At 67.0% G+C, this 56,646-nt stretch carries 54 protein-coding genes and 1 tRNA gene (2 of these 55 running past the window's edge); 38 read left to right on the forward strand and 17 right to left on the reverse strand.

Annotation, left to right across the window (positions count from 1 at the left end; genetic code table 11):
- The 3 genes in view from KF780_13340 to KF780_13350 are tightly spaced (at most 17 nt apart) and all read right to left on the reverse strand, a layout consistent with a single transcriptional unit that may run on beyond the window.
- Positions 1-1,149, reverse strand: the 5' portion of a protein-coding gene (locus KF780_13340; GenBank protein ID MBX3562783.1) for a TolC family protein. Its footprint begins 294 nt before the window's first position; 1,149 of the gene's 1,443 nt are visible here — the first part of the coding sequence; its start codon is at positions 1,147-1,149; the stop codon falls past the left edge of the window.
- Positions 1,146-4,379 (reverse strand): multidrug efflux RND transporter permease subunit, encoded by a 3,234-nt coding sequence (locus tag KF780_13345; protein MBX3562784.1) that lies wholly within the window; start codon positions 4,377-4,379, stop codon positions 1,146-1,148. Before KF780_13345 ends, KF780_13340 begins: the two co-directional genes overlap by 4 nt.
- A 17-nt stretch (positions 4,380-4,396) precedes the next feature.
- Positions 4,397-5,614, reverse strand: coding sequence for an efflux RND transporter periplasmic adaptor subunit (locus tag KF780_13350; GenBank protein MBX3562785.1), 1,218 nt, complete (start codon positions 5,612-5,614; stop codon positions 4,397-4,399).
- 166 nt (positions 5,615-5,780) lie between these two features.
- Here KF780_13350 and KF780_13355 point away from each other — a divergent pair, with 166 nt between their 5' ends.
- The 5 genes from KF780_13355 (at position 5,781) to KF780_13375 (ending at position 11,474) form a co-directional block, all read left to right on the forward strand.
- Entirely contained in the window at positions 5,781-6,419 is a 639-nt protein-coding gene (locus KF780_13355) for a TetR family transcriptional regulator (protein MBX3562786.1), read from the forward strand.
- 50 nt (positions 6,420-6,469) lie between these two features.
- Complete coding sequence (locus KF780_13360) at positions 6,470-7,582, forward strand: S-(hydroxymethyl)glutathione dehydrogenase/class III alcohol dehydrogenase (protein ID MBX3562787.1); 1,113 nt, start codon at positions 6,470-6,472, stop codon at positions 7,580-7,582.
- A gap of 20 nt (positions 7,583-7,602) precedes the next feature.
- Entirely contained in the window at positions 7,603-8,007 is a 405-nt protein-coding gene (locus KF780_13365) for a VOC family protein (protein MBX3562788.1), read from the forward strand.
- Positions 8,007-9,236: an FAD-dependent oxidoreductase gene (locus tag KF780_13370; protein ID MBX3562789.1), complete on the forward strand. Its 1,230-nt coding sequence runs from the start codon at positions 8,007-8,009 to the stop codon at positions 9,234-9,236. The genes KF780_13365 and KF780_13370 overlap by 1 nt, the downstream gene beginning before the upstream one ends.
- 123 nt (positions 9,237-9,359) lie before the next feature.
- Positions 9,360-11,474 (forward strand): malate synthase G, encoded by a 2,115-nt coding sequence (locus tag KF780_13375; protein MBX3562790.1) that lies wholly within the window; start codon positions 9,360-9,362, stop codon positions 11,472-11,474.
- 3 nt (positions 11,475-11,477) lie between these two features.
- Here KF780_13375 and KF780_13380 read toward each other — a convergent pair whose 3' ends face one another.
- Entirely contained in the window at positions 11,478-12,857 is a 1,380-nt protein-coding gene (locus tag KF780_13380; protein ID MBX3562791.1) for a dicarboxylate/amino acid:cation symporter, read from the reverse strand.
- Positions 12,858-13,057: 200 nt separating this feature from the next.
- Here KF780_13380 and KF780_13385 point away from each other — a divergent pair, with 200 nt between their 5' ends.
- From KF780_13385 to KF780_13420, 8 genes are all read left to right on the forward strand, one after another.
- On the forward strand, positions 13,058-13,771 hold the full coding sequence (locus KF780_13385; GenBank protein ID MBX3562792.1) for a universal stress protein: 714 nt from the start codon (positions 13,058-13,060) through the stop codon (positions 13,769-13,771).
- Positions 13,762-13,896, forward strand: a complete 135-nt coding sequence (locus tag KF780_13390) for a universal stress protein (GenBank protein MBX3562793.1) — start codon at positions 13,762-13,764, stop codon at positions 13,894-13,896. The genes KF780_13385 and KF780_13390 overlap by 10 nt, the downstream gene beginning before the upstream one ends.
- 331 nt (positions 13,897-14,227) lie before the next feature.
- On the forward strand, positions 14,228-17,272 hold the full coding sequence (locus KF780_13395; protein MBX3562794.1) for a TonB-dependent receptor: 3,045 nt from the start codon (positions 14,228-14,230) through the stop codon (positions 17,270-17,272).
- A gap of 136 nt (positions 17,273-17,408) precedes the next feature.
- Positions 17,409-18,149 carry a FadR family transcriptional regulator gene (locus tag KF780_13400; protein ID MBX3562795.1) on the forward strand — a complete coding sequence of 247 codons (741 nt, stop codon included), beginning with the start codon at positions 17,409-17,411 and terminating at the stop codon, positions 18,147-18,149.
- Between the two features lie 295 nt (positions 18,150-18,444).
- Positions 18,445-20,610, forward strand: coding sequence for a right-handed parallel beta-helix repeat-containing protein (locus tag KF780_13405; protein MBX3562796.1), 2,166 nt, complete (start codon positions 18,445-18,447; stop codon positions 20,608-20,610).
- 92 nt (positions 20,611-20,702) lie between these two features.
- Positions 20,703-22,787 (forward strand): alginate lyase family protein, encoded by a 2,085-nt coding sequence (locus KF780_13410; protein MBX3562797.1) that lies wholly within the window; start codon positions 20,703-20,705, stop codon positions 22,785-22,787.
- Positions 22,784-24,070, forward strand: a complete 1,287-nt coding sequence (locus KF780_13415) for an MFS transporter (GenBank protein ID MBX3562798.1) — start codon at positions 22,784-22,786, stop codon at positions 24,068-24,070. Before KF780_13410 ends, KF780_13415 begins: the two co-directional genes overlap by 4 nt.
- 13 nt (positions 24,071-24,083) lie before the next feature.
- Positions 24,084-24,836 carry a glucose 1-dehydrogenase gene (locus tag KF780_13420; GenBank protein MBX3562799.1) on the forward strand — a complete coding sequence of 251 codons (753 nt, stop codon included), beginning with the start codon at positions 24,084-24,086 and terminating at the stop codon, positions 24,834-24,836.
- A gap of 614 nt (positions 24,837-25,450) precedes the next feature.
- Here the strand turns inward: KF780_13420 and KF780_13425 are convergent.
- Positions 25,451-26,527, reverse strand: coding sequence for a hypothetical protein (locus KF780_13425; protein ID MBX3562800.1), 1,077 nt, complete (start codon positions 26,525-26,527; stop codon positions 25,451-25,453).
- A gap of 158 nt (positions 26,528-26,685) precedes the next feature.
- Positions 26,686-26,775: transfer RNA gene (locus tag KF780_13430), tRNA-Ser, on the reverse strand.
- Positions 26,776-26,950: 175 nt separating this feature from the next.
- On the opposite strand from KF780_13430, the gene hspQ reads away from it, so the two are divergent.
- The 4 genes from hspQ to KF780_13450 all read left to right on the forward strand — a co-directional run bounded on the left by hspQ (position 26,951) and on the right by KF780_13450 (position 28,971).
- The gene (hspQ, locus tag KF780_13435) at positions 26,951-27,328 is read left to right on the forward strand and encodes a heat shock protein HspQ (GenBank protein MBX3562801.1); all 378 of its coding nucleotides are present in this window, start codon (positions 26,951-26,953) and stop codon (positions 27,326-27,328) included.
- A 117-nt stretch (positions 27,329-27,445) separates the two neighbouring features.
- Positions 27,446-27,934, forward strand: coding sequence for a 50S ribosomal protein L21 (gene rplU / locus KF780_13440; GenBank protein MBX3562802.1), 489 nt, complete (start codon positions 27,446-27,448; stop codon positions 27,932-27,934).
- Between the two features lie 25 nt (positions 27,935-27,959).
- The gene (gene rpmA, locus KF780_13445; GenBank protein ID MBX3562803.1) at positions 27,960-28,232 is read left to right on the forward strand and encodes a 50S ribosomal protein L27; all 273 of its coding nucleotides are present in this window, start codon (positions 27,960-27,962) and stop codon (positions 28,230-28,232) included.
- Between the two features lie 181 nt (positions 28,233-28,413).
- Positions 28,414-28,971, forward strand: coding sequence for a GNAT family N-acetyltransferase (locus KF780_13450; GenBank protein MBX3562804.1), 558 nt, complete (start codon positions 28,414-28,416; stop codon positions 28,969-28,971).
- A 35-nt stretch (positions 28,972-29,006) separates the two neighbouring features.
- Here KF780_13450 and KF780_13455 read toward each other — a convergent pair whose 3' ends face one another.
- Positions 29,007-29,840, reverse strand: coding sequence for a metal-dependent hydrolase (locus tag KF780_13455; protein MBX3562805.1), 834 nt, complete (start codon positions 29,838-29,840; stop codon positions 29,007-29,009).
- On the opposite strand from KF780_13455, the gene KF780_13460 reads away from it, so the two are divergent.
- Genes KF780_13460 through KF780_13470 form a run of 3 tightly spaced genes read left to right on the forward strand, consistent with a single transcriptional unit; the run spans position 29,839 to position 32,474 of the window.
- On the forward strand, positions 29,839-30,471 hold the full coding sequence (locus tag KF780_13460; protein ID MBX3562806.1) for a TetR family transcriptional regulator: 633 nt from the start codon (positions 29,839-29,841) through the stop codon (positions 30,469-30,471). The genes KF780_13455 and KF780_13460 overlap by 2 nt on opposite strands.
- 45 nt (positions 30,472-30,516) lie before the next feature.
- Positions 30,517-31,554, forward strand: a complete 1,038-nt coding sequence (gene obgE / locus KF780_13465; GenBank protein MBX3562807.1) for a GTPase ObgE — start codon at positions 30,517-30,519, stop codon at positions 31,552-31,554.
- Positions 31,551-32,474, forward strand: a complete 924-nt coding sequence (locus KF780_13470) for an NAD(P)H-binding protein (protein ID MBX3562808.1) — start codon at positions 31,551-31,553, stop codon at positions 32,472-32,474. Before obgE ends, KF780_13470 begins: the two co-directional genes overlap by 4 nt.
- A gap of 203 nt (positions 32,475-32,677) precedes the next feature.
- Here the strand turns inward: KF780_13470 and KF780_13475 are convergent, their stop codons facing one another.
- Positions 32,678-33,142, reverse strand: a complete 465-nt coding sequence (locus KF780_13475) for a hypothetical protein (GenBank protein ID MBX3562809.1) — start codon at positions 33,140-33,142, stop codon at positions 32,678-32,680.
- A 180-nt stretch (positions 33,143-33,322) separates the two neighbouring features.
- Between KF780_13475 and KF780_13480 the strand changes: the two genes are divergently transcribed.
- From KF780_13480 to KF780_13490, 3 genes are all read left to right on the forward strand, one after another.
- Positions 33,323-33,571, forward strand: a complete 249-nt coding sequence (locus tag KF780_13480) for an acyl carrier protein (protein ID MBX3562810.1) — start codon at positions 33,323-33,325, stop codon at positions 33,569-33,571.
- 38 nt (positions 33,572-33,609) lie between these two features.
- Positions 33,610-34,809 carry an aminotransferase class I/II-fold pyridoxal phosphate-dependent enzyme gene (locus KF780_13485; protein MBX3562811.1) on the forward strand — a complete coding sequence of 400 codons (1,200 nt, stop codon included), beginning with the start codon at positions 33,610-33,612 and terminating at the stop codon, positions 34,807-34,809.
- 73 nt (positions 34,810-34,882) lie between these two features.
- Positions 34,883-36,901 carry a response regulator gene (locus tag KF780_13490; protein MBX3562812.1) on the forward strand — a complete coding sequence of 673 codons (2,019 nt, stop codon included), beginning with the start codon at positions 34,883-34,885 and terminating at the stop codon, positions 36,899-36,901.
- On the opposite strand, the gene KF780_13495 is transcribed toward KF780_13490, so the two are convergent.
- Positions 36,858-37,748 carry a hypothetical protein gene (locus KF780_13495; protein MBX3562813.1) on the reverse strand — a complete coding sequence of 297 codons (891 nt, stop codon included), beginning with the start codon at positions 37,746-37,748 and terminating at the stop codon, positions 36,858-36,860. The genes KF780_13490 and KF780_13495 overlap by 44 nt on opposite strands.
- Before the next feature lie 159 nt (positions 37,749-37,907).
- On the opposite strand from KF780_13495, the gene KF780_13500 reads away from it, so the two are divergent.
- Complete coding sequence (locus tag KF780_13500) at positions 37,908-38,810, forward strand: hypothetical protein (protein MBX3562814.1); 903 nt, start codon at positions 37,908-37,910, stop codon at positions 38,808-38,810.
- Between the two features lie 31 nt (positions 38,811-38,841).
- On the opposite strand, the gene KF780_13505 is transcribed toward KF780_13500, so the two are convergent.
- The gene (locus tag KF780_13505) at positions 38,842-39,816 is read right to left on the reverse strand and encodes a diacylglycerol kinase (GenBank protein ID MBX3562815.1); all 975 of its coding nucleotides are present in this window, start codon (positions 39,814-39,816) and stop codon (positions 38,842-38,844) included.
- Positions 39,817-39,821: 5 nt separating this feature from the next.
- Positions 39,822-40,331: a DUF2141 domain-containing protein gene (locus tag KF780_13510; GenBank protein ID MBX3562816.1), complete on the reverse strand. Its 510-nt coding sequence runs from the start codon at positions 40,329-40,331 to the stop codon at positions 39,822-39,824.
- Positions 40,332-40,499: 168 nt separating this feature from the next.
- Between KF780_13510 and lptF the strand changes: the two genes are divergently transcribed.
- The 8 genes from lptF (at position 40,500) to KF780_13550 (ending at position 49,626) form a co-directional block, all read left to right on the forward strand.
- Positions 40,500-41,783, forward strand: coding sequence for an LPS export ABC transporter permease LptF (lptF, locus tag KF780_13515; protein MBX3562817.1), 1,284 nt, complete (start codon positions 40,500-40,502; stop codon positions 41,781-41,783).
- A complete protein-coding gene (gene lptG, locus KF780_13520; protein ID MBX3562818.1) occupies positions 41,780-42,877 on the forward strand; it encodes an LPS export ABC transporter permease LptG in 1,098 nt (365 codons plus the stop codon). Before lptF ends, lptG begins: the two co-directional genes overlap by 4 nt.
- Positions 42,874-43,206 (forward strand): YnfA family protein, encoded by a 333-nt coding sequence (locus KF780_13525; protein ID MBX3562819.1) that lies wholly within the window; start codon positions 42,874-42,876, stop codon positions 43,204-43,206. Before lptG ends, KF780_13525 begins: the two co-directional genes overlap by 4 nt.
- The gene (locus tag KF780_13530) at positions 43,203-44,720 is read left to right on the forward strand and encodes an oligosaccharide flippase family protein (protein MBX3562820.1); all 1,518 of its coding nucleotides are present in this window, start codon (positions 43,203-43,205) and stop codon (positions 44,718-44,720) included. Before KF780_13525 ends, KF780_13530 begins: the two co-directional genes overlap by 4 nt.
- Before the next feature lie 427 nt (positions 44,721-45,147).
- Positions 45,148-46,548, forward strand: coding sequence for an MmgE/PrpD family protein (locus KF780_13535; protein ID MBX3562821.1), 1,401 nt, complete (start codon positions 45,148-45,150; stop codon positions 46,546-46,548).
- Between the two features lie 29 nt (positions 46,549-46,577).
- Positions 46,578-47,369: an NTP transferase domain-containing protein gene (locus KF780_13540; protein MBX3562822.1), complete on the forward strand. Its 792-nt coding sequence runs from the start codon at positions 46,578-46,580 to the stop codon at positions 47,367-47,369.
- Positions 47,370-47,726: 357 nt separating this feature from the next.
- Positions 47,727-48,449, forward strand: coding sequence for a sterol desaturase family protein (locus KF780_13545; protein MBX3562823.1), 723 nt, complete (start codon positions 47,727-47,729; stop codon positions 48,447-48,449).
- Between the two features lie 43 nt (positions 48,450-48,492).
- Positions 48,493-49,626, forward strand: coding sequence for an N-acetyltransferase (locus tag KF780_13550; GenBank protein ID MBX3562824.1), 1,134 nt, complete (start codon positions 48,493-48,495; stop codon positions 49,624-49,626).
- 9 nt (positions 49,627-49,635) lie between these two features.
- Here KF780_13550 and KF780_13555 read toward each other — a convergent pair whose 3' ends face one another.
- Complete coding sequence (locus KF780_13555; GenBank protein ID MBX3562825.1) at positions 49,636-50,325, reverse strand: porin family protein; 690 nt, start codon at positions 50,323-50,325, stop codon at positions 49,636-49,638.
- Between the two features lie 132 nt (positions 50,326-50,457).
- On the opposite strand from KF780_13555, the gene KF780_13560 reads away from it, so the two are divergent.
- From KF780_13560 to KF780_13570, 3 genes are all read left to right on the forward strand, one after another.
- Complete coding sequence (locus tag KF780_13560; GenBank protein MBX3562826.1) at positions 50,458-51,003, forward strand: hypothetical protein; 546 nt, start codon at positions 50,458-50,460, stop codon at positions 51,001-51,003.
- A gap of 19 nt (positions 51,004-51,022) precedes the next feature.
- Complete coding sequence (locus tag KF780_13565; protein MBX3562827.1) at positions 51,023-51,367, forward strand: hypothetical protein; 345 nt, start codon at positions 51,023-51,025, stop codon at positions 51,365-51,367.
- 252 nt (positions 51,368-51,619) lie between these two features.
- Entirely contained in the window at positions 51,620-52,099 is a 480-nt protein-coding gene (locus KF780_13570; protein ID MBX3562828.1) for a hypothetical protein, read from the forward strand.
- Here the strand turns inward: KF780_13570 and KF780_13575 are convergent.
- From KF780_13575 to KF780_13585, 3 genes are all read right to left on the reverse strand, one after another.
- Positions 52,093-52,485 carry a hypothetical protein gene (locus tag KF780_13575; protein MBX3562829.1) on the reverse strand — a complete coding sequence of 131 codons (393 nt, stop codon included), beginning with the start codon at positions 52,483-52,485 and terminating at the stop codon, positions 52,093-52,095. The genes KF780_13570 and KF780_13575 overlap by 7 nt on opposite strands.
- 65 nt (positions 52,486-52,550) lie before the next feature.
- Positions 52,551-53,330 (reverse strand): exodeoxyribonuclease III, encoded by a 780-nt coding sequence (gene xth, locus KF780_13580; protein MBX3562830.1) that lies wholly within the window; start codon positions 53,328-53,330, stop codon positions 52,551-52,553.
- Positions 53,331-53,354: 24 nt separating this feature from the next.
- A complete protein-coding gene (locus tag KF780_13585; GenBank protein MBX3562831.1) occupies positions 53,355-53,690 on the reverse strand; it encodes an iron-sulfur cluster assembly accessory protein in 336 nt (111 codons plus the stop codon).
- A gap of 104 nt (positions 53,691-53,794) precedes the next feature.
- Between KF780_13585 and purS the strand changes: the two genes are divergently transcribed.
- Together purS and purQ are read left to right on the forward strand one after the other, a co-directional pair.
- Positions 53,795-54,037, forward strand: coding sequence for a phosphoribosylformylglycinamidine synthase subunit PurS (gene purS, locus KF780_13590; GenBank protein ID MBX3562832.1), 243 nt, complete (start codon positions 53,795-53,797; stop codon positions 54,035-54,037).
- Positions 54,034-54,708 carry a phosphoribosylformylglycinamidine synthase subunit PurQ gene (gene purQ, locus KF780_13595; protein MBX3562833.1) on the forward strand — a complete coding sequence of 225 codons (675 nt, stop codon included), beginning with the start codon at positions 54,034-54,036 and terminating at the stop codon, positions 54,706-54,708. The genes purS and purQ overlap by 4 nt, the downstream gene beginning before the upstream one ends.
- Positions 54,709-54,913: 205 nt before the next feature.
- On the opposite strand, the gene KF780_13600 is transcribed toward purQ, so the two are convergent.
- Positions 54,914-55,210 carry a hypothetical protein gene (locus KF780_13600; GenBank protein ID MBX3562834.1) on the reverse strand — a complete coding sequence of 99 codons (297 nt, stop codon included), beginning with the start codon at positions 55,208-55,210 and terminating at the stop codon, positions 54,914-54,916.
- A gap of 3 nt (positions 55,211-55,213) precedes the next feature.
- Positions 55,214-56,449, reverse strand: coding sequence for a polyhydroxyalkanoate depolymerase (locus tag KF780_13605; protein ID MBX3562835.1), 1,236 nt, complete (start codon positions 56,447-56,449; stop codon positions 55,214-55,216).
- Between the two features lie 159 nt (positions 56,450-56,608).
- Between KF780_13605 and KF780_13610 the strand changes: the two genes are divergently transcribed.
- Positions 56,609-56,646: the start of a type II toxin-antitoxin system HicB family antitoxin gene (locus KF780_13610; protein MBX3562836.1), read on the forward strand. Its footprint extends 298 nt past the window's final position; 38 of the gene's 336 nt are visible here — the first part of the coding sequence; it begins with the start codon at positions 56,609-56,611; its stop codon lies off the right edge, out of view.

Genomic DNA, 56,646 nt, shown 5'->3' on the forward strand with positions numbered 1-56,646 from the left:
GCGCAGGGCGGTGAGCCAGGCGCCGTCGAAGCGCGCCAGCGCGGCGTCCGCCGACGCCTCGGCCTGCCGCACCCGCTGGCGCGCGGCGAAGATGTCGGGGAATTGCCAGGAAATGAGCGGGCCGATGCTGAAGCGCAGCGAATCGCCGGAGAAGAGCGCACCGGGCGAATCGGCGGTGGTTCCGACCGAGCCGCCGATGCTTATGCTGGGATAGAGCGCGGCGGTGGCGACGCCGACCCGCGCTGTGGCGGCGGCGAGATCGCGCTCGGCGGCGCGCAGGTCGGGGCGGCGGGCGAGCAGGCCCGCGCCGTCGCCGACCGGGATCGGCGCGGCCAGAGCGGGCGAGGCTTCGCAGGCGGCGACGGCCGGCGGGAATTCGGCGGGCGGACGGCCGGTCAGGGTCGCGAGGCGGAACAAAGCGGTCTGGCGGCGCGCCTCCAGCGTGGGCAAGGCGGCGCGGGTCTGATCGAGCTGCGATCCCGCCTGGTTGGTGTCGAGCGCGGTCGCCCGGCCGCCCTCGAACAGGCGGCGGGTGAGATCGAAGGTCCGCTCCTGCACCCGCAGGCTTTCCCGCGCGACGGCGAGCTGGCGCCCGGCGCCGCACGCATCGGCATAGGCCCGGGTCGTTTCGGCGGCGACGGTGACGCGGGCGAGATCGAAGGCGGCCTGCACCGAATCCGCATCGGCCCGGCTCGCCTGGATGGCACGGCGGATGCGGCCGAACAGGTCGACCTGATAGCCGACGTCGATGCCGATATCGTAGCTTTCCTGCGGATCGCCGGCGCCCGGGAAGGCGTTGGGCCCCTGCGCCGACTGCTGCGAATAAGTGGCGCCCGCCGTGATGTCGGTCGAGGGCAGCAGGCCCGAGCGCGTTTCCCGAAGCGCCGCACGAGCGCGGCGCAGATTGGCGGCGGCGACGCGCAGGTCGGTATTGTGGGTCAGCGCCTGTTCGACCAGCGCGTCGAGCTCGGGATCGGCGAAGAGGCTCCACCAGCGCCCGGCCGGCTCGTCGCCGGTAAAGGCGGGCGAGGCGGTGCCGACGAACGGATCCTGCGCCGGCGCGGCCGGCATCGGATCGACATGATTGGGCCCGACCATGCAGCCGCCGAGCGCGAGCGCCGCGAGCGCGGCGAGAGCGAAGCGGGTCATTCGCGGTCTCCGTTTTCGGGCAGCGGCGGGCCGTAGGCCGTCGGATAATGGGTTTCGCGCTCCGGCTTCTTCGGCAGGTAACGGCCGAGCGTGCGGGTGACGACGTAGAAGACCGGCGTGAAGATGAGGCCGAAAATGGTGACGCCGAACATGCCGAACACCACGGCCGTGCCCATCGCCTGACGCATCTCCGCGCCCGGGCCGACCGCGATGGCGAGCGGCAGCACGCCGAAGATGAAGGCGAAGCTGGTCATCAGGATCGGCCGCAGGCGGGTGCGCGCGGCGTGGACCGCCGCCTCCCAGCGGTCCATGCCGTGCTCCTCCTCGCCCTGGCGCGCGAACTCGACGATCAGGATCGCGTTCTTGGCGGCGAGCGCGACGAGGACGATCAGGCCGATCTGCGTCAGGATATTGTTGTCCAGCCCGCGCAGGTTGACCCCGGTCATCGCCGCCAGGATGCACATCGGCACGATCAGGATGACGGCGAGCGGCAAGGCGAGCGATTCATATTGCGCCGCCAGCACCATGAACACGCACAGCACCGCGACCGCGAAGATGAGCGGCGCGGTATTGCCCGCCGATTGCTGTTCGAAGGCGAGGCCGGTCCATTCGAAGCCGAAGCCGGGCGGCAGCGTTTGGGTCGCCAGTTGCTCCATCGAGCGCAGCGAATCGCCCGACGCCACGCCCACCGGCGTCTGCCCCTGTAATTCGGCGGCGGGATAATTGTTGTAGCGCGTCACCTGTACCGGGCCCGCGCCGTAGCGGAAGGTCGCGATCGCCGAGAGCGGGACCATCTCGCCGCTCGACGAGCGGACCTGCAGCCGGCCGACATCTGCGAGGCTCGCGCGCGCCGACGCCTCGGCCTGGGCGGTGACGCGGAAGGTGCGGCCGAGCAGGTTGAAATCGTTGACGTAGGTGGAGCCGAGATAGGTGGCGAGCGCCGCATAGACCTGCCCCGGCTGGACGCCGAGCAACTGCGCGCGGTCGCGATCGACGTCCGCCTCGATCCGGGGGCTGCCGGTGTTGAACAGCGAGAAGACCTGAGCGACGTTCTGCTCCTGCGCCGCCGCGCCCATCATCGCGAAGGTCGCGCCCTGCAGCGCCTCGTAGCCCGCGCCCTCGCGGTCCTGCAGCATCATCGCGAAGCCGCTGCCGTTGCCGAGGCCCGGCACCGGCGGCGGCGACAGGAAGAAGACCTGCGCACCCGGCTCCGCTCCGGCGATCGTACCTGTCAACTGGCCGGCGAGCGCGGCGGCGTCCTGTCCGTCGCCGCGCCGGTCCTCATGCGGGGCGAGGCGCACGAAGATGACGCCGCTGTTGGAGGCGGGGCTGAAGGTGGAGCCGTCGAGGCCGGCGAAGGCGCCGGAATCGACGATCAGCTCGTTCTGCGAGGCGATCTCGACGACGCGGTTCATCAGCGCGTCGGTGCGCTCCAGCGACGATCCGGGCGGAAGCTGGACGACGCCGATCAGGAACCCCTGATCCTGGTCCGGGATGAAGCCGGTCGGCGTCGCGGTCAGCCGCCAGGCGGTGAGCCCGAGCAGGCCGGCATAGACGACCAGCATGATCGTCGAGCGCCGCACCGCCTTGGCGGTGAAGGTGCCGTAGCGGGTCGACAGCCAGTCGAAGCCCCGGTTGAAGCCGCCGAGCGCGGCGCGGACGGGGCGCATCCAGCGGCTGCCTTCGCGCGGCGGTTCCTCGCCGTTCTTGTGGCCCTTCAGCAGGATCGCGGCGAGCGCCGGCGACAAGGTGAGCGACACCAGCGTCGAGATCACCGCCGCCGCCGCGATGGTGACGGCGAACTGGCGATAGAAGATGCCGGGAATGCCCGAGATGAGCGCGGCCGGCACGAACACGGCGATCAGCACCAGCCCGATCGCGATGATCGCCCCGGAAATCTCCTGCATCGTCCGGTGCGCGGCATCGCGCGGACTCATGCCTTCGGCGACATGCTTCTCCACCGCCTCGACGACGACGATCGCATCGTCGACGACGATGCCGACGGCGAGCACGAGCGCGAACATCGACAATGTGTTGATCGAGAAGCCGAGCGCGAGCAGCACCGCGAAGGTGCCGATCAGGCTGACCGGTATGGCGATGATCGGAATGATCGCCGCGCGCCAGGTCTGCAGGAAGACGACGATGACGAGGACGACGAGGAACACCGCCTCGATCAGCGTGCTCTGCACCGCCTCGACCGAGGCCTGGACATATTCGGTCGGATTGTAGGGGATCGAATATTGGATGCCTTCGGGGAAGTCCCGCGAGGCGGTCTCCAGCTCGTCGAGCACCGCCGCGGCGGTGGACAGCGCATTCGAGCCGGGGAGTTGCTGGATCGCGATGGCGACGCCGCGCCGGCCGCTGAAATAGCCGCGAATGCCGTAATCCTGGCTGCCCAGCTCGACCCGCGCGACATCGCGCAGCCGGACGATCGACCCGCTCGCCTGATCGGTACGCAGCACCACGTCGGCGAAGGCGTCGGGATCGGCAAGCCGTCCCTGCACCTGGACCGGCAGCTCGAAAGCCGGCGCGCCGCGATCGAACGGCGCCTGGCCGAGCGAGCCGCCCGCGACCTGGACGTTCTGGCCCCGCAGCGCGCCGACGATCTCGTCCGCCGTCAGCCCGCGGGCCGCCGCGCGATCGGGATCGATCCACACGCGCATCGAATAATTGCCGCCGCCGAACACCTGCACCGCGCCGACGCCGGGCACGCGCAGCAGCCGGTCGCGCAGCCGCGAATTGGCGTAATTGCCGATGAAATCGATATCGGCATTGTCGATGGCGCCGACACGGGTGCTGGTGAGCGCGGCGATCAGCAGGAAGTCCGACGCCTGCTTGGTGACGGTGACGCCGATCTGGCGGACCTGCTCCGGCAAACGCGGCTCGGCGAGCGCGACGCGGTTCTGGACCAGCACCTGCGCGGTATCGACGTCGGTGCCGGGCTGGAAGGTGACGGTGATCTGGGCGATGCCCTGTCCCGAGGTCGAGCGCATGTAGAGCATGCCCTCGACGCCGTTCACCTCCTGCTCGATCGGCGCGGCGATCGTCTCCGCCATCGTTTCCGCCGAGGCGCCCGGAAAGGCGGCGACGACGACGACCGACGGCGGCGCGATCTCCGGATATTGGGCGAGCGGCAGGCTCGGATAGGCGAACAGGCCGAACAGGGTGATGAACATCGCGATCACCGACGCGAAGATCGGCCGATCGATGAAGAAGCTGGAAATGTTCATGGGGCCGGGCCCTTCCGTCAGCGAGCGGAGGGCGCAGGAGCAGGCGCCGCGGGCGCCGGCGCGGACGCGACCGGGGTCGCGACCGAAGCGGGCGCGGCCTGGGCCGGCGGCGCGTCCGGCTGGGCGTCGGTGGGCGGCGCGATCCGGCCACGCTGCGGGCTGACCTTCTGGCCCGGCATGATCCGCTGGAGCCCGTCGATCACCACCAGGTCGGTCGGCTCGATGCCGCCGCGGATCACGCGCAGAGCGCCGACCAGCGGGCCGAGCTCGACCGGCCTGGGCGCGACATTGCCCTCGCCGTCGGCGACATAGACGATCCGCCGCACGCCTTCGGTGGCGATGGCGGTGTCGGGCACCAGCAAGGCGCGATAGGGCGCCGCGCCGGCGAGGCGCAGGCGGCCGATCATGCCGGGACGCAGGAACCCGTCCGGATTGGCGACGATGGCGCGGGCGCGGATCGTGCCCGAAGCGGGATCGATCGCATTGTCGACGAAATCGAGCCGGCCGGCATGGGTGAACTGGCCCTCGTCCTGGAGGCGGATGCGGACCGGGCTGCCGATCCGGCCGCCGCCCTGGCGCTGATAGCGCAGCAGCAGCGCCTCGGACCCTTCGAAGGTGAAGTGGAGCGGCGAGGTCGAGACGATCGTGGTGAGCACGGTCTGGTCCGCCGTCACCGCATTGCCGGGATCGACCCGGCGCTGCGAGATGCGGCCCGAGATCGGCGCGACGACGCGGGTGAAGCCGACATTGAGGCCGGCGGCACGGACATTGGCGCGGCCGGCGGCGACATCCGCCTCGGCCGAGCGGAAGGCCGCCTGACGCTGTTCGACCTCCTCGGTGCTCGCCGCCTGCGATTCGGCCAGCGTGCGCGAGCGGGCGAGCTCGGTACGGGCATTGGCGAGCGCGGCCTCGGCGCGGGCGAGCTGGGCGCGCGCCTGATCGAGCTGCGCCTGCGACGGACGCGCGTCGATGGTGAAGAGGAGCTGGCCGGCGCGCACGAAATCGCCGTCGCGGAAATGGACGGCCTGGAGATAGCCCGACGCGCGCGGCTTCACCTCGACATTCTCGATCGCCTCGAAGCGGCCGACATAATCGTCCCAGTCCACCACCTCCTGGGCGAGCGGCTGGGCGACCGTCACCGGCGGCGGCGGCGGCGTTTCCGGCGCGGCGGCCGAACAGGCGGAAAGAAGCATCGCGGCCGCGAGGGGAAGAAGGCCCAATCCCTTGATATGCATCAATGACTTCTTTCGGTTGGTCGTCCGGAATGATCCGGAGCGAGCCGCTGTTCGAGCCCACCCGGGGAGCGGCATCTAGCGTTCGTTCATGCCATGTCAACAGGTGTTGATATAAAAAAGTCAACACCTGTTGATTAACTCACGACGACTGTTAGGATTTTGGTTCATGAGCTTGGGAGAGATCGTCGCCCGCCGCCGCCAGAGCGCGGAAGCGACACGCGCGCAGATGCTGGAGGCGGCCCGAAGGCACTTCCTCCGGGAAAGCTACGAGAATGTCGGATTGCGCGACATCGCGCGCGATGTCGGCGTCGATGTCGCTTTGGTCAGCCGTTATTTCGGCAGCAAGGCGGACCTGTTCCGCGAAGTGCTGCACGGCGATGGAAGGAAGGCCGAAAAATTCCGCATCGCCGTAAGCGCGGAAGACCTGCCCGCCTATCTGGTCTCGCTGTTCCAGGAAACGGATTGCGAGGATACCCGCAAGCATACCGAGAATCTCCTGATCGTGCTACGCTCCGCCTCTTCGCCGCAAGCCGCCGCGATCGTCCATGACGCCATACGTAATGACGTTCTCGAACCCATTTCCCGCATTTTGGGCGGCGGCGAGGATGCCGAGATGCGCGCCGGCATGGTGCTTTCCATCATGCTGGGAAGCACCGTGGTGCGTTCGATCATGAGCATGCAGCCGGCCTGCGCCGAAGGGCCGCCGCCCGAGATCCTCGCCAAGCTCCACGCGCTGTTCCGCACCGCGATCGCCGACACACCGGCCTATCATGGCATAGGCGAGGCGCCGCTGCCTGTTGCCTGAATCGCGCGGCCGCTCTTAAGGGAGGCTCAGTCCTTTCCGGGAGAGCCCAAATGAAGACCCGCGCCGCGATCGCCGTCGCCCCCAATCAGCCGCTGGAAATCCGCGAGGTCGATCTGGAGGGCCCCAAGGCGGGCGAGGTGCTGGTCGAGATCATGGCGACGGGCGTGTGCCACACCGACGCCTATACGCTGGAGGGCAAGGACAGCGAGGGCATCTTCCCCTCGATCCTGGGCCACGAGGGCGCGGGCATCGTGCGCGAGGTGGGGCCGGGCGTCACTTCCGTGGCGGTCGGCGACCATGTGATCCCGCTCTACACGCCGGAATGCCGGCAGTGTAAATCTTGCCTCAGCCGGAAGACGAACCTGTGCACCGCGATCCGCGCGACCCAGGGCAAGGGCGTGATGCCGGACGGCACCAGCCGCTTCAAGCTGGGGAACGACACCATCCATCACTATATGGGCTGCTCGACCTTCTCGAACTTCACGGTGATGCCGGAGATCGCGCTGGCCAAGGTCCGGCCCGACGCGCCGTTCGACAAAATCTGCTATATCGGCTGCGGCGTCACCACCGGCGTCGGCGCGGTGATCTGGACGGCGGGGGTGGAGCCGGGCAACAATGTCGTCGTCTTCGGCCTGGGCGGCATCGGCCTCAATGTGATCCAGGGCGCCCGGCTGGTCGGCGCGGACAGGATCATCGGCGTCGACATCAACCCATCCAAGCGGGCGATGGCCGAACAGTTCGGCATGACCCATTTCATCAACCCGGCCGAGATCGGCTTCGACAAGGTGGTCGCCGCCGTGATCGACGCGACGGACGGCGGCGCCGATTACAGCTTCGATTGCACCGGCAATACCGACGTGATGCGCGCCGCGCTGGAATGCTGCCACCGCGGCTGGGGAACGAGCGTGATCATCGGCGTCGCCGAGGCCGGCAAGGAGATTTCCACGCGGCCGTTCCAGCTCGTCACGGGCCGGGTCTGGAAGGGCAGCGCCTTCGGCGGCGCGCGCGGGCGGACCGACGTGCCGAAGATCGTCGACTGGTACATGGACGGCAAGATCGACATCGACAGCCTGATCACCCACACCATGCCGCTGGACGAGATCAACACGGCTTTCGAACTGATGCATGAGGGCAAGAGCATCCGCAGCGTCGTGCTGTTCTGAACCGCCGAGGGAGCGCCGCCATGTTCAATCACATCATGATCGGATCCAACGACCTGAACCGGTCCAGGGCTTTTTACACCGCCGTGCTCGGCACGCTCGGCTTCGCCGGGGAGCCCCCCCATGCCGACATCGCCAAGACCGGCCACAGGCGGCTGTTCTACCGGCATGACGGCGGCACTTTGTGCATTTCCGAGCCGATCAACAGCGCGCCGGCGACCTTTGCCAATGGCGGGACGATCGGGTTCAAATGCAGCTCGCCCGAACAGGTGCAGGCGTTCCACGACGTCGCCATGGCCTATGGCGGAACCTCGATCGAGGACCCGCCCGGGCTGCGCGAGGGCGCGCTGGGGCCGATGCACCTCGCTTATGTCCGCGATCCGGACGGCCACAAGCTCTGCGCCATCCATCGTCCAGCCGCAGCGTGATGGCGGAGGGGGCGGATCATTACGATGTCCTGATCGTCGGCGGCGGCCATGCGGGCGCCCAGGCGGCGATCGCGCTGCGCCAGAACGGGTTCGAAGGGAAAGTCGCCATCGTCGGCGACGAGCCGGAACTGCCCTATGAGCGCCCGCCGCTGTCCAAGGACTATTTCGCGGGGGAGAAGGCGTTCGAACGACTGCTGATCCGGCCGGAAGCCTTCTGGACGGAGCGACAGGTGGAGATGCTGCTGGGCCAGCGGGCCGTCGCGGTGGATGCCGCAGCGCATCGGGTGACGCTCGCCGGCGGCGATACGCTCTCCTACGGAAAGCTGATCTGGGCGGCGGGCGGCACGCCGCGCCGGATCGGTTGCGCAGGCCACGATCTGGCCCGCGTCCATGCCGTGCGCAGCCGCGCCGACGTGGACCGGATGATGGCCGAGCTGCCGGCGGTCACGCGCATCATCGTGATCGGCGGCGGCTATATCGGGCTGGAGGCGGCGGCAGTGCTCGCCAAGCTGGGCAAAGAGGTCGTGCTGCTCGAGGCGCTGGACCGGGTGCTGGCGCGCGTGGCGGGCGCGGAGATTTCGCGCTTCTACGAGGCCGAGCACCGCGCGCATGGCGTGGAGGTGCGCACCGGCGTGGCGGTGGACCGCATCACCGGCGAGGATGTCGCGACCGGCGTGCGGCTGGCGGACGGCGAGACGATCGCGGCGGACATGGTGATCGTCGGCGTCGGCATCGCTCCCTCGGTCGAACCGCTCGCGGCGGCCGGAGCCGTCACCTCCAATGGCGTCGAAGTGGACGAATTTTGCCGCACCAGCCTGCCCGACATCTATGCCGTGGGGGATTGCGCGGCGCACGAGAACCGCTTCGCCGGCGGCGCGCGCGTCCGGGTGGAATCGGTGCAGAACGCCACCGATCAGGCGATGGCTGCTGCCAAGCATATACTCGGCTTGGCCGAACCCTATGCCGCCGTCCCCTGGTTCTGGTCGAACCAATATGATCTGAGGCTCCAGACCGTCGGCATCTCGGCGGGACATGACGACACGGTGCTGCGCGGCGATCCGGCGGCGCGCGCCTTCTCGGTCGTCTATCTGAAGGCCGGCCGCGTGATCGCGCTGGACTGCGTCAATGCGGTGAAGGACTATGTGCAGGGCCGCAAGCTGGTGGCCGAGGGGATGATGCCTGACCGGGCGCGGCTCGCCGATGCAAGCGTGCCGCTCAAGGAGCTTTGAACGAACGGCATTCACACACGCCGTTCGGGCTGAGCCTGTCGAAGCCCTGCCCTTCTTTTCGTCCGGAAAGAAAGGACAGCCCTTCGACAAGCTCAGGGCGAACGGTGGGGCGAGGAGGAAAGCGTGGAGAGATATGGCCTGACCATCGATGACGGCCTCGCCGCCTTCATCGAGACCGAAGCATTGCCCGGCACGGAGATCCAGGCGGAAGGCTTCTGGCAGGGCCTGGCCGTCCTGCTCGCCGATCTCGCCCCGCGCAACCGCGCTTTGCTCGACACACGCGACGCGCTCCAGGCGCGGATCGACGACTGGTACCGGGCGCGGGCCGGCCAGCCGTTCGATGTCACCGTGCACAAAGCGTTCCTGGAAGAGATCGGCTATCTGGTGCCGGCGCCCGCGCCGTTCGCGATCGAGACCGCCAATGTCGATGCCGAGCTGGCCGCCATTCCGGGGCCGCAGCTCGTCGTGCCCGTCACCAACGCCCGCTATGCGCTCAACGCCGCCAATGCGCGCTGGGGCAGCCTTTACGACGCCCTCTACGGCACCGACGCGCTGGGCGATGCGCCGGCGGGCGGCGGCTACGATCCGGAGCGCGGCGCGCGGGTGATCGCGCGGGCCAAGGCGCTGCTCGACAAAGCCGCGCCGCTAGCCGAGGGGAGCCATGCCGACGCGACCGGCTATGCGGTCGCCGGCGGCGCGCTGGTGCCGGCGCTGGCCGATCCGGCGCAGCTCGCCGGCTGGCGCGGCGATCCGGCGGCACCGGAAGCGATCCTGCTGAGGAAGAACGGCCTCCACATCGAGATTGCGATCGACCGCGACCACCGCATCGGCCGGGACGATCCGGCGGGCGTCGCGGACATGGTGCTGGAATCGGCGCTGAGCTCGATCATCGATTGCGAGGATTCGGTCGCCGCCGTCGATGCCGAGGACAAGGTGCTGGTCTATCGCAACTGGCTGGGGCTGATGCAGGGCAATCTGACCGCGAGCTTCGCCAAGGGTGGGCAGACCGAGGCGCGGGCGCTGGCGCAAGACCGCACCTACAATTCGCCCGGCGGCGCGGAGCTGACTCTGAAGGGCCGCGCGCTGATGCTGGTGCGCAATGTCGGCCATCACATGATGACCGGCATGGTGAGGCTGGACGGCGCCGAGGTGCCGGAGACGATGATCGACGCGGTCGTCACCTCGCTCTGCGCGATCCACGATCTCCATGCCGGGGCGCGCAACAGCCAGGCCGGTTCCGTCTATATCGTGAAGCCCAAGCTGCACGGCCCGGAGGAGGTCGCCTTCGCGGTCGAACTGTTCGGCCGGGTCGAGGATTTGCTGGGCCTTGAGCGCAACACGCTCAAGATCGGCGTGATGGACGAGGAGCGGCGGACGAGCGCGAACCTCGCCGCCTGCATCCATGCGGCGCGCGAGCGGCTGGTGTTCATCAATACCGGCTTCCTCGACCGCACCGGCGACGAGATCCACACCGCGATGGAGGGCGGCCCGGTGATCCGCAAGAGCGAGATCAAGGACGCCGGCTGGATCCAGGCCTATGAGGCGCGCAATGTCGGCATCGGCCTCGCCTGCGGGCTCAAGGGCAAGGCGCAGATCGGCAAGGGCATGTGGGCCGCGCCCGACCGGATGGCCGACATGCTGGCGCAGAAGAGCGGGCATCCCAGGGCCGGGGCGACCACCGCCTGGGTCCCCTCCCCCACCGCCGCGACGCTGCACGCGCTCCACTATCACGAGACGGACGTGCTGGCCGTGCAGGACGAGATGGCCAAGGCGCCGGTGACGGGCGAGCTGGACGCCCTGCTCACCCCGCCGCTGGCGCGCGGGCGCAATTTCTCGCCGGCCGAGATCGCCGAGGAGCTGGACAACAATTGCCAAGGCATATTGGGCTATGTCGTGCGCTGGGTAGACCAGGGCGTCGGCTGCTCCAAGGTGCCGGACATCCACGATGTCGGCCTGATGGAGGACCGCGCGACGCTGCGCATCTCCTCCCAGCACATCGCCAACTGGCTGCGGCACGGCATCGTGACGGAGGAACAGGTAAGCGAGGCGCTGACGCGGATGGCGGGCGTCGTGGACCACCAGAATGCGGGCGATCCGTCCTACGCGCCGATGGCGCCGGCCTTTGACGGCCCGGCCTTCGCGGCGGCGAAGGCTTTGGTGTTCGAAGGCGCCGCCACGCCGAACGGCTATACGGAATTCGCCCTCACCCGCTGGCGCCAGGCGGCGAAGGGCGGCTGACGCTCAATCCTGCGGCGCTTCCTCCAGCGCGTCCAGCTCCTCTTCGATCTCGCGGCGGGCATCGGACTTGCCGGGGATGGGCGGCGCGGGGTGGCCGGCGAGGGCGGCGTCGAGCTTCGCCTTGTCGAGCGCGCCGTCCCACTTGGCGACGACGATGGTGGCGACCGCATTGCCGATGAAGTTGGTGAGCGAGCGGCATTCGCTCATGAAGCGATCGATGCCGAGGATCAGCGCCATGCCGGCGAGCGGCACGGTCGGCACGATCGAGAGCGTCGCGGCGAGCGTGATGAAGCCCGCCCCGGTGACGCCCGCCGCGCCCTTGGAGGAAATCATCGCCACCGCGAGCAAGGCGAGCTGGTCCCACAGGCTGAGCTCGACGCCGACCGCCTGGGCAATGAACAGGGCTGCGAGCGTCATGTAGATGTTGGTGCCATCGAGGTTGAACGAATAGCCGGTCGGCACGACCAGCCCGACGACGCTGCGCGCGCAGCCGGCGCGTTCCATCTTGTCGATGAGATTGGGCAGCGCCGCCTCCGACGAGGAGGTGCCGAGCACGAGCAGCAGCTCCTCCTTCAGATAGCGGATCAGCCTCAGGATCGAGAAGCCGGCGATCCGCGCAACCGCGCCGAGCACGACCAGCACGAAAAGCAGCGAGGTCAGGTAGAAGGTCGCGATCAGCGCGCCGAGATTGACGAGCGTGCCGATGCCGTAGGCGCCGATCGTGAAGGCGATCGCGCCGAACGCGCCGATCGGCGCCGCGCGCATCAAGAGGCCGACGAGGCGGAAGATGACGAGGCTGAGCCGCTCCAGCATGTCCAGCACCGGCGCGGCGGGCCGCCCGACCATGGAGAGCGTGATGCCGAACAGGATGGCGACGAACAGCACCTGCAGGATCGAGCCCGAGGTGAAGGCGGAGAGCATCGTCGTCGGGATGATATCGAGCAGGAAGCCGGTGATGCTGCTGTCGTGCGCCTGGCTCGAATAGGTCGCGACCGCGCCGGCGTCGAGCGTCGCGGGGTCGACGTTCATGCCTTCGCCCGGCCGCACGACATTGGCGATGACGAGGCCGACGATCAGCGCCAGCGTCGAGAAGAACAGGAAATAGGCGAAGGCCTTGCCCGCCACCCGGCCGACCGACGCCATCTCCCGCATCCCGGCGATGCCGGTGACGATGGTGAGGAAGATGACCGGCGCGATGATCATCTTCACCAGCTTGATGAAGCCGTCGCCCAGCGGCTTCAGCGATGCGCCCACGTCCGGCCAGGCATGGCCGACCAAGGCGCCGAGCACGATCGCGATGATGACCTGGACGTAGAGAAGCCCGAACAGGCCGAAACGGGACGGCGCGGGTGGCCCGGCCGAATCGGTCGCGATGCTCACCATGATTTCAGCTTCTCCCTCGCCCCGGCGCGTCGTCATAGACCCGCCGCCTGCCGGCTGTCATCAGCGCCGCGGCGGATGGCCAGACGGGGGCGAAACAGTTATCGGCCGGACACGGTCCGTGATGTCGCCGCCGAATATTGCTCCCGGCTGATGAGCCCTGACATCGCGGTCGAAGCATCGCGTCGGGCGCGCAGGTCGCGATGGGGATGACGATCGGCCAGCCTCCCGCCTTGCTCGCCGCGCTCGCCGCCCGGGTCCAGGGCGGGGCGCTCGCCGATCTGGATCTGTGGTATTTCCATTCGATGCCGCAGGCGGGCAAGACGATCCTGCGCTACGAGCTGCTCGATCGCGTCCGGCCGCATTGCATGTTCATGACCGGGATCGAGCGGGCACTGATCGCGCGCGGCGCCGCCGAAGGGCGCGACGTGGTGGATTTCACGCCCTGCGCGTTCAGCGAATCCCCGTGCCTGCTGACCGAGCGGGTGGCGCTCGACGCCTTCGTCGTCACCGTGTCGCCGATGGACCGGCACGGCTGGTTCACCTTCGGCACCAACAACGATTATGCGACCGCGGCGGCGCGCAGCGCGCGCGACCGCGTGAACGCCGACTATCGCTCGGTGCTGGTCATAACCGACCTGTCACCCTCGTCGCGTCATGCGCTGGAAGCCTCCGTCCGGTTGTTTCCTGAGACCCAGCTCGCACTGTGCCACGCCTATGACATACCCTTTGCGGGCTATCTGGAGAACGCGGCGGTCCAGGCCGATTTCACGCGCTACGACGCGGAAGCGACCGAGCGGTTCATGGCCGAAGCCAATCTGCCTGCGGGCGCCGCCGCCTCGATCAGACGGATCGTCGAGCGCGGCGATCCGGAGACACTGCTCGCCGACCATGCGGCGAGGGCGGCATGGGTCTGATCGTCGTCGGCAGCCACGGCGGCGGCGCGCTCTACGACATCTTCATCGGCAGCACCGCCGCCGCGATCGTCCAGGAAATGCCGGGGGACGTGCTGCTGGTCCGAGATCCGGCGGCGAAGCGTTGAGCGCGCCATGGCCCCAGTCATGACGAATGCCCCGACGCTCGCCTTCCACGGCGTCGCGCGCACCGTCACACCGGCGGCACGTGCATGGAGCTGGTCGCGGAGCTGGTGCGCTGACCGAAGGCGCTAGTGCGCGAGGATCAGCGGTCTGGCGCGACCCCGCCCACCCGACGAATATGCCCGAAGGGCGCGACTTGCCGCGTGTCCGCACAATTCTGCGGACCAATATTCTCAGATTGGCATGACATATCGGTCAATGAAAATATGAAACATGGGTTGACATCATTGGACTGTCAGATATTCCTCTCCAAAACAGCAAATCGGGAGAGGGCAAATGTCGAAGCCTGTCGGTTCGGGCCGTGTGTCCGCGAGCAATTTTCGTCATCTGACAAAGCTGCTGGTCGGGACGGCCTTATCCGCGCTCGCCCTGCCGGGAAGCGCCTTCGCCCAAGACCAGATGCGATCCGGCGAACCGGAAGGCGACGATCAGGCGGTTGTCATCACAGGCATCCGCAGCTCTCTTCAAAGCGCACTCAACGAACGGCGCAATTCAGACAATCTGATCGAGGTCATCCAGGCCGAGGATATCGGCAAGCTGCCGGACCAGAATCTCGCCGAAGTGCTCGAAAATGTCACCGGGATCCAGATCACCCGGGAAGCCGGCGTCGGCACTGCGGTGCAAATTCGCGGCACGGACGAAAATCGCACGGAGATCAATGGCGTCTCCACCGTGGGTTCGGGTGCCGGACGTGGGGGCATCAGCTTCGAGGATTTGCCCGCCGCGCTGATTTCCTCGCTCGAAGTAACGAAGGTCCCTGATGCCGCGACGATCGAAGGCTCCGTGGGCGGCACGATCAACCTCAGAACGCTACGGCCCCTCGAATTGCGCGACCGCCTGTTTTCAGTGCGGGTGCAAGGGGAATATAGCGACCTCGCCGGGACCGTGCTGCCAAGGATATCCGGCACGGTCGGCGACAATTGGTCGACCGGCATCGGCGAGATCGGCATCGTCCTGAGCGGCAGCTATGCCCGCTCCGACGTTTCCGCCTTCCGGCCCCGCGTCGATCGCGATGCGGTGGTCACGCCGACCTCCGGTCGCGCCAGCGCTGAATCCTTCCCGTTCCTGCGAATTCAGTTCTTCGATCAGGACAATGACAATTTCGAATATGAAACGTTGAATTTCGTCGGCTCACTGGAATGGCGGCCGGCCGACAATCTGAGACTCTATTTCGACGGCATCTATAACGATCAGACGCGCGCGCAGGAAAGCACCAGGGTGCAGATATCCGGCGTGTCGTCGAACGGAGTCGTCGATAATACCACCAACACGGCCTTCGAGACGATCAATCTGGGTATCCTCGACGGACCGAACGGCCCCATCGACCTGGGCAGCGTCCAGGCCGCGCTTTCGGGTGTCATACGCCCCAATACGACCGGCACCCTCGATCCGAACCTCCGGACCGATTCCAACACGGGGTCGCGTGAAACGGGCAGCCGGGTCTACCGGCTGGGCGGCGAGTGGGAAACCGGGCGGCTGACGGTGCGTGCGGAAGGAGCGATTTCGACCTCCAACACGACGAATTCCGATTTTTCGACGACGCTGGACTTCATCAACCCGAACCATTTGCCCGTCAGTGCGGCCAGCATCGACAATGGCGTGCCCATCGAGTTCGATCTGACCGGCGGCACCTTGCAATTCGGAATCGCGCAGGGATTGTCGACAACGCCGACGACGGCGCAATTGCTCGATCCCGCGAATTACGCACTGCGCCAGGTCAATCAAAGCCGGGGCACGGTCGAGAACCGGGAGATCGCCGGCCGCCTCGATCTCACTTATGATTTCACCGATGCCGTGCCGTTCGTCGCGTCGGTCGATGTCGGCTATCGCTACAATGAGACATCGTCCCTCAACGATTCCAACGTTCGCAATGTCGGCCTGACCAACGCCGCCGCCATCAACAGGCCGACGGGCAATCTGTTTTCTGACATCCTGATTCCCGGCCCGAGCAATTTCGGCTCGGCCGACGGGCGGCGGCTGTTCATTCGGGACTTTCTCGTCATCGATCCGGGGCGCTCCTTTTCCGACCCGGCCGCGATCCTGGCCTCGCTCAATGCCGCGATTACGGCCAACAATGCGGCGACGACTGGCCCGGACATCGCGTTGCTCACCACTCCGACGCAGCAGGTCACCGCGTTCTTCGACATCGCCGAAAGGACCCATGCCTTTTATGGCCAGGTGAATTTCGACGGGCGCGATCTCGGAGTGCCCGTGCGCGGCAATCTGGGCCTCCGCTATGTGAGGACCAGCGTCTCCTCGCTCGGCAACACCCAGACGGCCGGGAACAGCGCCGTCACGCCGGTGGTCAGGGAAGGCTCCTATGCGTTCTTCCTGCCGCGCTTCAATATTGTGATCGAGCCGGCCCGCGATTTCCTGATCCGCGGCGGTGTCTCAAGAGACATCAACCGACCGGATTTCGATGATCTTTCGACATCGGTCAGCTTCGGGACCGGGCCGAATACCCCTGTGCCGGTAGGAAATCCCGACCTGGTGCCGGAGGCGGTCTGGTCGTTCGACATTTCGGGCGAATGGTATTTCGCACGGTCGGGGTTCATCAGCCTCGGCTTCTTCCACAAGACCCGTACCAACCTGTTTTCCGAAGTGCGGATCGACCCCTTCCCCGCCCGGGATGCCAATGGCGGGCTCGCCATCGACATCACGGACCCGTGCGAACAGGGCGGCATCTTCAATCCGATCGCCGATCGCAACATCAACAACGTGCTGAACCCCGGCACCGGCATCTGCGTGCCTGTGACGACGGTGGTAAATGGGGAAGGAAACACGACCCAAACCGGTATCGAGGTCGCCTTTCAGTACAATCTTTCGAGATTTGAGGACGTCCTCGGCTTCGCATCCGGCTTCGGTTTCGTCGGCAACTACACATACCAGACAACCGGCGGGAGTGCGCAGAACTTCCCCTCGAACTTCCGCACCGCCGATGGCCCCCAGGGCGCCTTCACCGCCTTGGGCCTGATTGGGGTGCAGGATCGCATCACGTTGCCGAACCTTTCCAGGCACTCGTACAACGCGACGCTCTATTACGAAAAATACGGCATCAGCGCCCGCGCGCGCTACACATGGCGCTCCAGCTATGTCTCGACGGACTCGTTCTTCTTCGGCCTGCCACGGATCAACGCTGCCCGAGGGCAGCTCAACGCCAGCATCAACTACGATCTGACCCGCAACATCAACATCGGTGTCGAAGGGATCAACCTCACCGGTTCGGATGCCAACCAGTTCTGCGTCAACAACAATGCGCTGCTGTGCTTCCAGGGGCTCACGGACCGTCGGGTGACTGCCGGGATGAGCGTGAGATTCTAGGCGCTCTGCCGTTCATCGGAGAGCCTTTCGCTTCGGCTGCCTCGCTTGCGGGTTGAGAGAAACTGGAATTTCGCCGGCACAGTGTTTAGGGAAATTGGTATAGACCGAGGAATAACCTGCGGAGTTTTGTGCGGCCATGGCAAGCAAAAGACTGTTCCAATCCGTTGCAGCCCAGATCGCCGATATGATTGATGCGGGAGCCTATCCTGCCGGGACGCGTTTGCCGGGCGAGCGCGAACTGGCCGAAAAGCTTGGTGTCAGCCGCGTGACCATCAGGGAGGCGGAAATCGCCTTGCAGGCGATCGGCAGGCTCGAGATCAAGACTGGCTCAGGCGTTTACGTATGCCAGAGCAAGCCCGCCCACAGCGCGACGCTCCCGAAGGCAAGCGCGTTCGAGGTGACCGAGGCGAGGTTGTTGATCGAGTCGGAATCGGCTGCCCTGGCTGCCCACAACATCTCCGACGAGGGAATTGTCCGGCTTGGCGAGTTGATCGAAAAAATGCAGTCGGGCGACGAGGAAGCGGCGAACGAGGCGGACGAGCAGTTCCATCTTACGATCGCCGAAGCGTCGAACAATGCGGTCATGCTTCACACGATCAAATCGCTCTGGCGAATGCGAGAGGAGATACAGGAGGTCAAAGCCACTTACGAGGCGGTCTGCATCCACGATGCGGAATCGCGAACCGAAGAGCATCGCGCAATTTTCGAAGCGCTCAAGGCGCGCGATCCAGCGGGCGCCCGCAAAGCCATGCGCGAACATTTCCATCGGCTGCTCGAATCCATGCTCGTTGCGACCGAGAAGCGCGCCTTGGAGGAGGTTCAGCAACAGGCATCGCAAAGCCGGGAGCGGTTTCTCGTGGCCGCTAAGGCGCGCTAGCCGATCGGAGTCAGAGGCCCGCGCCTTCCTATGTGGCCTCCAGCTCGCGCGATCGGAGCAAAGCGACGGATCCGGACGATCGGGCCTAGACGGGTCCGCCTTGGCACTTGCGCCGCACGCCTCGCCGGAAAGGCAGCGCGTCACCCAATTTTCAGGCGCTGATGCCGCACAAAATTTCAAACCAATCTTTTAATATTGGTATGTGTTATAGGTTGTATGATTGCCTCTCGCTTGATAGTCCTCCAGGCAAAGAACCAAACGGGAGAGGCTGGGAATGCGGGGGGCCGGCACAATGATGCTTCTGGCGACGCTGGCGCTTGGCACGCCGGCCGCCGCGGAACGTATCCTCGTTCGCGATCAGGATGCCTATCGCGCCGCCGTACGCGCGCTTTCGCCCGGCGACGAAATCGTGCTGGCCGACGGCACATGGCGGGATTTCCAGATTCTGTTCGAAGGCAGGGGCACGGCGGAACGGCCGATCACGCTAACCGCCCAAACGCCTGGTGGCGTCATCCTTTCCGGACAATCCAACCTGCGCCTATCGGGCGAACATCTCGTCGTCTCGAACCTGGTGTTCCGCGACGGCCACACACCGACCGAGGAAGTCATCGCCTTTCGCCGCGATTCGCGCCGCACTGCCAGCAACTCGCGCGTTACCGGGATCGTCATCGACCGTTTCAACGCACCCGATCGCCGCCGCGAAGACATGTGGGTGTCGATCTACGGCCAGGACAATCGGGTCGATCACTCCCATTTCGTCGGCAAGGGCAATGCCGGAGTCACGCTCGCCGTGATCAGGCCGGAAGGCCGATCGGAGCCGAATCGCCACCGGATCGACCATAATTATTTCGGTCCCCGCCCGACGCTCGGATCGAACGGCGGCGAGACGATCCGGATCGGCACCAGCGACGAATCGCTGAGCGACTCGGAAACGGTGGTCGAGGACAATTATTTCGAACGCTGCGACGGCGAGGTGGAGATCGTCTCGTTGAAGGCCGGCGGCAATATCGTGCGCGGCAACACCTTCTTCGAATCGCAGGGCTCGGTCGTGCTTCGCCACGGCAACGGCAATCTCGTCGAGCGCAACGTCTTCATCGGCAACGGCCGGCCGAACACCGGCGGCATCCGCGTCATCAACCGCAACCAGATCGTCCGCGACAACTATCTCGAGGGACTGGCCGGCACCGGCTTCGCCAGCGCCCTCGCGGTGATGAACGGCGTGCCCGATTCGGCGATCAACCGTTACCATCAGGTCGCCAATGCGCGGATCGAGCGCAACTCGTTCGTCGCGACGCAGCGGCTTACTTTCGCGGCCGGCGCCGACGCCGAGCGTTCCGCCGCGCCCATAGACAGCCGGTTCGCAGACAATCTGATCGCGGACGAAGAGCGGGGCGATCCGATCCGCATCGACGGCGACATCGCCGGGATCGGCTTTGTCGGGAACGTCCAGAACGAGGTCGCGACGCCTCGTCTGGACCGCGGGGTCGCGCATCGACCGATCACGCTCGCGCGGGCGGCAAACGGCTTCCTCTATCCCACCGATGCGGCGCTGACCGAGGTAGGGGCGCCGCGCGATCTGCGTCCCGTCGGCCGCGAGGAGACCGGCGTGCGCTGGTATCCCAAGCCCGTCCTGGACGCGGCGGAGCCAGCCGAGGCGGCGATCGAGGTGCACAGCGGCGCGGCGCTCGCCGTCGCGATCGCGCAAGGCGGCGACGCCTTCCGGCTCGGCGCGGGGGAGTATCTTGTGCCCGCGCCGATCGTCATCGACCGGCCGATACGCATCGACGGGGCGGGACAGGCGCGCACGCGCATCTTCTTCAATGGCGACAGCCTGTTCCGGATCGAGGAGGGCGGTCGGCTGAGCCTGTCCGATCTGGCCGTCTCGGGCACCGGCGGCGCAGTGATCCGCACCTCCGACCAGTCGATGATCGCCAATTATTCCGTCGCGCTGTCTGGCGTCGCGGTCGCCAACATAAACGGCGATGTCATCGCGACCAGCCCGGCCACGCTGGCGGACCGCATCACCATCCGCGACAGCCGGTTCGCGGACGTGGCGGGCGCAGTCCTCGCCGCACATTCCGAGACGGGCACCCAGGGCTATTACAATGTCGAGGAGATCGAGATCGCCGGATCGGACTTCCACCGGGTCGGCCGCATCGCCGACGTCTTCCGGGGCGGGCGGGACGAAAGCACCTTTGGCCCGCGCTTCGCCCTGACCGGCTCGACGATTCGCGAGAGCGGCGGGCCGCAGGCGCCATCCCTGCTCCTGTCGGGCGTGCAGCGGACACGGATCGCTGACAATCGCTTCGCCGCCAGCGGGCCGATCGCTATCACCCACAGCGTCGGCACGCCCGACACCGAGATCACTGACAATCAGCTTGACGATACCCCGCCGCCCCAGGTGACCGAGGTCTACTGGCAAGGCCCGGCCCGCGCCATGCTGCGGAACAACCAACCTTGAGACCCGCCGCGCTCCCAGCGCTGGCCGCGGCGTTGCTCTTCGCCGCTCCGGCGGCGGCGCAGGTGCTGTCCAGCGCGGACGCGCGTGCGGCGATGGCGGCCGAGGCGGCGCGCTATCCCCTGTTCGAGACTGAACTTACCCGCACCCGCGTGGCGGTCGAGCGCGCCATGCAGGCGGGCATCGACGTGCCAGTGCCGCGCGATCCCGGCGGCGGCCTCACGCACGAGCAGCACAAGCGCAACTATCTCACCATCTACGGCGCCGGACAGCTTTTCGCGATCACCGGCGAGCAGCGCTATGCCGATCATGTCCGCCGCCTGCTCCTCGCTTATGCCGAGCTCTATCCGGCGCTCGGCCGCCATCCCGCCGCCGCCAACCAGGTGCCGGGCCGACTGTTCTGGCAGAGCCTCAACGACTCGGTCTGGCTGGTCCACGCCATCCAGGGCTATGACGCGATCCGCGGCACGCTCAACGAGGCGGACCGGCGGACGATCGACGATCAGGTCTTCCGCCGCGCGGCGCGGTTCCTGTCGGATGAGAATCCGGAGAATTTCGACCGCATTCACAACCACGCCACCTGGGCCACCGCCGGGGTCGGCATGACCGGCTATGTGCTAGGCGACCGGGAGCTGGTCGAAAAGGCGCTGCGCGGCACCGACCGCAGCGGCCGAGGCGGCTTCCTGCGCCAGATCGATCTCCTGTTCTCTCCCGACGGCTATTATGCCGAAGGACCCTATTACCAGCGTTACGCCCTGCTTCCCTTCGTCGTCTTCGCCCGCGCGATCGAGACGAACGAGCCCGAGCGGCGCATCTTCGCCTATCGCGACGGGCTGCTGCTGAAGGCGGTGCGGACCGCGATCCAGCTCAGCTATGGCGGCTATTTCTTCCCGATCAACGACGCGATGCCCGACAAGGGGATCGACACCGAGGAACTCGTCCAGGGTGTCGCCATCGCTTATGGCGCAACTCGCGACCCCGCTTTGCTTTCGATCGCCGAAGGGCAGCGACGGACGATCCTGACCGGCGACGGCCTTGCCGTGGCGCGCGATCTCGCCGCCGGCCGTGCTCGGCCGTTCGCGTTCGTATCCGCCCTGTTCCGGGACGGCCCGGCGGGCGACCAGGGCGCGCTCGCCGTGCTGCGCTCCGATCCCGGCCCGCGCAGCCAGACGCTGGTGATGAAGAGCAGCTCGCAGGGCATGGGCCACGGCCATTTCGACCGGCTCAACTGGCTACTCTATGACAACGGCAACGCCATCGTCACCGATTACGGCGCCGCGCGCTTCCTCAACATCGAAGCGAAGGACGGCGGCCGCTATTTGCCCGAGAACGACAGTTGGGCACAGCAGAGCATCGCCCACAATACCCTGGTCGTGAACGAGGCGAGCCACTTCGCCGCCCAGCTCGACCCCGCCGAGGCGAGCGCGCCCCGGCAGCTCTTCTTCCAGGGCGAAGGGCCGACCAGGCTCAGCACTGCCGAGGAGGATCGCGCCTATCCGGGCGTGCGCTTCCGCCGCACGCTCGCCCAGCTCGACATCGAGGGGCTCGAAAGCCCGGTGGTGATCGACCTGCTCCGCGTCGATGGCGAACGGCCCGCGCGCTACGACCTGCCGCTTCATTTCAGCGGCCATATCATCGAAACCGGCTTCCCGCTCCGCTCCAATATCGCGGCCCGGCCCGTGCTCGGCGCAGCGAACGGCTACCAGCATCTGTGGGTCGATGCGACAGGCGCGCCGGAGCCCGGCAATGGCCGTGTCACCTGGCTGAACGGCGGCCGCTTCTACACCTGGCACGCCCTCCCTCCCACCGGAGCGCAGGCGATCTTCGCCGAAAGCGGCGCCAACGATCCCCGCTTCAACCTGCGGCGCGCGCCGGTGCTGATCCTGCGCGCCGACAATCAGATCGACACAATGTTCGTCAGTCTGCTCGAGCCGCACGGCGCCTATGATGCGGTGGCGGAGACGACCGTCGCCAGCCGCAGCCGGATCCGCAATCTGCGCCATGTCCGCGTCGAGGGCGCCGAGCTCGTCGCCTTCGATCTGGGCGGCGGGCGCAGCGTGATCCTGGCACTGGCCGACGACATTGCCGTGAATGTGCGGCACCGCGCCCTGCTCGACGGGCGGACTCTTGAATGGACCGGCCATTTCGGCCGCTTCGACCGAACGGGAGGCGGCGAATGACGCTGAAGAACAACCTGCGCTGGGGCGTGATCGGCCTGATCGCGGTTGCCACCGTGATCAACTATATCGATCGCAACGCGCTCGCCGTGATGTGGCCCGCGGTCTCGGCCGAGATTGGCGCGACGAAGGAGGATTACGCCCTTCTCGTCACCATCTTCATGGTCTCCTACGCAGTCGGCCAGGCGCTGTTCGGCAAGATTTTCGACATGATCGGCACGCGCCTCGGCTTCGCGCTCTCGATCGTCATCTGGTCCATCTCGATCGGCCTTCACGCCCTCGTCCGCTCGCTGCCACTGCTCGGCGTGTTGCGCGCCACGCTCGGCGTCAGCGAAGCGGGCAATTGGCCGGGCGCGGTCAAGGCCAATGCGCTCTGGTTCCCGCCGCGCGAGCGCGCCTTCGCACAGGGCATCTTCAACTCCGGCGCCTCGGTCGGCGCGATCGTTTCGGCACCGCTGATTGCGCTCATCTATGCCGGCGTCGGCTGGCGCACGACATTCGTCATCATCGCGCTGTTCGGTTTCCTCTGGCTGATCCCCTGGTTCTGGCTCTACCGCGCCGATCCGGATCGTCACCCCTGGCTCAGCGAGAAGGAGCGCGCCCATATTCAGGACGCGAGCGGGACCGAGAGTGCGGCGAAGGCCGAAAACTATTCGCCCGGATGGGGCGGGCTGCTGCGCCACCGGGAAAGCTGGGCGGTGCTGATCGGCCGCTTCTTCCTCGACCCGATCTGGTGGCTCTTCGTCTCCTGGCTGCCGATCTATCTGGCGGAGACGTTCGGCTTCAACGTGGCCCAGATCGGTCTTTTCGCCTGGGTGCCGTTCGTCGGGGCGATGCTTGGCAGCCTTACCGGCGGCTGGCTTTCCGGGCGGCTGATCGATCGCGGCTGGCCGGTGATCCGCGCCCGCAAGGCGGTCGTCACGCTCGGCTGCATCATCATGATGCCGGCCCTACTCCTGACGATGGGCGCCGACGCGCCGCTTTACGCGGTGCTGCTGATCGCCGTCATCCTGTTCGGATTCCAGGTCGCCATCGGCAATATTCAGACCCTGCCGGCCGACTATTTCGGCGGCGCTTCGGTCGGATCGCTGGCCGGCCTCGGCGGCACTGCGGCGGTCGCGGGCACGCTGATCACGACCTGGCTCGTGCCGGTCATGACGCGCGAATCCTATGGCCCGATCTTCGCGCTCGCCGCGGCGATCGTGCCGCTCTCGCTGCTGGCGATCTGGCTGCTGGCGCGCGAACGCGCGCCGGTCGACGCACCCCATTCCCAAAAACAACCATAATGAAAGGGCTGTTATGAGATTTGCGGACAAGGTGGCGATCGTCACCGGCGGCGGACGGGACATCGGACGCGCCGTGTCGCTGCGCCTCGCCCGCGAGGGCGCGAAAGTGGTGCTGAACTACCTCAACGACACCGCCGCCGCGGAAACGACCGCGGCCGAGATCCGCGCAGCGGGCGGGGAGGTCCTGGTCCACCGCGCCGACATGTCGAAAGCCGATGAGGTGGAGGGCCTGATCGCCGCCGCGCGCGCCGCTTATGGCGACCGGATCGACGTGCTCGTGACTCTCGCCGGCGGGATGGTGGCGCGCAAGCCGCTCGCGGAAATGGACGAGGCCTTTTTCGACGCCGTGCTCGATCTCAACCTCAAGTCCGCCTTCCTGACGATCAAGGCGGCGCGGCCGTTCATGGGCGAAGGGAGCGCGATCATCACCTTCTCGTCCCAGGCGGGACGCGACGGCGGCGGACCGGGCGCGATCGCCTATGCGACGTCGAAGGGCGCCCTGCTCACCATGACGCGAGGGCTCGCCAAGGAGCTCGGGCCGCGGGGCATCCGGGTGAACGCGGTCTGCCCCGGCATGATCGCCACCACTTTCCACGACATCTTCACCAAGGCCGAGGTGCGCCAGAATGTCGCCGCTGCGACGCCGCTGCGACGGCAGGGCGAGTCCGAGGACGTCGCCGCGGCGGTCGCCTTCCTCGCCTCGGACGACGGCGCCTTCGTGACGGGCATCGGCCTGGACGTAAACGGCGGGACTTGGTTCTCGTGAGGCGCGCGGCGGGGCGCTCCTGGCCAGTGCCGCCGGCGCAGAGCCGCACCGGCCTGGAGCGCACCGATGCCATACAAGCGGTGTTGTCAGCCTAACGCCAACTTGTCTCTGAAGGCTGGCGGGTGGTCGGTTGGCTACGAGACCGTTCGCTGCCGGATCAACACGTTCGCCCCCGCGATTGCGGCCAACATCTCGCCGCCCCCTATCGCGATACCCTCGGAAACGCGCCCGATTCGCGGCGAAGTTCACGAAGTGCGTGGAGTGCGCCGCCTTTTTCGTGAACTTCGCGGCGGAAATCCCGTCGCGCCAGACGGTTAGGCATAAATATCCTGTGTCGGATTCGATGCGCCGCATAAGCCGCCGGTCTTTTCCGCCTGTCCATCCTTTCGGGAGTGGGCGCGCGTGCGCGCCATCGGCGAGAATGTATCAGGAACAGGCGGTGTAGGAAAATGAAGGGGGTGGGTGCGGTGCATCAGTTTGATTTTCGCGTCCGCCATAACCGGGGAGTCGTCGGCTCGAACGTTCGGCAAATCATCGCAGGGGGCGACGAATTAGGTATTGTGTCCCCGGAATTCCCCGGAATTCCCGGAGTTCGGTGTCCCCGGAATTCCCAGTCATTGGAATAGGCCGGATATAAAGCGGGCGAGCGGCGAACCGTCCAGTTCACCTTTAAGAATCCCGTATATGATCGCGGCAACAACACCGCCAAATATCGTTATGCCCCATGACAGAAAGCCAGGGCCGAGCCTCCCTATCCAACTCGCCTTTTTCTTGGCTGGATAGAATACAAAGTTAGGAACGTATTGACGGTGGAAATAGGCAATCAAGGCTTGGATGCCGAATGCACTCCCCAAGAACGCCAGCCGCTGCCAGAATGTGGGCAATCCCGGCAATGCTGCTAATGCGGCAACCAAGATAATCACGTTGAATGTTAGCCCAAAATTTCGGAATTGCGTAGCGAGCTTTCGCTGAAACCCGTGAACGTGTTGGGCAAGGGCTTCTGCCTTCCCGATTGCCCATGCCTCTTGGACGCTTTGGACCCGGATAGCATTGTCACCCCATGCGGCCAGTTCCACAGTGGCGTTCCGTTGAAGCCCGTATATTTCGGGTTCACCGACAAAAATCTTTAAGTATCTCAATTCCGGCAAATCATCCAAGATTTGTTCAAACTCGTCAGAATATATGTTCTTCTCAATGCCCTTGTCGTGGTATGTAACAACGGCTCGCTTTTGCGAGAAATCCTTGACGAGTTGTGCAATCAGGCTTCGCACATCGTCGGCATATAGGCGAACCGCGCCAAGTGGCCGGGTGGACGTGTTCAATTGCTCCGCGACGGCTCCGGGATTCGTCGGCCGCACTTGATAGCTATGCGGCCAAAGCTGGAATGTGCCGCCCGTTCCAATCGCCGTGGACCATTCGCCATCTATGCGGCCCTCGGGAGTGAGCGCGCCCGCAACCGTAAGCTCGCCAAGTTCAACGCCTTCCGGCGGTTGCCCTTGCGGTGTTCCGGTGAGAGCGAGCTTGCCCGCCTCAAATTGGCCGGTCACATCATATACGGCTAAGCCGTGCTGATTGTCGCTCAACCGGATGACGCCGGTAAGGGCGTCGTCCTCGCCCTCTAGCGTGACCGCCACGTTCCCGGTGTTGGTTCCGTAAACGTGGCCGTTCCAATTTCTGCCTATGTTCGCCATTCAATCCCCCCAACCCGGAACCTACCGGCACACCGGCAAATCGCCAAGAGGAAGGGGTGGCCCGCATAAGAACGGCCGCCTTTATGATGGTCGTTATGTTGGCCAGAAATGACAGTCCTATATTTTCTCTAGGAAAATCAACACATCATATGAGTTATTGGCGGAGAGGGAGGGATTCGAACCCTCGGAACGCTTGCGCGCTCAACGGTTTTCGAGACCGCCCCGTTCGACCACTCCGGCACCTCTCCGCATGTGAGGAATCGCCCGCTTGAGGGCGCTCGCCCGGTCGAATGAGCGGCGCGCTCTAGCCCAGCCGGACGCGCTTGCCAAGCATGTCCTGAGTTTATCGAAGGGCGTATCCCGCGCTTCGCCTGCGGGGCTTAACTTGCCGCCGGAGCCGCCAGGCACTACATGATGAGTCTGATGTCGCGTACCGAATACATCCCCTTGAGTGAAGGCGTGCCGCTGGCGCCGCCCGTGTCGCACGCGGCCTTTTCGATCGGGGACGTGGTCCGCCACCGCCTGTTCGATTTTCGCGGCGTCGTCTTCGACATCGACCCGGTCTTCGCCAACTCCGAGGAATGGTATCAGGCGATTCCCGAAGACATCCGCCCCCCCAAGGACCAGCCTTTCTATCACCTGCTCGCCGAGAATACGGAATCGAGCTACGTCGCCTATGTGAGCCAGCAGAATCTGCTGGCCGACGAGGCGGGCGACCCGATCGACCATCCGGCGATCGCCGAGCTGTTCGACGGCTTCAAGGCCGGGCGTTACAATCTGCGCCGCGAACGGCGGCACTGAGGCCGCCGCTCCGTCGCGCTGCGGCGGTTGACAGCGTCACCTCCCCTCTGTAGCAGCCGGTTTCCCGCGCGGAGGCAGCTTCGCGTGGACCTTGCATTTTGATTATTGGATAGGCCCATGTTCGCTATCGTGCGCACGGGCGGCAAGCAGTATCGCGTCGCCGCCGGAGACAAGATCGTCGTCGAGAAGCTCGCTGGTGAAGCGGGCGACACCGTCACCCTGGACGACGTCCTGCTGGCCGGCGACGGCGGTGAGCTGAAGTCGACCGACGGCCTGACCGTCTCGGCCGAGATCATCGCGCAGGCGAAGGCCGACAAGGTCACCGTCTTCAAGAAGCGCCGTCGGCACAATTATCGCCGCAAGAAGGGCCATCGCCAGCAGCACACGATCCTGAAGATCGTCGCGATCGGCGGCAAGAAGGCCGAGAAGAAGGCCGCGCCGGCCAAGGCGGAGGACAAGCCCGCCAAGGACGCGGCCGCGCCCAAGGCGGAGACCAAGGCCAAGGCCGCGCCGAAAAAGGCTGCCGAGACCAAGGCCGAAGCCCCCAAGAAGGCCCCGGCCAAGAAGGCTTCGACAAAGAAGCCGGCGGCTGGTAAGGCCGAATAAAGAGATTCTGGGTTAGAGAAGAACCATGGCACATAAGAAAGCAGGCGGCTCGTCGCGTAACGGCCGCGATTCACAGTCCAAGCGCCTCGGCGTGAAGAAGTTCGGTGGCGAAGGCGTCATCGGCGGCAACATCATCGTGCGCCAGCGCGGCACCAAATATTATCCGGGCCAGAATGTGGGCATGGGCAAGGACCATACCCTCTTCGCGCTTACCGCCGGGACCGTCGCGTTCCGCGACGGCAAGCTCGGCCGCAAATATGTCTGTGTGGACACGTGGCCGATTAGCGAAGCATCATAGGACAGTCGAGGAAGGGCTGTCCGGGAAGGGCGGCCCAGGGGTTTCTCGACGAGATGCCCGAAATTCGAGGGAGAGGGCCGCCCCCTCTCCCTTTTCTTTTGTCTCCCTCGCCACGATGTCGCCGGTTCGTCACTGCCCTCGGGCATGGCGCCGGCGACGGGGGATGAGAGGAGACGACGACATGTTCGCGAGGACCCCCAGATTGCTGCTGCGGCCCGGCTGGGCCGAGGACGCGCCGGCGCTCCACGCGGCGATCGCCGACGAAGGCATCGTGCGCAATCTTGCCAAGGCGCCCTGGCCTTATCGCGCCGAGGACGCCGAGGCTTTCCTGTCGCGCGACCGGACCGGGCACGATCCGGTCAGCCTCATCACGATGCGCACCGCCGGCGCACCGCGCCTGGTCGGCTGCATCGGCCTCGATCATATGGAGTCTGGCGAGGTCGAGCTCGGCTACTGGATCGCGCGGCCCTATTGGGGGCTGGGCATCGCCACCGAAGCGGGGCGCGCGGTGATCGCCAATGCGCGCGACACGCTGCGGCTCACGCGGCTCGTGGCCGGCCATTTCATCGACAATCCCGCGTCGGGCCGGGTGCTGCGCAAGCTCGGTTTCCGCCCGACCGGAGAGACGCGCGCCCGCCACAGCCTGGGCCGGGGCGGCGAGGCGATGTGCGCCGAATTCGCGCTGGATCTCGCCGAGCCGGACGCCGTCGACGATCCGTGCGCGATGCTCGCGGCGTAACATCCTCCCCGGCCAGGGCCGGGGAGGAACCAGGCTCAGGCGTAGGCCGCCCGTTCCTCCTCGCGGGCGATCAATGCCCGGTCGTCATGGTTCCAGGGGTGGAACCGCGGCAGGAAGAAGGCGAACCAGGCGCCGAAAATCTTGCGCAGCATGCCGGGCCGCACCCAGGCGAACCAGAACATCCGCGCCCATGCCCTAGGCCCGGTGATCCCGTCCTGGCGCAACAGCTCCAGCGTCCCCGTCGTGCGATCGACGATGAAGTTGCGGGTGACGAACAGCATCACCTTGGCCTTCACCTTCCAGCGCTTGCGGCGCGTCCAGCCTTTCGTCGCGTGCAGCCAGGTGTCGTAGGCGACGCCCTTATGCTCGATCTCCTCGACCGCGTGCCAGCGCCACATCGCCGCGCTTTCCGCGTCGGCCCTGGCGAGATGGCGCGGATCGCGCAGCAGTTCGTGCGCCAGGATCGCGGTGAAATGCTCCAGGCACATGGTCGCGGCCAGGCTGACGATCGGTGGCCTGGCGCGGGTGATGTCGAGCCGGTAATCGACCTGATCCTCCAGCGCCTTGAGGTCATAGCCCGCGTCCAGCGCGCGCTTGTTGAACTGCACATGCTCGCGGCTGTGCATCACCTCCTGCGTGACGAAGGCCTTGATCTCGGCGGCGAGCTTGGGGTCCGTGCCTTCGCGGAACTTGCGGACGCTCTCGACGAAGAAGCCCTCGCCTTTCGGAAAGGTCGCCGACAGCGCGTTGTAGAAGGCGGTCGCGACGGGATCGCCGCCCATCCACCAGCGCTCCTGCCGCGCGCCCCGGCCGAAGCGGCGGTCGCGCGGCGTGATCGTCAAGTCGGCTGGTGTCACGGGGGCCGTCATGCTGTATCTCCTCGGGCGAAGGAGATATAAAATACTTACACAGGTGTCAATAAAGCGTGAGCGGCTGCACCCGCGGGAAAGCCGGGCCGCCGCTCTCGAAGCCGCGCGAAGGCTGCTGATCGAACATGGACCGCAGGCGGTAACGCTGAAGGCGGTGGCGGCCGAGATCGGCAAGACCCACGCCAATCTGCTCCATCATTTCGGCTCGGCCGCCGGGCTGCAATCGGCGCTCGCCGCCTCGATCAGCGACCGGGTCTGCGCCGGCATCGCCGATGCGGTGGTGAAGAGCCGCCAGGGCGAGGTGGATCCGATCGAGATCGTCGATCGCACCTTCGACGCGTTCGGCAAGGAGGGCGCCGGCGCGCTCGCCGCCTGGATGATCCTCTCCGGCAACAACGACGCGCTCAATCCGGTGCTGGAGGCGATTCACGGCCTGGTCGATCAACTGGGCGAAGGCCATGACAATCGCCCGGTGCACGAAATGACGCTGTCGCTGGTCCTCACCGCGATCGGCGATTCGCTGCTCGGCGGCCCGATGGCGGAAGCGCTGGGCCTGCCGCGGGGCAAGGCGCGCGAGCTGGCGCGCGGCCAGCTCATCGCCGCGCACAAGCGGCTGGAGGAGCAGAGCTAGGCTGACGCCCTTCCCTCCCCGCCCTCCACGCACTAAGTCGCCCCCATGCATTTTCTCGACCAGGCCAAAATCTATATCCGCTCCGGCGCGGGCGGGCCCGGCGCGGTCAGCTTCCGGCGCGAGAAGTTCATCGAATATGGCGGGCCGGACGGCGGCGACGGCGGCAAGGGCGGCGATATCGTGTTCGAGGCGGTCGAGGGTCTGAACACCCTGATCGACTTTCGCTATACACAGCACTTCCGCGCCCCGCGCGGCACCGGCGGCGCCGGTTCCAACCGCACCGGCGCGGGCGGCAACGATCTCGTCATCAAGGTGCCGGTCGGCACGCAGGTGCTCGACGACGAGCGCGAGAATGTCCTCGCCGACTTCACCGAGGTCGGCCAGCGCGTCGTGCTGCTGAAAGGCGGCGACGGCGGGCGCGGCAATGCCAGCTACAAGAGCTCGACCAACCGCGCGCCGCGCCAGCACGGCACCGGCTGGCCGGGCGAGGAATTGTGGGTCTGGCTGCGCCTCAAGCTGATCGCCGATGCGGGACTGGTCGGCCTGCCCAATGCCGGCAAGTCCACCTTCTTGAACGCCGTCTCCAACGCCAAGGCGAAGGTCGGCGACTATCCCTTCACCACGCTCCATCCCAAGCTCGGCGTCGTGCGCCACAAGGGGGTGGATTTCGTCCTCGCCGACATTCCAGGGCTGATCGAGGGCGCCGCGGACGGCGCCGGGATCGGCGATCGCTTCCTCGGCCATGTCGAGCGCACCCGCGTGCTGCTCCACCTGGTCGACGCCAATAACGAGGATGTCGCCGAAGCCTGGCGCACGGTGCGCGGCGAGCTTGAGGCCTATGGTGCCGGGCTGGACGACAAGCCGGAGGTGATCGCGCTCTCCAAGGGCGACACGATCGACGACGAGCTGGCCGAAGCGCTGGCCGGGGAGTTGCGCGAGGCGTCCGGCGCCGAGGTCTTCACCGTCTCCGGCGCGACCGGCGCGGGCGTCGAGGACGTGCTGGACGCCCTGCTCGGCCATAGCGGCCGGCTGGATCGAGGCGCGGCTGAAGATGCGCCCGAAGCAGGATGGTCGCCGTTATGAGCGCGGGACGAACCCTCGCCGTCACCGGCGCGACGGGCTTCGTCGGCTCCCACCTGCTCACCGCCGCGCGCGAAGCCGGCTACAACATCCGCGCCCTCACCCGCGGCCCGCGCGCGCCCGAGCCGGGCATCGCCTGGACAGAAGGCACACTGGACCGGCCCGACAGCCTCGCCGCTTTGTGCGATGGGGCCGACGCCGTCATCCACATCGCCGGCCTGATCAATGCGCCCGGCCGCGCCGGCTTCGCGGCGGTCAACATCGACGGCACCGCCCGCATGATCGACGCCGCCCGCGTCGCCGGAGTCGGGCGCTTCATCCACATCTCCTCGCTCGCCGCGCGCGAGGCGGCGTTGAGCGATTATGGCTGGTCGAAGGCGGAATCCGAGAAAGTTGTCGCCGCCTCGGGCTTCGACTGGACGATCGTCCGCCCGCCCGCCATTTACGGCCCCGGCGACCGCGAGACGTTCGAGCTGTTCAGGATGGCGGCGCGGGGTTTCGTCGCGCTGCCGCCGGCGGGGCGCTTCTCGATCCTCCATGTCGACGATCTGTGCCGCCTCATCCTGGCTCTGGTCGATGCGCCGGCCAGCGTCGGCCAGACCTACGAGCCCGACGACGGCGTGGAGAATGGCTGGGAGCATCGCCATTTCGCCCGCACGCTCGGCCGGCTGCTCGGCAAGAAGCGTCCTGCGACGGTGGCGATGCCCAAGGCGGTGATGGCGGGCGCGGCGCATGTCGATCGGCTGGTGCGGGGCGGCAAGGCGAAGCTGACGCCGGACCGGGTGCGCTATTTCTGCCATCCCGACTGGGTCGTCACCGCCGAGGCGCGCCCGCCCGCGACCTTGTGGACGCCGGAAATCCGCACCCAGACCGGCCTCAAGGCGACCGGCGACTGGTATCGGGCGCAGGGCTGGCTCAAATAGCCGAACGGCCTCGGCCGTCGCTTGGAATGTAGGATTTCATCTGTCAGGGTGATGCGATTCGGGCGCCCGTGCCCTGCTGTCCGGCTCTTTGAACCGTCCATGTCCAAGGCCCCTCATCGAACATCCTCGCGCGGGGGAGACTCCTCCCCCACGTGGCGTCAGGTTCGTCAACTTCCGCGTGTCGTCCGGCGGCCTGCCGACGGTCAGACGAGATATTCGATCACATAGGCCGTGCAGCTCGCCACCAGCCCGATCAGGAAGATTTTGTAGGCGTAGCTCAGCATCCGGTATTTCTTGTTCTGGAGCACGCAGCCGGCCTGGTAGATGTCGCGCGCCATCGTCCGGTAGAAACCGTCCTCGGTCTCCAGCCGGCGCGTCACCTCGTCGATGAACTCCTCCTCCTCCATCCGGCTGAAGGTGCCGAAGAAGAGGATGTTGGGCTGCCCGGTGGGTTTGCGCTTCCTGGTGATCGGCAGCACGGCGAGCACCGCGCAGATCGCCGAGAAGAAGGCCGCCCCACCCAGGATCAGCAACGGCAGCGGCGCCGCGCCGCCCCGCGCCTGGCTGACCGTGATCGTGAAGATCACGAAGGCCGCACCCATCAGGATGCTCGCCTTGTGATCCGCCATTGCGGACAGCTGGATCTGCGCCAGCTGCGCGGTGCGCATCATATGGACGGCGTTGACCGGATAGACCTTGCTGCTCTTGTTCGGATCTGCTTCCGCCACGGCTCCTGCCCTCCCCTGGCCGCCCCTGTCATCGCACGGTCACAATGACCTTGCCAAGCATTCGCCCTCTTCCCGCCCTATTCGCTTGGCACTGCAAGTTCGCCCTCCTAAAGGACCGACATGACCGACAGAGCCGAGACCTTCGCAAAGGTCGCCACCTTGATCGAGCCCTTCAACAAGAAGGGCGTGACGCTCGCCGAGACCACCACCTTCGCCGGCGATCTCGAATGGGACAGCCTGGTGGTGATGGACTTCGTCGCCAATGTGGAGGACGAGTTCGATATCCTGATCACCATGAACCAGCAGGCGGAGATCGAGACTGTCGGCCAGCTCGTCGATGCGGTCGACAGGCTGAAGAACGAAGGCTGAGCGCGCCGCCGTCGCTGCGCGCCATCGCGGAACCACGCATGACCGACCTCTTCTCGAAATTCGATCCGCTGATCGCCACCCGCGAAGGCCTGCTCGCGACCGGCGTCAAGGACCCGTTCGGCCTGGTGATGGAGAAGGTCCTCTCCCCCACCCGCGCGATCTGCAACGGGAAGGAGACCATCCTTCTCGGCACCTACAATTATATGGGCATGACGTTCGATCCCGACGTCATCGCCGCCGGCCATGCGGCGCTGGACGCCTTCGGCTCCGGTACCACCGGCAGCCGCGTCCTCAATGGCACCTATCAGGGCCACAAGGAATGCGAGGACGCGCTCAAGGACTTCTACGCCATGGATCACGCCATGGTGTTCTCGACCGGCTATCAGGCCAATCTCGGCATCATCTCCACCATCGCCGGCAAGGGCGATTATGTCGTCCTCGACATCGACAGCCACGCGAGCATCTATGACGGCTGCGCGATGGGCAATGCCGAGATCGTGCCGTTCCGCCACAACGATATCGGCGCGCTGGAAAAGCGCCTGGCGCGCATTCCGGAGGGCGCGGGCAAGCTGGTCGTGCTCGAAGGCGTCTATTCGATGCTGGGCGATGTCGCGCCATTGAAGGAAATGGTCGCCGTCTCCAAGGCCGCCGGTGCGATGGTGCTGGTGGACGAGGCCCATTCGATGGGTTTCATCGGCCCCAACGGCCGCGGCGTCGCCGAGGACCAGGGCGTGCTGGACGATTGCGACTTCATCATCGGCACCTTCTCCAAGTCGGTCGGCACGGTCGGCGGCTTCTGCGTTTCGAACCATCCCAAGTTCGAAATCCTGCGCCTGGTCTGCCGCCCCTATGTCTTCACCGCCTCGCTGCCGCCGAGCGTCGTCGCCACCGCCGCGACCTCGATCCGCAAGCTGATGGACGTCCCCGCCAAGCGCGCGCATCTGTGGGACAACAGCAAGCGGCTCCATGCCGGCCTCAAGGGGCTCGGTTTCCAGCTCGGCACCGACGAGCCGCAATCCGCGATCATCGCGGTGATCATGCCCGATCTCGAGAAAGGCGCGGCAATGTGGGAGGCGCTGCTGGAAGGCGGCCTCTACGTCAATCTCGCCCGCCCGCCCGCCACGCCGGCCAACATGACGTTGCTGCGCTGCTCGCTCTGCGCCGAGCACAGCGATGCCGAGGTGGATGAAATCCTCGCCATTTTCGAGAAAGCCGGGAAAGCCACCGGCATCATCTGAGGGAAGGCAAACTGAGGTGTCCACGGCCGAAATGCTTTCCATCTTGTTAACCTTGTTCTACTAATCCGCCGCCATGGCGGACGAAGGGACCGAACCCGTTCCCGAGGAGGGCGTCCCGTCGACCTGGCGGGCCGTGTGGGTGAGCGCCGCTGCCCTGCTGGCGACGCTCGCTCTTATCGCGCTCATCTTCATGATCACCTGGGCCAATCGTGCCCGCGACGATGCGATCGAATGGGAGCGGCGCACCTATGAAGTGGTCGTACTGACCCGCACGATCGACGCCGGCATCGCCCGATCGGAGGCCGCGCTCGGCCGCTACGTGCTCGACGAGCAGCGCCAGACCGGCACCGATTATTACAACGAATGGCGCGCGGCCAGCTACCAGATCGGCCAGCTCCGCCGCCTGCTGCGCCAGGATACGGAGCAGACCCGTCGCGCCGCCCGGCTCGCCGAATTGTTCGACCAACGCAACGGGGAGCTGGCGCCCGCCGCCAGCGCGGCGGAGCGGGGCGAGGGCCAAGGCGGGCTCGGACTGCTCTATCAAGCCGCCGCGGCGCCGACCCTGCCCGAGCTGCGCGAACTGTTGCAGGAAATCGCCCGCGCCGAGCGCGCCAATCTCAACCGGCGCATGGAGGAAACGCAGGGCTTCGTCGCCCGAGCCGATGCCTATACCGAATGGCTCGGCTGGCTCGCTATCCTGATCGGACTGGGCGCGGTCGGCCTGGCCGTGCTCGCCTGGCGCTCCTTCCTCGAAGGCAAGCGGGCGCGGCGCGAGGCGGAGAGCGAGGCGATCCGCGCGCTGCGGCTGGAGGATGCGGTGCAGGCGCGCACGCAGGAGTTGAGCGAAGCCAATGCCGCGCTGAAGTCGGAGGCCGCCGAACGCGCCGCCGCCGAGGAAAAGCTGCGCCAGGCCCAGAAGATGGAAGCGGTCGGCCAGCTCACCGGCGGCATCGCCCACGATTTCAACAATATGCTCGCAGTCGTCGTCGGCGGCCTCGATCTCGCGCGGCGCAAGCTGCACGGTCCCGCCCGCGAGGTGGAATTCCATCTCGACAATGCGATGGACGGCGCCACCCGCGCCGCCGCCTTGACCCGCCGCCTGCTCTCCTTCGCCCGCGCCGAGCCGCTGGTGCCCGAGGCGATCGCGCCGTCCGAGCTGGTCGAAGACATGCTCGAACTGGCCGACCGCGCGCTCGGCGAACGCATTCAGGTCCGCACCCGCTTCGCCGCCGAGTCCTGGCAGGTCTGGGCCGATCGCACCCAGCTCGAGAACGCGATCCTCAATCTCGCCGTCAACGCGCGCGACGCGATGGACGGCAGCGGCGCGCTCACCATCGCGGTGGACAATGTCACGTTCAAGGACGGCGTCGATGCGCTCGCGCCCGGCGATTATGTCCGCATCCAGGTGATCGACACCGGGCGCGGCATCCCGCCGGAGAACCTGCACCGCGTATTCGAGCCTTTCTTCACCACCAAGCCGCTCGGCAAGGGCACCGGCCTCGGCCTGTCCCAATTGTTCGGTTTCGCGCGCCAGTCGGGCGGCGACGTCACCATCGCCTCAGAGGTCGGCAAGGGCACGACCGTATCGGTTTTCCTGCCGCGCTCCGCCGCCACGGAAACCCGAACGGCGATGCGCGCCGCGACGCCGGACGCCGCCGCCATCGCCGACCGCACGGTCATGACGAAAGGCGGCGCGGCGATTCTGGTGGTGGAGGATGATCCGCGGGTCTGTCGCTCGACCGTGGATGCGCTGGAAGAGCTGGGCCATCGCCCGGTCGCCTGCGCCAGCGGGCCAGAGGCGCTCGACCTGCTCGCCGACGGCGCGGCGATGGATCTCGTCATCACCGACGTAATGATGCCGGAGATGACCGGCACCGAGCTCGCCGCCCTGATCCGTCAGCGCCACCCTGAGCTGCCGGTGATGTTCGTAACCGGCTATGTCGGCGAGGCCGGGGAGACCGAGGACCTGATCGGCGGCGAGCTGCTGCGCAAGCCGTTCACCGTCGCCGCTCTGGCCGACAGCGTCGCGGCGGCGCTGGCCGGCGCGGTCAGCGGATCGCCCCGCCCCGCCACAGGCGGGGCAGCAGCGTAAGCGCGCCCAGGATCGGCCAGCGCCGCTGCCAGGGCTTCACCTCGATCACCGTGCCGGCATGGCGATTGATCTTCCAGGCGATGTAATCGACCCCGCCGGCGAAGGTGGTGGTGGCCTTGGCAAGGCGGAGCAAAGTGAGCGCCTTGCCGCCGATCCTTCGCCGTCGCCAGGCCGATGCGCTCGCGTTGGTGCCGGCATCCGCCACACCGCCCGCCAGCACCGCGCCGCCGATCCGTTCGTAATAAGTGGAATCCGCATCGACGATCGATCCCGACCGTGCCGAGCGCTCTGCGCGCAGCTCGGCGCCATAAGTAAGCGCGAAGCCGGCACGGAACACCGCCAGCGGATCAGTCTCGCCGTCCGCCATTGTCGGCAAGGTCAGCGCGAACAAGGTAGGCGCGCAATTCGCCACGCTTGCGGCCACGCCCGCATCCGCCGCTGCATCCTTGGTCCAGACCAGCCGCGAAGGCTGCGCGAAACGCGCCCAGACCGAAACGCTGCCCGCATCGATTCCGCATTCCCGCGCGAAATCCTCTTCGCTGAGCACCGCATATTTGGCGATCAGCCCGTCATGCTCGAACGGAAAGACATTGGGGGGCACCGCCTTGTTGGCGAAGACCAGCCAGGAGCTGTCATAGGCGTCGCGATAGTCGGAGACGATCAGGTAGAAATCGAGCATCAGCCCGTCCAGCTCGCGCTGGCGCAGACACGAACCGTAGAACAGCACCGCCCGCGCCGCCTTCGGATATTCCGCCGCCAATGCCGCCGCCATCGCGCCCACGCGCGGATCGACAGGTTGCGCCAGTTCGGCGGAGACGAGGTCGGACAGGGAAGACGGGGCGTTCACCGGCCCGCTCTAGCCGCTCCGCCAGGATTGCGGGAGAGGGAAGCTACGGGGGTGGACTCCGGAGACGTAACGATTGACAATGGCCGCGTTCCCCCGGTGCGATCTAGCGAAGGGACGAGTGCCGCGTCGCTCTGTTTAACGAGACCGGAGCGCGAGAGCATGAACCGATCGATTGCGATGCATCTATTGTGCGCGGCCTTGCTGGTCGGCGCGTCGATCCCCGCTTCGGCCTCGCAATCTCCACCCGAGCCGGACGCGAGCGTCGATGAACAGCCAATGGACGAGGAAACCCGTCTTCGGACGGAAGCCGACGCGCGCTGGGAGCGATTGCAGGCCGAAGCCGAGGCGAGCCGGGCCGCCCAGCGCGCGGCGCAGGAAAATTACGAGCGTGGCGTCCGCGAGGCGGAGGAAGCCCGAGCACGCTATGAAGCCGAGGCCGCCCGACATCGCGAAGAGGTGACGCGAGCCCGCGAGGCGGAGGTCGATTACCAAAGGCGGCTGTCCGAGTATGATGTCCTGACCAGCGGCACCGCGCGCCGGCCCGCGCGAACGGACAGGCCGCCGCAACCGGGGCAGGCGGAGCGGGAACGGTCGACGCAAACGGCGCGGACACGACAGCGGCCCCGCGTCACGCAAGGCGATTGCGAACGGCGCGCGGAACAGCGGCAGCGGCGCGGCCGCGCGTTCGGTACCTTGCTCGGCGGGCTCGCCGAAGGATTGGGCGGCCGGCTCGGCGCCACCGGCGATCTCCTGTCCGGACTCACGTCGGTGGGCCAAGTGCTTGGCGAGGCCATGGTCGGGCTGCTCGATTGCGACGAGCAGGTGCAGGCGGCGAACGCCACCGAACTCGCCGTGCAGGGCGGCGTCGGCACGACCTCGACATGGAGCAGCGAGACCCGGCCCGGCGTGACGGGTTCCTCCACCGTCACCGCGATGGAGGAGGAGCCCGGCGGCGGCGCCTGCGTGACTGTGACCGATATCGTCATCATTGACGGCGAGGAGACGCGCGCGCCCAAGCGGATGTGCCGCCGACCGCCTTCAAACCGTTTCGTCCGGGTCTGAAAGGCCGCGCGACGCGGGTGTCGGTTCGGCGTCAGGCCGCCAGCCGCAGAAAGGGTACCGGCGCGGTCGGCTTCAGGATGATCGGGTGGTCGTCATTGGCTTCGAACATCTCGCCGTCCAGGATCACGCTGGAGCGGCTGCCCTCGATCCGGATCTCGTCACCCCGCTCGAGATGGACGCCGGTCAGCCGGTTGCGCCCCAGCCTCCCGCGCAAGGCGGCGACGAAGGCGCGCATCAGCGCGGGAACGCTGCGGTCGATCACCAGCAGCTGCATCGATCCCGCCTGCTGGCCGGCGCCACCCATATTTCCGTTGAACAGCAGCCGCTGCAGCGTCGTCACCATCAGGAAGGCGAAACGCCCCTGCAGCACGCCGCTCTTCGTCACCGAGACGGTGAGCGGGCTCGGCGGCAGCGGCAGGAAGCGCGCCGGCCGACCGATCAGCACCGCGAGCAGGCCGAGCATCAGGGTCAGCCCGTGCGCCAGCCAGTTGGGCAGGCCCAGCGGATAGATTTTGTGGCGGCAATAGAGGATCGTGTCGGCCAGCCCCGCGCCGCCGAGAAACATACCGAGCACCGGACGGGCATGGCCGTCGCCCTCGCTGAGCGCGATCAGCTCGCGGCTGACGATATTGGCCGACATGTCGGTGCGGGCCAGCTCCAGCACACGCCTGAGTGCCGCGATCGGATCGCCGTCGGCGCCGAGATCGTGGGCGATGAGGTTGGTCTTGCCGTTGGGCAGCACCGCCACGGGAGGCGGCGCGTCGCCGAAATGGCCCCCATGATAAAGCTCGGTCAGCGCCGCCTGGACGGTGCCGTCGCCGCCATTGACGACCAGCACCCGGGGCTTCACCCGCGCGATGCTGCGCAGCGCAGCGCCGATCTGGCCGACCTCCTCCACCTCGTAGTGAAAGATATCGCGCTCCTCCGCGCAGAAGGCGCGCACGCGCGGCAGCAGCGACTGGTTGCCGGTCGAGCGCGGATTGGAGAGGAGGGCGACCAATGCCATGCGCGTCAGCCCCGCACTGGCCGGATGGACAGGCCGAAGCGATAGTTGAGCACGACGTTGATCGGCAGCACTTCGTTGCCGACGTCGATCGCCACCGCGCTCGCGCGCGGGCGCAGATTGGTGAGCGAAACGCGCGGATTGCGCGAGAAGCCACCGCCGTCGCTCCAGCCCGAGCGGCCGTTGCCGTCGAGATCGTGGCGCACCGCGATCGCATAGCTGCCCGCGCGCGGCACGGGGACGCACACCCGCATCGCGCCGGCGCGCGTCACCGGCACGTCGATCCGCTGCAGCCACTGGCCCCGCTCCAGGAAGGAGCTGTCGGCGCGATAGAGCGAGACGCGAAGATCGCCGGTCCGCTCCTTGAAGCCGTCGACGGAAACGAGCACGGCGCCCTGCCCGCCACCCCGGCAGGCGGCGGCATGCTGGCCAAGGATCGATTGCGCGGCGGCGGGCGCCGCGGCGAGCGCGGCGACAGCGATGCCCAGGGCCGCTGCGGTGGGAAGGAATTTCGACATGATCACGCCACTCCAGGAGCTGCCACCCCGGCCGCGCGAACGGCCCGGGCGATGGTGACTCCCCCATTGCGTGCCTGATCGCCCAGCGATGCGGCCAAAATGTGGTCATGGAGCGTCAGAAGTTGGGGACAGGCCCTTGCGCCTCTCTTGTGCAGGCCCATTTCGCGCATGACCGCGCACCGCGCGGCGGTTATAGACTTCGCCTCCCGTTCTTCGCCGTACCGGAAAGCCGCCTCTTTGAGTTTCGCGACGCAAATCGACCGCTACCTGGCCCGGCTGATCTTCGTGCCGCTGGTCGGCACGCTCGTCCTCGCCGCGATGCTGCTGCTGCTCGAGAAGATGCTGCGCCTGTTCGATTTCGTCGTCAGCGAGGGCGGACCGGTCAATGTCGTGTGGCGGATGATGGCCAATCTCATCCCCGAATATCTCGGGCTGGGCATTCCGATCGGGCTGATGCTCGGCATCCTGCTCGCCTTCCGCAAGCTCGCTTTGTCGTCGGAGCTGGATTCGCTGCGCGCCGTCGGCATCGGCTACGGCCGGCTGCTGCGCGTCCCCTTCCTCTACGCGATCGCGCTGATGGCGGTGAACGTCGCCATCGTCGGCTTCGTCCAGCCTTATGCCCAATATGCCTATCAGGAGCTGCGCTTCGACCTGCGCTCCGGCGCGCTGGGCGCGTCGATCAGGGTCGGCGAGTTCACCAATTTCGGGCGGCGCATGACGCTGCGGGTCGAGCGCAGCGAGAATAATGGCACCGATCTGCACGGCGTGTTCCTGCGCGCCGAGACGGGCGGCGGGCGCACGCTCGCCGTGACCGCCGATCGCGGCACCTTCCTCGCGACCGAGGATCCCAATGCGATCGTGCTGCGCCTCGCCAACGGCCGGCTGGTCCATGACGAGCCCGGCTTTCCGACCCCCCGGGTGCTGAGCTTCGAGCGCTACGACCTGCCGATCGACCTGCCCGCGATCGAGGCGTTCCGCGGGCGCGGCAATCCGCTCGACGAGCTGACATTGCCCGAGCTGTTCCGCGAAGGCGGGGCGGCTTCGGCCGACCAGGAACGGCGCAACGCCGCGCGCGCCAATCTCCATTTCCGGCTGGTCGAGATCGCGATGATCCTGATGCTGCCGCTGCTTGCCGTCGCGCTCGCCATCCCGCCCAAGCGCAGCACGTCCGGGCTCGGCATCTTCCTGTCGATCGTGATGGTCGTCACCTATCACAAGGTGAACCAATATGCCGAGCAGATGGGCGCGCTCGGACGGTTCGATCCGCTGATCGCGCTGTGGGCGCCGTTCCTTCTGTTCGCCGCGCTGATCGCCTGGATGTACTGGACCGTGGCGCACAAGCCGGGCGGCCAGCCGATCGGCGCACTCGAACGCGTCTTCGCGATGCTCGGCAAGCGGATCGGTAAGCTGCTGGGCCGGCGCCGACGGCGCCAGCTTCAGGCCGCCGAATGATCAATCTCAGCTTCTTCCCGTCGCGTCCGATCGCCTTCTACATGGCGCGGCTGTTCGTCGTGCGCAGCCTCGCCGTGCTGGCGATGCTGGTGGTCGTGCTGATGACGCTCGACCTGCTCGGCAATTCGGGTGAGATCCTGGCGGTGGCGGGCAATGGCGACGCGGAGCTGTGGCGCTATGTCGGTCTCAGGCTGCCGCAGCTCGTCAACCGCTTCCTGCCCTTCTCCGTCCTGCTCGGCGCGCTGATCACGCTGGTGACGCTCAACCAGAACAGCGAGATCGTCTCGATGAAGGCGGCGGGCATTTCGGCCCACCAGATCATTGCGCCCCTGATCCTCGCCGCCTCGCTCTTCGCGCTGGTCCATTTCCTGTTCAACGAGCGGATCGTGACCCGCGCCAATGCCGCGCTCGACGCCTGGGAAGCGGCCGACTGGGGCCCGGTGCCGCCGGGCAGCGGCGTCCAGAACAACGTCTCGCTCGCCCATGGCGACGATCTGATCTTCGTGCGTCAGGTGAGCGGGCGGGGCGACGGCGTGCGCCTCGCCGGCATCGCCATCTATGAGCGTGCTGGCGGCACGTTGCGGCGGATCACGCGCGCCGAGACCGGGCGGCGGACCGGCGACGGCTGGGCGCTGACCGGCGTCACTCTGTTCGATCTGGACAGCGGACAGCAGGCCCAGGCTCCGACCCTGACCTTCGGGCCCGACATCACGCCGGACCAGTTCACCCTCGCCCGCGTCGATCCGGACGAGCAGGACTTCATGACGCTGCGCCGTTCGATCGCCGAGTTGAAGGCCGCCGACCGGCCGGTGGACTCGCTCCAGGCCAATCTGTGGCGCAAGATCGCCGCGCCGATGTCGTCGATCCTGATGCCCCTGCTCGGCGCGATCGCCGCCTTCGGCCTCGCGCGATCGGGGCAGGTCTTCGCCCGCGCCGTGCTCGGCATGGCGCTCGGCTTCGCCTATTTCGTCGCCGACAATTTCGCCCTCGCCATGGGCAATTTCGGCGCCTATCCGCCCTTCCTCGCCGCCTGGGGGCCCTTCCTGCTCTTCGCGCTGGTCGGCGAGGCGGTGCTGATCCGGACCGAGGAATGACGCTTCCCGCCTATGTGGCCGCGGCCCTGTTCGAGATCGCGGGCTGCTTCGCCTTCTGGGCGTGGCTGCGGCTCGACAAGTCGCCGCTCTGGCTGATCCCCGGCATGGCCAGCCTCGCCGCTTTCGCCTGGCTGCTGACCCTGGTCGAGACCGATGCGGCGGGGCGGGCCTATGCCGGCTATGGCGCGATCTACATCACCGCCTCGCTCTTCTGGCTCTGGGCGGTCGAGGGCGTGCGGCCGGACCGGTGGGACACGATCGGCGCCACCATCTGCCTGATCGGCGCGGCGATCATCATCCTGGGCCCACGCACGCCGGGCGCGGCGTGAGCGAGGCGGGGGGCAGGCCCGCCGTCACCCGCGACGAGGTCGCGCGCGGCGCGGCGCTGGCGGGGCTGGCACGGCTCGGCGCGCTTATCGAGGCGCTGGCCCAGCCGCTCTACACCTGGCTGTTCGGCATCGCGACCTACGGCATCTATGTCGTGCTCTGGGCCGCGATCAGCCTCGCCACCAACCTGACCGGCCTCGCCATGACCGCCGCGCTCCAGCGCATCGTGCCGACCCGGGCGAGCGAGGCCGAGGCGCATGGCGCGGTGAAGCTCGCCCTGATCGCCTCGGTCGGGCCGGCGGCGCTGCTGGCGCTGATCGTGACGCTCAACGCCGAGGCGGTCGCGAGCATCTTCTCGGTCGCGCCGCAGGATGCCGCGCGGCTCCCCACCGCCATCGCCCTGTTCGCCTGGGCGCTGCCGCTGTGGAGCTTCGTCGAGACCGCCACCGCGGCGGCCCGCGCCCGGCGCGCCTTCGGGCCGGAAATCCGCCTGCGCATCTTCTGGGAGCAGATCGCCCGCATCCTCTTCGCGCTCGGCTTCTTCCTGCTCGGCTTCGCGACCGAAGGGCTGATGCTCGCTCATCTGAGCTCGCTCGGCCTCACCGCCCTGCTCTGCGTCCGGCTGCTCGGCCGCTATTACGACCTTCGCCAGCTCCTCGCCGCGCCGATCCCCGCGCGGCTGCTGCGCGAGCTGCTGATCTCCGGCGCAGCCCTCCTGCCCGCCGATCTTTCCCGCCGGCTGCTGATCGACGCGCCGGCGCTGGTGCTCAACCTCCTCTTCCCCGGCGCGGCGGGCGCGGCGGCGGCGGGGCTGTTCGAGATCGCGCGCAAGCTCTCCACCGTGCCGCTGATCGTGCGGCAGGCCTTCCAATATGTGCTCGGCCCCCTCTCCTCCGCCCAGGCCCATGTCGACCGCGCCGAGGTCGCGCCGCTCTACCGCTTCGCCAGCCGCGTCTCGACCGCTTTGGTCGTGCCGCTGGCGGGCCTGCTGATCTTCGCCGGGGTCGACATCCTCAGCATCTACCGCCCCGAGGCGGCGGCCGCGCTGCCGATCCTCTACATCCTCGTCGCCGCGCGGGCGTTCGAGGCGGTTGTGGGGCCGGCCTCCACTCTGATCGAGATGATCGGCCACCGCGCCTTGCCTTTGCTCAACAGCCTGATCGCCGCCATCGCCTGGGCGGCGCTCGCCATCTGGCTCGCCCCGGCTTACGGCGCGATCGGCATGGCGATCGCGGTCGGCGCGGCGACCATGGCCTCCTCCTATGCGGCGACGCTGGAGCTGCGCGTCGCCGACCGGCTTTCGCCCTTCGACTACAAGCTCTTCCAGGGCCTCGGCGTCGCGCTCGTCGGCGTCGTCCTGATGGCCGGCGCCGCCTGGGCGGCGGGCGGCCCGCTGCGCTTCGCCCTCGTGCTGGCGCTGTGGGCCGCGACAAGCTGGCTGGCCCTGCGCCACGGCCTCACCCGCGACGACCGCCTCGCGCTCGGCGGCGTGGCGCGCAAGCTGCGGCTGGTGTGAGCGCGCAGAGGGATAAGTTGACAAAGTTGACAGGGTGAGGGGTGTTTTGGCGGGGGCGCCCGGCCGCAACGATGGATGAATGGCGGTGATATCAAAGAGCCGGGGAAACGGGGCAAGTCCCGAGTCGGACGCCACCTGACAGAGCTTTTCCTATTTGTATCCAACAATCGTTAGTGGCGGCTATCGGCCGTTCCCGCCTTTTCTCCCCTCCCTGCAAGGGAGGATGATCAGGTGCGAATGTCCCCCGGACATTCGCAGCCCTGTCCGGGGGACAGGGCGACCTGCTCATGGAGGTGGGTAGCGCCGAAGACGCTCCTAGGGCTTGATCGAAAGCTCGCTGCGCTCGCACCCACCCCTAGCCCCTCCCTTCCAGGGAGGGGAATTCAGGCCGGTTCCCTTCCTCCGCCGAACCCCCTATCTCCCCGCCATGACCGATACCCCCATCCTCGCTTACGGCCGCTGGATTGCGGAAACGCCGGACGACTGGCCCGAGGCAGCGGTCGAGGCGGCGCGGCGGCAGTTCATCGATGTGATCGGGGTTTCGATCCCCGGTGCGGTCGAGCCCGTGACGCGGCGGGTGTTCAAGACGGTGGCGGAATGGGGCGACGGGCCTTCGACGGCGATCGGGTTCGGCCGGTCGCTGGCGCCGCCCTGGGCCGCGCTGGTGAACGGCACGGCGGCGCATGCGCTCGACTTCGACGACAATTTCGATCCGGCCAAGGCGCATGCCACCGCCGTGCTGGTGCCTGCGATCCTGGCGCTGGCCGAGGCGGAGGGTGCGTCCGGGCGGCAGTGCATCGACGCCTATATCGCGGGCCTCCAGATCCTCGGCCGGGTGGGGCAGGGGGTGAACCCCGTGCACCGCAACCGGGGCTGGCACGCGACCGCCACGGTCGGCGCGATCGGGGCGGCGGCTGCCTGCGCGCGGCTGCTGAAGCTCGATGCGGAGCGTGCAGCCTATGCGGTGTCCATCGCGACCAGCATGGCGGCGGGCTTCATGTCGCAGTTCGGCACGATGACCAAGCCGCTCCATGCCGGCCTCGCCGCCAAGTCCGGCGTGATGGCCGCCAGCCTCGCCCGCGCCGGGATCGACGCCGGGCGCGACACTTTGGACGGGGCGACGGGCATGAACCGGCTGATGGTCGGCCCCGATTACGAGGCGCTGCGCGGTGGGCTCACCCATGTCGAGCATGGCCAGAATTTGCGGTTCGAGACGGCCAGCATCGGCGAGCCGCTGCTGATCCTCTCCAGCGGGCTCAAGACCAAGCGTTTCCCGAATTGCGGCAGTGCGCACCGCGCGATGGACGGTATTTTAACCCTAAAGCAAAATGAGAATATCACACCGGATCAGGTGGATGCGATCCATGTCTATGCCCCGGTCACACATCTCAACAATCTGATGTACGCCGATCCGCAGGATGCGCTGCAGGCCAAGTTCAGCCTGGAATATGGCGTGGCCTGCGCGCTCGTGACGGGCAATGCGGCGCTCGGCGACTTCACCGACGACGCGGCGATGCGGCCGGACATCCGCGTGCTCTATCCGCGCATCCATCGCCATCCGGTGGACAAGGCGGAGGGCGAATTCCCGACCCGCGTCGAGGTCATTCTGACCGACGGGCGGCGGTTCGAGACGGAGGTGCCGATGCCGGCGGGCAGCCTTGCCGCGCCGTTCACGATGGCGCAGGTCTGGGCGAAGCTGGACGGCTGCGCGGCCAGGTCGATCGCGCCGGATGCGCTCGAAGACCTGCGCGGGGCGCTTGCAAAGCTGCCGCAATTGCCGTCTATCGCGCCCGTGACGGCGCCGCTGAGGGGACCGTTCCCCTCTTGAGAAGCGCCGAACCGGGAGACGAGGCCGACATGACCGACACGCGCTATGCGGCGCTGGTGCTCGCCGCCAGCCGGGGCAATCTCGATCCGCTCGCCAAGGCCGGCGGCGTCAGCCACAAATGCTTCATCGACATCGCCGGCCAGCCGATGCTGCGCCGGGTGGTCGCCGCCGTGCTGGAGTCGGGGCGGATCGGCCAGACCATCGTCGCGATCGAGGAAGAGAGCATCGAAGAGGCCAAGGAGATTCTCGCCGGCCTGCCCGGCGCGGACGCCATCTCCTATGTCCCCAGCCGCGACACTATCGCGACCAGCGTCGCCGCCGTGGCGAGCGCGGACATGCTGCCGCTCGTCATCACCACCGGCGACAATGCGCTGCACACGGCCGAGATGGTCCGTTTCTTCTGCGACGCGCTGGACGGCGTGGAGGCGGACGCCGCTTTGGGCCTGACGCCCGCCAGCTACGTGCTGGAGAAATATCCGGAAGGGAATCGCGCCTTCCACCGCTTCCGCGACGGCGCCTTCTCCTCGTGCAACCTCTATGCGCTGCTGACCCCGAAGGGGATCGAGGGGGCGCAGGTGTTCCGGGGCGGCGGCCAGTTCGGCAAGAAGCCCAAACGGCTGATCGGCGCCTTCGGCCTGTTCGCCTTCCTCCTCTACAAGAGCCGGCTGTTCACCCTGCAGACCGTGCTGAACGCGCTGTCGCGGGCGGTCGGCGTGAAGACCAGACCGGTGCCGATGCCCTTCGCCGAGGGGCCGATCGACGTGGACCGGCAAGTGGACTGGGATCTGGCGAACCGGATCGTGGCGGCGCGGGAGGGCTGAACCTTCCCGTCATTCCAGCGAAAACTGGAATCTACCTTTTCTTCTTCGCGTCTTCGCGCCTTCGCGTGAAATAAGCAGCCTGGTTCACGCGAAGACGCGAAGGAAGGAATGGAAAGAAGCTGGATTCCCGCTTTCGCGGGAATGACGATGGGTTGATGCGGCCCGTCCCGCTTTCCGACCGCCCTCTCCGCGCCCCAAAAGCGCCTTATTGCGCATTCATCTGGCCGTCACATATCGGGGCGCAAAGGCGCTCCCTTCGTCGCGCCGGACGCGCTACAAGGATATCGGACAAGAGACGTGAAGATCGCCCAGACCCTCCGCCCGTCATTCTGGCGCCGCGAGCATCATCTCGACAAGATGACGCTGCGCGAGCTTGTGATCGCCTATTTCCAATATCCGGCGATCATCGCCTATCTGCTGCTCGCCGCCGCCTCGATCGGCGCCTTCGCCTGGCAGCCGGCGCCGCTGGTGCCGACCTTACTCGCCATCGGCGTGGCCAGCGTCGCCTATCCGCTCATCTGGTACCTGCTGCACCGCTGGGTGCTGCACAGCCGCTGGATGTTCAAGATGCCGCTGCTCGCGTCGACCTGGAAGCGCATCCATTACGATCACCACCAGGATCCGAACCATCTGGAAGTGCTGTTCGGCGCTCTGCACACGACGCTGCCGACCATCGCGCTGGGCGTGATCCCGATCGGCTATGCGATCGGCCTGCCCTGGGACGCCAGCTTCGGCGCCGCCGCGATCGCCTTCGCGACGGGGCTCATCACGACCTGCATCTACGAATTCGTCCACTGCATCCAGCATCTGGCCTACAAGCCCAAGCACAAGCTGCTGGTCGAAATGAAGAAGCGCCACATGGCCCATCATTTCCACGACGAGAACGGCAATTACGGCATCACCACCTTCTTCTGGGACAAGGTGTTCGGCACCTATTACGACCGCCCCGAGCGGCCCGCGAAGAGCCCGACCGTGTTCAATCTCGGCTACACGCCGGAGGTGGCGGAGCGTTATCCCTGGGTGGCGCAGCTCTCCGGCGGCGTGGCGACGGGGCATCCGCGGCAGCGGGACCGGGACTGAGCTTCCCCTCGACTGTCTCTTTGACCGGCGATAGGGCGCGACCATGAACATCACCGTCCGCCCCGTCGCCTCCAAGGCCGACAGACGCGCCTTCATCGATCTCGCCTATCGCCTGAATGCGGGCGATCCGAACTGGGTGCCGCCGCTGAAGGACGAGGTGAACGGGCTCATCACGCCGGGCAAGAATCCCTGGTTCGAACATGCCGAGGCGGCGCTGTTCCTCGCCGAGCGGGGCGGGCGCGTGGTCGGGCGCATGTCGGGCCAGGTGGACGAACTGGTCCAGACCCATATGGGCGCGGGCATCGGCCAGTGGGGCATGTTCGAGGGCGAGGACGAGGCGGTGTACCGCGCGCTGATCGAGGCGGTGGAAGGCTGGCTGCAGGGCAAGGGCATGACCCGGTCGATGGGCCCCTTCTCGCTCGGCATCTGGGACGAGCCGGGGCTGCTGGTGCAGGGGCACGACCATCCCCCCATGGTGATGATGGGCCACAACAAGGCCACGTATCAAGCCTGGGTTGAGGGCGCGGGCTATGCCGGCATCAAGGACCTCTACACCTACGATCTCGACGTCGTGAAACCCTTCCCGCCGCTGATCCAGCGCATCGTCGCGGCGGGCGAGAAGAACGAACGCATCCGCGTGCGCAAGATCGACAAGAGCCGCTTCGACGCGGAGGCTGCGCTGATCCTGTCCATCCTCAATGAGGCCTGGGCCGACAATTGGGGCTTCATTCCGCTGACCGACAGCGAGATCGCCTATGCGGGCAGGAAGCTGAAGCCGATCGTGCTCGAGGACATGATCCTGATCGCCGAATATGATGGCGAGCCGGTCGCCTTCATGATGGCGCTGCCGGACCTCAACCAGTTCCTGCCGGCGCTGAAGGGCAATCTCTTCCCGTTCGGCTGGGCGAAACTGCTCTGGGCGCTGCACCGCAAGCGGTTCAAGGGCGGGCGCGTGCCGCTGATGGGGGTGGTCCGCAAGATCCACGCCACCCGGCTGGCCAGCCAGCTTGCCTTCATGATGATCGAATATATCCGCCGCAACGGCACCGGCCATTACGGCATCGCGCGCGCCGAGGTCGGCTGGATCCTCGACGACAATCAGGGAATGATCTCGATCGCCGACGCGATCGAGAGCAAGGTCAACCGGGTCTACCGGATCTACGAGAAGGCGCTCTGACGTCCGTTCCTAGAAGCGATACAGGAACGCCACGCGCCCGACATGCATGGTCTGGTCGATCGACCAGCTGTCGTTCGCGATCCGGTAGTCGTTCGCGCCGAAGTTCAGATAATTATATTCGCCGCGGATCGACCAGTGACTGCCGAGCAGATATTCGAGCCCGGCGCCGAAGACGAAGCCGTTGCGGGTGTCGGACACGCTCTGCGTGAGGTTGACGGGGCCGCCGCGCGAATCGGTCACCCTATATTCGCTCCCGGTGAAGGCGATGCCCGCCTCCAGATAGCCGTGGACGCGGCCGGTGTGGATGCCGGCCTGGGCGGTAAGCGTCCCCAGCCAGTCGATCTCGGCCGAATTGGCGAAGCCGGCGACCGACGTATTGGGCGCGCTGTCGTCGAGATTGGCGAAGCTCGCCTCCGCCTCGATCCCCAGCACGAGATAGCCGCTCTGCCAGCGCCCGCCGATCGTACCGCCGAACAGGGCGCCGCTGGCGCTCAGGCCGGCGGTGTTGGCCGAGGTGAAGGGCGGCACCGGATTGGGATTGGCGGTGCCGGCCCAATCGGAGGAATCGCTGCCCAGCCCGGCATGGACGCCGATATAGAAGCCGCCAATATCTTCGCCTTCGGCGGCCGAGGCGGTCGCCGGAAGCGCGGCCAGCGTCACGGCTGCGGCCAAAGTGGCGATCGTGGATTTGGATGTCATGATCCGTTCCCCCTGCCTGATCCGTCGCGCTTCAAACATGCTTTGCGGGGCGAGGCAAGCCAATCGGAACGCTTTACGCCCGCGCCGTGCGGGGCTTATGATCGTGCCGAGCGGACAGGGCGGAGTGAAGCCATGAAGGCGAAGCTGGGGATGCTGTGCGGGGCGGCGCTCACGCTGGGCGGTTGTCATCTGATCGGCAGCGCGTTCGCCGGCAACGAAACCGCCGAACCCGGCAATGTCGCCGCGACGGCCGATGCGAACCTCGCGGCGCCGGCCGGCGGCAAGCGCTCCGGCGACGGCGGAGACAATGGCGGCGATCCGCGCATCGCGGATGCCGGCATCACCACCAGCCGCTCGCTCCAGGCCTTCGCCGGCGGCGGGCCGGGCGGCAAGGATCCCTCGGTCGGCGGCGGACCGGGCGGAGTGGTCGGGCTGAGTCCCCAGACCCTGGTCGGGCGTTGGGCCGACGACGCCAATTGCGCGACCTTCATCCAGATCAACGCCGACGGCACCTTCCGCTCTTATACCGGCGGCAGCGGCGGCTGGCGGCTCGACGGCGACCAGCTCCATCTCAGTGGCGACGGCGGCACCTTTACCCTGGCCATCCAGGCCTATGACGGGCGATCGATGCAGGTCGTCAATCCGGACGGATCGGCCGGCCGCTCGATCCGCTGCTGAACGGGAGGAAGAAGAGCGAATGAAGACAGCCTTGCTGTTGCCGGCGATCACCGCCTTCCTGGCCGCCGCGCCCGTGTCCGCCCAAAGTGGCAAGCCGGTCATGGCGCCGGAGCGCCCGGTGACCGCCGCGGCTTTGGTCGGCCGCTGGGGCGACAATGGCGATTGCAGGCAGGACGTGATCTTCCGTGCCGACGGCACCTTCCTGTCCTATACGGGCGGCGAAGGACGCTGGACGCTGAACGGCGACCGGCTGGCCCTGACCGGCCCCGGCGGCGAATTCGTGATGCGGGTCCGCTGGGGCGATAGCGGGCGGCTCATCATCACCAATCCGGACGGCTCTATCGGCTCGTCGCAACGCTGTTGAGCCGGCGAGCCGAGCCCGCCCGACGGCGGGCGGCGGGGATCGGCGGTTCGCAACCCGGCCCGATCATGTTATGAACGAGTCGGCGCGCGCGACACGGTGAATCTTGCGGCCGTAGCGCGGGTACGGCCCTCAGGCCGACCGACGCATCAAGTGGGGAATGCAAGTCCCACCGCGCGCCACCGACCCTTCCGTTACGCTCCTGTTCCGACCTGACGGCACTCATGTTATCCTCTCGCTTTCTTCGGGGGGAGAATGACGATGCCGATAGGGACGATCCTGGCGACCGCGCTCAAATCCGCGGTCGTGCTGCTGGTCTGCATGGCGCTTGCGATCGTCGTCGGCGTGATCGCCGCCACGATCTTCGACGTGGCGCCGGTGCGCGGCCAGAGCGACGTGCTGCCTTATGCGATCTGGCTGGTGCTCGGCATCTTCACCGGGCTCATCGCCTATGGCTCCGCCGGGGGCTGGGCGACGCCGGGCGTGGAGGATTGGACCGCCGCGCCCGGCGCCCGCCGCACGGGCCGCATCGTCCTCGTCACCAGCATCGCGCTGCTGGCGGGGCTGACCATGTTCTTCCACTGGCTTTATTGGAGCCGGGGCGTCGCCGGCGAATATTTTGTGCCGGACAGCGCCTCGCACTCGATCCTGTTCTTCGTCTCGGTGCTGGCCGGCATGGTCTTCGCGAGCTTCGCGCTGATCTCGGACAAGAAGGACGGCGCGGACGCTCAGTAGAACACGCCGAACCAGGCGAAATAGCCGACCAGCGCAGCCGCGATCGTGCCGCAGCCGAGGCCGAGGCAGCCAGGTTCCTCCTTTTTGTTCGTGGGCGCGGGCGTCGGCCGGCCCCCGCGCCGCCAGACGCGATCGATGCCCTGATATATGCACATCAGGGCGATGGCGGCGCTCATCAGCAGGACGAAGGCGAAGAACAGGCGGAACAGCAGATCGCCGATCGCCTCGATCCAGCCGCCATTGGCATCGAGCCAATTGTCCACGTCGCCCAAGCTGAAGCCGAACAGCAACGCGACGGCGCCGACCGCGAAGAAGAACAGGAACAGGACGACGTAAAGCCAGGCCGCGCCGCGAAACGGGCTCAGCAAAAGCCGCAGGAAACCCATACCCCCTCCCCCCGAAGGACGTTTCGCGCGCCTATAGCAGAGACGATACGCGCCGTCGCGCGGGATCAGCCGGCCAGCGTGGCCCAGGTCGGCGCATGATCGCTGGCCTTGTCGCGGCCGCGATAATCCTTGTCGACGCCGGCATCGGCCAGCCGGTCGGCCGCCTGCGGGCTGAGCAGGAGGTGATCGATGCGGAAGCCCGCGTCGCGCTGCCAGGCGCCGGCCTGATAATCCCAATAGGTATAGACCTGCCCCGTGGGATAGCGGGCGCGGATCGCATCGGTGAAACCGAGATTGAGGATGCGGCGCAGCGCCGCGCGGCTTTCCGGCTGGGCGAGCGCGTCCGTCGCCATCGCCCTGGCGGAGAAGACGTCGTCGGGCGAATCGGTCGGGATCACGTTCCAGTCGCCGGCCAGCACCACCGGGCGCTCTTCGGCGAGCAATGCGGCGGCATGGGCGCGCAGCCGGTCCATCCAGGCGAGCTTGTAGGCGAATTTCTCCGTGCCCACCGGATTGCCGTTGGGCAGGTAGATGGAGGCGACGACCACGCCGTTCGCCTCCGCCTCGATATAGCGGCTGTGCGTGTCGTCCGGATCGCCGGGCAGACCCATGCGGCGCAGCACGGGCGCGCCGCCCGGCGTCAGGATCGCGACGCCGTTGAAGCCCTTCTGCCCGTGCCAGACGCCGTCATAGCCGGCCGCGCGAATCTCGTCGGCCGGGAAGGATTCGTCGGCACATTTCAGCTCCTGGAGGCAGAGCACGTCCGGCTTCTGCTCCTCGAGATATTCGAGGAGGCGGGGCAGCCGGGCGCGGATGCCGTTGAGGTTGTAGGCGACGATCTTCATGGCGGCCGTGATAGCCGCCGGCGGTCAGATCGAAAAGCTCGTCCCGCAGCCGCAGCCGGAGGCGGCGTTGGGGTTGGTCACCTGGAAGGACGCGCCGCCGAGGCTTTCGACGAAATCGACCATGGCGCCGCGCACCAGATCGAGCGAGATCGCATCCACCGCGAGCGTGACGCCGTCCTGTGTGGCGACGGTATCGTCCGTTTCCACCGCGTCGGCGAGGCCGAAGCGGTACTGGAAGCCCGCGCAGCCGCCGCCGTCCACGGTGAGGCGCAGGATCGCCGGCTTGCCCTGCTTCGCCGCGATCGCCGCCACCCGCGCCGCCGCGCTGGGGGAGAGGGAGATGTCCGCCGTTTCGCTCATGGGAGAGAGATAGGGTGGCACGGCGCGGGAAACCAGCCCTGACCGCTTGTGCCCGGCGTCATCCGAGTCCATATGGCCGGCAAATCCAGACCGCCGGAGATGCCATGAAGACCCGTGTCTATGTGACGCTGAAGAACGGGGTCCTCGACCCGCAGGGCAAGGCCATCCATCACGCGCTGGAGGGATTGGGCTTTTCGGGCATCAACGACGTGCGCGCCGGCAAGCTGATCGAGCTGGACCACGCGCCGGGCCTGACCGAAGGCGAGATCGAGGAGATGTGCCGCAAGCTGCTGGCCAATACCGTCATCGAGAATTTCCGGATCGAGCGGACGGAGCCGGCGGCATGAAGAGCGCGGTCGTCGTCTTCCCCGGCTCCAATTGCGACCGGGACATGGCGGTGGCGCTGGAGCAGGTCACCGGCCGCGCCCCGGCGATGGTCTGGCACCGCGAGACCGAGCTGCCGGAGGGCCTCGACCTCATCGCCATTCCGGGCGGCTTTTCCTATGGCGACTATCTGCGCTCCGGCGCGATGGCGGCGCAATCGCCGGTGATGCGCGCCGTGCGCCAGGCGGCGGAGCGCGGCGTTTTCGTGCTGGGGGTGTGCAACGGCTTCCAGGTGCTGACCGAATCCCACCTGCTGCCCGGCGCGCTGATGCGCAACGCGGGCATCTCCTTCATCTGCCGGGATGTCCCGCTCGTCGTCGAGAACAGCCAGAGCGCCTTCACCTCCCGCTATGCGGCCGGTGAGGAGATCGCCCTGCCCGTCGCCCATCATGACGGCAATTTCCAGGCCGATGCCGAGACGCTCGACCGGCTGGAGGGCGAAGGCCGGGTGGCGCTGCGCTATGCCGCGCCGGTCAACGGCTCCGCCCGGAACATCGCCGGCATTCTCAACGAAGCCGGCAACGTGCTCGGCCTGATGCCCCATCCCGAGCGGGCGGTGGAGCCGGCGCACGGCCGCACCGACGGCCGCCGGCTGTTCGAAGGGCTGGTGGAGGCCGCGCTCCAGCCGGCCTGAGCCAGGGCAGCTTCGTGCTGGATTGCCCCATACACTCCGTTCGCCCTGAGCCTGTCGAAGCCTGTCCTGAGCGCCTGCAAGGCAGTCGAAGGGGGCTGTCCTTTCTTTGTGCAGAAGAGAAGGGCAGGGCTTCGACAAGCTCAGCCCGAACGGAAGAAGAGATTCAAATCAACCCCTCAATGCTCTAGCGGCGTCCTGTCGATGCCTACCAACCCAGTGCGTCGCGGGTCTCGTCGAGCACGGAGATGACCTGCGGATAGCGCGCGAAGCGATGGCGCAGCGCCACCTCGTCCGCCTCGATCTGCCCGCAGCGGTCCCGCCGCAGCGCCCGCTCGATCTCGCGGCGGCGCGCGTCGTCATAGGGCTCCTCGTCAACCCAGTGACGGCACATCTCCCGCCGCGCGACGAAGTGGCGGACGGCGCGCGGCTGCTCCGCGATGCGGGCGCGCAGCTCTTCCTCGCTCGCCTGCGCCGACAGCAAGAGGGCGGCGAGCGCGATCATCGTTCAGCTATTGTGCCTGGCGATCCACGCTTCCAGCACCGGCGCGATGCGACCTCGCCACTTGCTGCCGTGGAAGATGCCGTAATGGCCGACGCCTTCGGCCAGCAGATATTTCTTCTTCGCCGCCGGGAGCTTGGTGGCGATGTCGAGCGCCGCCCGAGTCTGGCCGATGCCGGAAATGTCGTCGCGCTCGCCCTCGATCGCCAGCAGCGCCACGTCGGTCAAAGCCGCCGGATCGACCTTGCGGCCGCGATGCATCAGCTTGCCGCGCGGCAGCAGATGGCGCTGGAACACATTGTCGATCGTCTGGAGATAGAATTCGGCGGTCATGTCGCAGACCGAGCGATATTCCTCGTAGAAATCCTTGGTCGCCTCGGCGCTGTCGCCGTCGCCCTCGACGAGGTGCTTGAACATGCCCCAGTGGCTGACGAGATGGTTGCCGAGATTCATCGCCATGAAACCGGCGAGCTGAAGGAAGCCCGGATAGACCCGCCGCCCCGCGCCCGGATAGAGATAGGGCACGGTGACGATCACGTTGCGCTGGAACCATTCGAACGGGCGTTGCGTGGCGACGGTGTTGACTTCGGTCGGCGCCTTGCGGGTGTCGATCGGCCCGCCCATCATGGTCAGCGTCCTCGGCCGGGCCGGGTTCTTGTCCGCGCTCATCAGGCAGGCGGCGGCGAAGGCCGGCACGGAAGGCTGGCAGACCGCGAGCATGTGGGCACCCGGGCCGATATGCTCGAGGAACTCGATCAGATAATCGACATAATCGTCGAGATCGAAGCGGCCCTCATCCAGCGGCACCAGCTTCGCGTCGCGCCAGTCGGTGATGTAGACGTCGTGGCCGGGGATCATCCGCTGGACGGTGTCGCGCAGCAGGGTCGCATAGTGGCCGGACATCGGCGCGACGATCAGCAGCTTGGGGCTGCCCTCGACCGGCTTGCCGCGCGCGCCGACGCGGCGGAAATGCTTGAGCTGGCCGAAGGGCTTGCGCAGGACGATCTCCTCCTCGACGCGGACCTCCTTGCCGTCGACGATCGCGGTCTCGATGCCGAATTCCGGCTTGCCGCGTGGCGCGGCGGCATGGGCGAAGACGTCGAGCGCGGAGGCGACGATCGGCCCCATGTGGGAATAAGCCAGCGGATTGATCGGATTCTGCATCCAGCCCGCGCCCATATTGGCCAGCGTGCTGGCCCCGGCGAGCAGCGAGCGCTGCATCTCATAGGCGTCGTAAAGCATCCGTGTCCTGTTCCCCGCCGCAGTGCAGCAACCTTATGGGCGGCGATGGAGCGCAGGTCCACAAGGGAATGACACCGGGGGGCAATTGCACCGGAGCGGGGCAGAGCGGTATCAGGTCCGGGAGGCGAGAGAGTATCTTACCCGGTTGGGAGTGGAACCATGAGCAACGTATTGAAGCACAAGGGCTATGCGGCGCG

Source organism: Sphingomonas sp., from assembly GCA_019635535.1.
Classification (GTDB): domain Bacteria; phylum Pseudomonadota; class Alphaproteobacteria; order Sphingomonadales; family Sphingomonadaceae; genus Allosphingosinicella.

Coding starts and splice junctions, on each gene's coding strand:
- KF780_13345 (MBX3562784.1), bottom strand. CDS start 4,379: ATGAACATTTCCAGCTTCTTCATCGATCGGCCGATCTTCGCGTCGGTG.
- KF780_13350 (MBX3562785.1), bottom strand. CDS start 5,614: ATGCATATCAAGGGATTGGGCCTTCTTCCCCTCGCGGCCGCGATGCTT.
- KF780_13355 (MBX3562786.1), top strand. CDS start 5,781: ATGAGCTTGGGAGAGATCGTCGCCCGCCGCCGCCAGAGCGCGGAAGCG.
- KF780_13360 (MBX3562787.1), top strand. CDS start 6,470: ATGAAGACCCGCGCCGCGATCGCCGTCGCCCCCAATCAGCCGCTGGAA.
- KF780_13365 (MBX3562788.1), top strand. CDS start 7,603: ATGTTCAATCACATCATGATCGGATCCAACGACCTGAACCGGTCCAGG.
- KF780_13370 (MBX3562789.1), top strand. CDS start 8,007: ATGGCGGAGGGGGCGGATCATTACGATGTCCTGATCGTCGGCGGCGGC.
- KF780_13380 (MBX3562791.1), bottom strand. CDS start 12,857: ATGGTGAGCATCGCGACCGATTCGGCCGGGCCACCCGCGCCGTCCCGT.
- KF780_13385 (MBX3562792.1), top strand. CDS start 13,058: ATGGGGATGACGATCGGCCAGCCTCCCGCCTTGCTCGCCGCGCTCGCC.
- KF780_13390 (MBX3562793.1), top strand. CDS start 13,762: ATGGGTCTGATCGTCGTCGGCAGCCACGGCGGCGGCGCGCTCTACGAC.
- KF780_13395 (MBX3562794.1), top strand. CDS start 14,228: ATGTCGAAGCCTGTCGGTTCGGGCCGTGTGTCCGCGAGCAATTTTCGT.
- KF780_13400 (MBX3562795.1), top strand. CDS start 17,409: ATGGCAAGCAAAAGACTGTTCCAATCCGTTGCAGCCCAGATCGCCGAT.
- KF780_13405 (MBX3562796.1), top strand. CDS start 18,445: ATGCTTCTGGCGACGCTGGCGCTTGGCACGCCGGCCGCCGCGGAACGT.
- KF780_13410 (MBX3562797.1), top strand. CDS start 20,703: ATGGCGGCCGAGGCGGCGCGCTATCCCCTGTTCGAGACTGAACTTACC.
- KF780_13415 (MBX3562798.1), top strand. CDS start 22,784: ATGACGCTGAAGAACAACCTGCGCTGGGGCGTGATCGGCCTGATCGCG.
- KF780_13420 (MBX3562799.1), top strand. CDS start 24,084: ATGAGATTTGCGGACAAGGTGGCGATCGTCACCGGCGGCGGACGGGAC.
- KF780_13425 (MBX3562800.1), bottom strand. CDS start 26,527: ATGGCGAACATAGGCAGAAATTGGAACGGCCACGTTTACGGAACCAAC.
- hspQ (MBX3562801.1), top strand. CDS start 26,951: ATGTCGCGTACCGAATACATCCCCTTGAGTGAAGGCGTGCCGCTGGCG.
- rplU (MBX3562802.1), top strand. CDS start 27,446: ATGTTCGCTATCGTGCGCACGGGCGGCAAGCAGTATCGCGTCGCCGCC.
- rpmA (MBX3562803.1), top strand. CDS start 27,960: ATGGCACATAAGAAAGCAGGCGGCTCGTCGCGTAACGGCCGCGATTCA.
- KF780_13450 (MBX3562804.1), top strand. CDS start 28,414: ATGTTCGCGAGGACCCCCAGATTGCTGCTGCGGCCCGGCTGGGCCGAG.
- KF780_13460 (MBX3562806.1), top strand. CDS start 29,839: ATGCTGTATCTCCTCGGGCGAAGGAGATATAAAATACTTACACAGGTG.
- KF780_13455 (MBX3562805.1), bottom strand. CDS start 29,840: ATGACGGCCCCCGTGACACCAGCCGACTTGACGATCACGCCGCGCGAC.
- obgE (MBX3562807.1), top strand. CDS start 30,517: ATGCATTTTCTCGACCAGGCCAAAATCTATATCCGCTCCGGCGCGGGC.
- KF780_13470 (MBX3562808.1), top strand. CDS start 31,551: ATGAGCGCGGGACGAACCCTCGCCGTCACCGGCGCGACGGGCTTCGTC.
- KF780_13475 (MBX3562809.1), bottom strand. CDS start 33,142: ATGCGCACCGCGCAGCTGGCGCAGATCCAGCTGTCCGCAATGGCGGAT.
- KF780_13480 (MBX3562810.1), top strand. CDS start 33,323: ATGACCGACAGAGCCGAGACCTTCGCAAAGGTCGCCACCTTGATCGAG.
- KF780_13485 (MBX3562811.1), top strand. CDS start 33,610: ATGACCGACCTCTTCTCGAAATTCGATCCGCTGATCGCCACCCGCGAA.
- KF780_13490 (MBX3562812.1), top strand. CDS start 34,883: ATGGCGGACGAAGGGACCGAACCCGTTCCCGAGGAGGGCGTCCCGTCG.
- KF780_13500 (MBX3562814.1), top strand. CDS start 37,908: ATGAACCGATCGATTGCGATGCATCTATTGTGCGCGGCCTTGCTGGTC.
- KF780_13505 (MBX3562815.1), bottom strand. CDS start 39,816: ATGGCATTGGTCGCCCTCCTCTCCAATCCGCGCTCGACCGGCAACCAG.
- KF780_13510 (MBX3562816.1), bottom strand. CDS start 40,331: ATGTCGAAATTCCTTCCCACCGCAGCGGCCCTGGGCATCGCTGTCGCC.
- lptF (MBX3562817.1), top strand. CDS start 40,500: ATGACCGCGCACCGCGCGGCGGTTATAGACTTCGCCTCCCGTTCTTCG.
- lptG (MBX3562818.1), top strand. CDS start 41,780: ATGATCAATCTCAGCTTCTTCCCGTCGCGTCCGATCGCCTTCTACATG.
- KF780_13525 (MBX3562819.1), top strand. CDS start 42,874: ATGACGCTTCCCGCCTATGTGGCCGCGGCCCTGTTCGAGATCGCGGGC.
- KF780_13535 (MBX3562821.1), top strand. CDS start 45,148: ATGACCGATACCCCCATCCTCGCTTACGGCCGCTGGATTGCGGAAACG.
- KF780_13540 (MBX3562822.1), top strand. CDS start 46,578: ATGACCGACACGCGCTATGCGGCGCTGGTGCTCGCCGCCAGCCGGGGC.
- KF780_13545 (MBX3562823.1), top strand. CDS start 47,727: ATGACGCTGCGCGAGCTTGTGATCGCCTATTTCCAATATCCGGCGATC.
- KF780_13550 (MBX3562824.1), top strand. CDS start 48,493: ATGAACATCACCGTCCGCCCCGTCGCCTCCAAGGCCGACAGACGCGCC.
- KF780_13555 (MBX3562825.1), bottom strand. CDS start 50,325: ATGACATCCAAATCCACGATCGCCACTTTGGCCGCAGCCGTGACGCTG.
- KF780_13560 (MBX3562826.1), top strand. CDS start 50,458: ATGAAGGCGAAGCTGGGGATGCTGTGCGGGGCGGCGCTCACGCTGGGC.
- KF780_13565 (MBX3562827.1), top strand. CDS start 51,023: ATGAAGACAGCCTTGCTGTTGCCGGCGATCACCGCCTTCCTGGCCGCC.
- KF780_13570 (MBX3562828.1), top strand. CDS start 51,620: ATGACGATGCCGATAGGGACGATCCTGGCGACCGCGCTCAAATCCGCG.
- KF780_13575 (MBX3562829.1), bottom strand. CDS start 52,485: ATGGGTTTCCTGCGGCTTTTGCTGAGCCCGTTTCGCGGCGCGGCCTGG.
- xth (MBX3562830.1), bottom strand. CDS start 53,330: ATGAAGATCGTCGCCTACAACCTCAACGGCATCCGCGCCCGGCTGCCC.
- KF780_13585 (MBX3562831.1), bottom strand. CDS start 53,690: ATGAGCGAAACGGCGGACATCTCCCTCTCCCCCAGCGCGGCGGCGCGG.
- purS (MBX3562832.1), top strand. CDS start 53,795: ATGAAGACCCGTGTCTATGTGACGCTGAAGAACGGGGTCCTCGACCCG.
- purQ (MBX3562833.1), top strand. CDS start 54,034: ATGAAGAGCGCGGTCGTCGTCTTCCCCGGCTCCAATTGCGACCGGGAC.
- KF780_13600 (MBX3562834.1), bottom strand. CDS start 55,210: ATGATCGCGCTCGCCGCCCTCTTGCTGTCGGCGCAGGCGAGCGAGGAA.
- KF780_13605 (MBX3562835.1), bottom strand. CDS start 56,449: ATGCTTTACGACGCCTATGAGATGCAGCGCTCGCTGCTCGCCGGGGCC.